54 protein-coding genes, 2 tRNA genes, 1 other RNA gene and 1 pseudogene (2 of these 58 cut by a window edge) are annotated in these 56,323 nt (G+C 71.2%); 25 read left to right on the plus strand and 33 right to left on the minus strand.

Translation table 11 applies throughout. The annotated features are described in order from the left end of the window. From BMW88_RS09220 to BMW88_RS09245, 6 genes are all read left to right on the plus strand, one after another. Positions 1-390: the 3' portion of a hypothetical protein gene (locus BMW88_RS09220; protein ID WP_143116018.1), read on the plus strand. 243 nt of this gene lie to the left of the window's left edge; the window shows 390 of its 633 coding nt (coding positions 244-633); the start codon falls outside the window, past its left edge; it ends in the stop codon at positions 388-390. An 89-nt stretch (positions 391-479) separates the two neighbouring features. Continuing rightward, the gene (locus BMW88_RS09225; RefSeq protein WP_089950135.1) at positions 480-1,361 is read left to right on the plus strand and encodes a helix-turn-helix transcriptional regulator; all 882 of its coding nucleotides are present in this window, start codon (positions 480-482) and stop codon (positions 1,359-1,361) included. A gap of 10 nt (positions 1,362-1,371) precedes the next feature. After that, complete coding sequence (locus BMW88_RS09230; protein ID WP_089950136.1) at positions 1,372-1,842, plus strand: (2Fe-2S)-binding protein; 471 nt, start codon at positions 1,372-1,374, stop codon at positions 1,840-1,842. Beyond that, a complete protein-coding gene (locus BMW88_RS09235) occupies positions 1,839-3,854 on the plus strand; it encodes a molybdopterin cofactor-binding domain-containing protein (RefSeq protein ID WP_089950137.1) in 2,016 nt (671 codons plus the stop codon). The genes BMW88_RS09230 and BMW88_RS09235 overlap by 4 nt, the downstream gene beginning before the upstream one ends. Positions 3,855-4,134: 280 nt before the next feature. After that, a complete protein-coding gene (locus BMW88_RS41755) occupies positions 4,135-4,362 on the plus strand; it encodes a hypothetical protein (RefSeq protein ID WP_177221006.1) in 228 nt (75 codons plus the stop codon). Between the two features lie 693 nt (positions 4,363-5,055). Continuing rightward, positions 5,056-6,867 carry a prolyl oligopeptidase family serine peptidase gene (locus tag BMW88_RS09245; protein WP_245777649.1) on the plus strand — a complete coding sequence of 604 codons (1,812 nt, stop codon included), beginning with the start codon at positions 5,056-5,058 and terminating at the stop codon, positions 6,865-6,867. A gap of 64 nt (positions 6,868-6,931) precedes the next feature. Here BMW88_RS09245 and BMW88_RS09250 read toward each other — a convergent pair whose 3' ends face one another. From BMW88_RS09250 to BMW88_RS09260, 3 genes are all read right to left on the minus strand, one after another. Then, complete coding sequence (locus BMW88_RS09250) at positions 6,932-7,408, minus strand: Dps family protein (protein ID WP_089950138.1); 477 nt, start codon at positions 7,406-7,408, stop codon at positions 6,932-6,934. A gap of 16 nt (positions 7,409-7,424) precedes the next feature. Next, complete coding sequence (locus tag BMW88_RS09255) at positions 7,425-7,847, minus strand: organic hydroperoxide resistance protein (RefSeq protein ID WP_089950139.1); 423 nt, start codon at positions 7,845-7,847, stop codon at positions 7,425-7,427. A gap of 80 nt (positions 7,848-7,927) precedes the next feature. Continuing rightward, entirely contained in the window at positions 7,928-8,503 is a 576-nt protein-coding gene (locus tag BMW88_RS09260; RefSeq protein ID WP_089950140.1) for an NADPH-dependent FMN reductase, read from the minus strand. A gap of 65 nt (positions 8,504-8,568) precedes the next feature. On the opposite strand from BMW88_RS09260, the gene BMW88_RS09265 reads away from it, so the two are divergent. Beyond that, positions 8,569-9,621 carry an alpha/beta hydrolase gene (locus tag BMW88_RS09265; RefSeq protein ID WP_089950141.1) on the plus strand — a complete coding sequence of 351 codons (1,053 nt, stop codon included), beginning with the start codon at positions 8,569-8,571 and terminating at the stop codon, positions 9,619-9,621. Here the strand turns inward: BMW88_RS09265 and BMW88_RS09270 are convergent. From BMW88_RS09270 to BMW88_RS09295, 6 genes are all read right to left on the minus strand, one after another. Then, positions 9,597-10,772: an MFS transporter gene (locus BMW88_RS09270; protein WP_089950142.1), complete on the minus strand. Its 1,176-nt coding sequence runs from the start codon at positions 10,770-10,772 to the stop codon at positions 9,597-9,599. The genes BMW88_RS09265 and BMW88_RS09270 overlap by 25 nt on opposite strands. Next, positions 10,769-11,953 (minus strand): MFS transporter, encoded by a 1,185-nt coding sequence (locus BMW88_RS09275; RefSeq protein ID WP_177221007.1) that lies wholly within the window; start codon positions 11,951-11,953, stop codon positions 10,769-10,771. The genes BMW88_RS09270 and BMW88_RS09275 overlap by 4 nt, the downstream gene beginning before the upstream one ends. 39 nt (positions 11,954-11,992) lie before the next feature. Beyond that, the gene (locus BMW88_RS09280; RefSeq protein WP_089950144.1) at positions 11,993-13,399 is read right to left on the minus strand and encodes a gluconokinase; all 1,407 of its coding nucleotides are present in this window, start codon (positions 13,397-13,399) and stop codon (positions 11,993-11,995) included. Then, entirely contained in the window at positions 13,396-14,136 is a 741-nt protein-coding gene (locus BMW88_RS09285) for a class I SAM-dependent methyltransferase (RefSeq protein WP_089950145.1), read from the minus strand. Before BMW88_RS09285 ends, BMW88_RS09280 begins: the two co-directional genes overlap by 4 nt. Before the next feature lie 72 nt (positions 14,137-14,208). Beyond that, a complete protein-coding gene (locus BMW88_RS09290; RefSeq protein WP_089950146.1) occupies positions 14,209-15,273 on the minus strand; it encodes an aspartate-semialdehyde dehydrogenase in 1,065 nt (354 codons plus the stop codon). Beyond that, positions 15,270-16,535 carry an aspartate kinase gene (locus tag BMW88_RS09295; RefSeq protein ID WP_089950147.1) on the minus strand — a complete coding sequence of 422 codons (1,266 nt, stop codon included), beginning with the start codon at positions 16,533-16,535 and terminating at the stop codon, positions 15,270-15,272. The genes BMW88_RS09290 and BMW88_RS09295 overlap by 4 nt, the downstream gene beginning before the upstream one ends. A 104-nt stretch (positions 16,536-16,639) precedes the next feature. Here BMW88_RS09295 and BMW88_RS09300 point away from each other — a divergent pair, with 104 nt between their 5' ends. After that, the gene (locus BMW88_RS09300; protein WP_245777650.1) at positions 16,640-17,863 is read left to right on the plus strand and encodes a hypothetical protein; all 1,224 of its coding nucleotides are present in this window, start codon (positions 16,640-16,642) and stop codon (positions 17,861-17,863) included. After that, the gene (locus tag BMW88_RS09305; RefSeq protein ID WP_089950148.1) at positions 17,863-18,423 is read left to right on the plus strand and encodes a nitroreductase family protein; all 561 of its coding nucleotides are present in this window, start codon (positions 17,863-17,865) and stop codon (positions 18,421-18,423) included. Before BMW88_RS09300 ends, BMW88_RS09305 begins: the two co-directional genes overlap by 1 nt. On the opposite strand, the gene BMW88_RS09310 is transcribed toward BMW88_RS09305, so the two are convergent. From BMW88_RS09310 to BMW88_RS09320, 3 genes are read right to left on the minus strand one after another with little or no spacing between them, the layout of a single operon-like run. Then, positions 18,409-18,909: an NUDIX domain-containing protein gene (locus BMW88_RS09310; RefSeq protein WP_089950149.1), complete on the minus strand. Its 501-nt coding sequence runs from the start codon at positions 18,907-18,909 to the stop codon at positions 18,409-18,411. The two genes, BMW88_RS09305 and BMW88_RS09310, sit on opposite strands and share 15 nt — an antisense overlap. Before the next feature lie 9 nt (positions 18,910-18,918). Next, a complete protein-coding gene (locus BMW88_RS09315; RefSeq protein ID WP_143116019.1) occupies positions 18,919-19,206 on the minus strand; it encodes a hypothetical protein in 288 nt (95 codons plus the stop codon). A gap of 18 nt (positions 19,207-19,224) precedes the next feature. After that, complete coding sequence (locus BMW88_RS09320; protein ID WP_089950151.1) at positions 19,225-19,521, minus strand: hypothetical protein; 297 nt, start codon at positions 19,519-19,521, stop codon at positions 19,225-19,227. 314 nt (positions 19,522-19,835) lie between these two features. On the opposite strand from BMW88_RS09320, the gene leuA reads away from it, so the two are divergent. Further along, on the plus strand, positions 19,836-21,626 hold the full coding sequence (gene leuA / locus BMW88_RS09325) for a 2-isopropylmalate synthase (RefSeq protein WP_089950152.1): 1,791 nt from the start codon (positions 19,836-19,838) through the stop codon (positions 21,624-21,626). Here the strand turns inward: leuA and BMW88_RS41760 are convergent. Next, positions 21,623-21,793 (minus strand): hypothetical protein, encoded by a 171-nt coding sequence (locus tag BMW88_RS41760; protein ID WP_177221008.1) that lies wholly within the window; start codon positions 21,791-21,793, stop codon positions 21,623-21,625. The two genes, leuA and BMW88_RS41760, sit on opposite strands and share 4 nt — an antisense overlap. A gap of 40 nt (positions 21,794-21,833) precedes the next feature. Between BMW88_RS41760 and BMW88_RS09330 the strand changes: the two are divergent. Next, positions 21,834-22,256, plus strand: a pseudogene (locus BMW88_RS09330) (DedA family protein); the annotation flags it as partial. Between the two features lie 20 nt (positions 22,257-22,276). Here the strand turns inward: BMW88_RS09330 and BMW88_RS09335 are convergent. The 6 genes from BMW88_RS09335 to BMW88_RS09360 form a co-directional block, all read right to left on the minus strand. Beyond that, on the minus strand, positions 22,277-22,843 hold the full coding sequence (locus BMW88_RS09335; RefSeq protein ID WP_245777651.1) for a TetR/AcrR family transcriptional regulator: 567 nt from the start codon (positions 22,841-22,843) through the stop codon (positions 22,277-22,279). A 123-nt stretch (positions 22,844-22,966) separates the two neighbouring features. Further along, positions 22,967-24,073: an ABC transporter ATP-binding protein gene (locus tag BMW88_RS09340; protein ID WP_089950153.1), complete on the minus strand. Its 1,107-nt coding sequence runs from the start codon at positions 24,071-24,073 to the stop codon at positions 22,967-22,969. Next, the gene (locus BMW88_RS09345) at positions 24,070-25,068 is read right to left on the minus strand and encodes an ABC transporter ATP-binding protein (RefSeq protein ID WP_089950154.1); all 999 of its coding nucleotides are present in this window, start codon (positions 25,066-25,068) and stop codon (positions 24,070-24,072) included. The genes BMW88_RS09340 and BMW88_RS09345 overlap by 4 nt, the downstream gene beginning before the upstream one ends. Positions 25,069-25,074: 6 nt before the next feature. Continuing rightward, positions 25,075-26,001 carry an ABC transporter permease gene (locus tag BMW88_RS09350; RefSeq protein ID WP_177221009.1) on the minus strand — a complete coding sequence of 309 codons (927 nt, stop codon included), beginning with the start codon at positions 25,999-26,001 and terminating at the stop codon, positions 25,075-25,077. A 5-nt stretch (positions 26,002-26,006) separates the two neighbouring features. After that, positions 26,007-27,011 carry an ABC transporter permease gene (locus tag BMW88_RS09355; RefSeq protein ID WP_089950156.1) on the minus strand — a complete coding sequence of 335 codons (1,005 nt, stop codon included), beginning with the start codon at positions 27,009-27,011 and terminating at the stop codon, positions 26,007-26,009. A 42-nt stretch (positions 27,012-27,053) separates the two neighbouring features. After that, positions 27,054-28,733 carry an ABC transporter substrate-binding protein gene (locus BMW88_RS09360; protein WP_089950157.1) on the minus strand — a complete coding sequence of 560 codons (1,680 nt, stop codon included), beginning with the start codon at positions 28,731-28,733 and terminating at the stop codon, positions 27,054-27,056. Between the two features lie 216 nt (positions 28,734-28,949). Here BMW88_RS09360 and BMW88_RS09365 point away from each other — a divergent pair, with 216 nt between their 5' ends. Next, positions 28,950-32,228: an AfsR/SARP family transcriptional regulator gene (locus tag BMW88_RS09365; protein ID WP_089950158.1), complete on the plus strand. Its 3,279-nt coding sequence runs from the start codon at positions 28,950-28,952 to the stop codon at positions 32,226-32,228. Here BMW88_RS09365 and BMW88_RS09370 read toward each other — a convergent pair. From BMW88_RS09370 to BMW88_RS09405, 8 genes are all read right to left on the minus strand, one after another. Then, a complete protein-coding gene (locus tag BMW88_RS09370; protein ID WP_177221010.1) occupies positions 32,207-32,728 on the minus strand; it encodes a uridine kinase family protein in 522 nt (173 codons plus the stop codon). The two genes, BMW88_RS09365 and BMW88_RS09370, sit on opposite strands and share 22 nt — an antisense overlap. Next, on the minus strand, positions 32,725-33,333 hold the full coding sequence (recR, locus tag BMW88_RS09375; RefSeq protein WP_089950159.1) for a recombination mediator RecR: 609 nt from the start codon (positions 33,331-33,333) through the stop codon (positions 32,725-32,727). The genes BMW88_RS09370 and recR overlap by 4 nt, the downstream gene beginning before the upstream one ends. Next, the gene (locus tag BMW88_RS09380) at positions 33,334-33,636 is read right to left on the minus strand and encodes a YbaB/EbfC family nucleoid-associated protein (protein WP_089950302.1); all 303 of its coding nucleotides are present in this window, start codon (positions 33,634-33,636) and stop codon (positions 33,334-33,336) included. A 453-nt stretch (positions 33,637-34,089) separates the two neighbouring features. Further along, positions 34,090-36,120: a DNA polymerase III subunit gamma and tau gene (locus BMW88_RS09385; protein WP_089950160.1), complete on the minus strand. Its 2,031-nt coding sequence runs from the start codon at positions 36,118-36,120 to the stop codon at positions 34,090-34,092. A 30-nt stretch (positions 36,121-36,150) separates the two neighbouring features. Further along, an RNA gene (gene ffs / locus BMW88_RS09390) (signal recognition particle sRNA small type) lies at positions 36,151-36,247 on the minus strand. A 17-nt stretch (positions 36,248-36,264) separates the two neighbouring features. Further along, positions 36,265-36,837, minus strand: a complete 573-nt coding sequence (locus tag BMW88_RS09395; protein WP_089950161.1) for a maleylpyruvate isomerase family mycothiol-dependent enzyme — start codon at positions 36,835-36,837, stop codon at positions 36,265-36,267. Further along, entirely contained in the window at positions 36,834-38,015 is a 1,182-nt protein-coding gene (locus tag BMW88_RS09400) for an RNA polymerase sigma factor (RefSeq protein ID WP_089950162.1), read from the minus strand. The genes BMW88_RS09395 and BMW88_RS09400 overlap by 4 nt, the downstream gene beginning before the upstream one ends. Before the next feature lie 6 nt (positions 38,016-38,021). Then, positions 38,022-38,360, minus strand: a complete 339-nt coding sequence (locus BMW88_RS09405) for a YciI family protein (RefSeq protein ID WP_089950163.1) — start codon at positions 38,358-38,360, stop codon at positions 38,022-38,024. A 130-nt stretch (positions 38,361-38,490) separates the two neighbouring features. Between BMW88_RS09405 and BMW88_RS09410 the strand changes: the two genes are divergently transcribed. From BMW88_RS09410 to BMW88_RS09420, 3 genes are all read left to right on the plus strand, one after another. Next, positions 38,491-38,575 (plus strand) — tRNA-Ser (locus BMW88_RS09410). A gap of 59 nt (positions 38,576-38,634) precedes the next feature. Continuing rightward, positions 38,635-39,288, plus strand: a complete 654-nt coding sequence (locus BMW88_RS09415; protein WP_177221011.1) for a GOLPH3/VPS74 family protein — start codon at positions 38,635-38,637, stop codon at positions 39,286-39,288. Next, entirely contained in the window at positions 39,288-39,932 is a 645-nt protein-coding gene (locus tag BMW88_RS09420) for a GOLPH3/VPS74 family protein (RefSeq protein WP_089950165.1), read from the plus strand. The genes BMW88_RS09415 and BMW88_RS09420 overlap by 1 nt, the downstream gene beginning before the upstream one ends. Positions 39,933-39,956: 24 nt before the next feature. Here the strand turns inward: BMW88_RS09420 and BMW88_RS09425 are convergent, their stop codons facing one another. Beyond that, positions 39,957-42,398, minus strand: coding sequence for an endonuclease/exonuclease/phosphatase family protein (locus BMW88_RS09425; protein ID WP_245777652.1), 2,442 nt, complete (start codon positions 42,396-42,398; stop codon positions 39,957-39,959). A gap of 229 nt (positions 42,399-42,627) precedes the next feature. Here BMW88_RS09425 and BMW88_RS09430 point away from each other — a divergent pair, with 229 nt between their 5' ends. Further along, a complete protein-coding gene (locus tag BMW88_RS09430) occupies positions 42,628-43,389 on the plus strand; it encodes a maleylpyruvate isomerase family mycothiol-dependent enzyme (protein ID WP_089950167.1) in 762 nt (253 codons plus the stop codon). A 64-nt stretch (positions 43,390-43,453) separates the two neighbouring features. On the opposite strand, the gene BMW88_RS09435 is transcribed toward BMW88_RS09430, so the two are convergent. Further along, the gene (locus BMW88_RS09435) at positions 43,454-43,879 is read right to left on the minus strand and encodes a GtrA family protein (protein ID WP_089950303.1); all 426 of its coding nucleotides are present in this window, start codon (positions 43,877-43,879) and stop codon (positions 43,454-43,456) included. 50 nt (positions 43,880-43,929) lie between these two features. On the opposite strand from BMW88_RS09435, the gene BMW88_RS09440 reads away from it, so the two are divergent. Together BMW88_RS09440 and BMW88_RS09445 are read left to right on the plus strand one after the other, a co-directional pair. Continuing rightward, entirely contained in the window at positions 43,930-45,465 is a 1,536-nt protein-coding gene (locus BMW88_RS09440; protein WP_245777676.1) for a DUF2142 domain-containing protein, read from the plus strand. Positions 45,466-45,619: 154 nt separating this feature from the next. Beyond that, entirely contained in the window at positions 45,620-46,009 is a 390-nt protein-coding gene (locus tag BMW88_RS09445) for a hypothetical protein (RefSeq protein ID WP_143116020.1), read from the plus strand. Between the two features lie 121 nt (positions 46,010-46,130). Here the strand turns inward: BMW88_RS09445 and BMW88_RS09450 are convergent. The 3 genes from BMW88_RS09450 to BMW88_RS09460 form a co-directional block, all read right to left on the minus strand. Next, a tRNA-Ser gene (locus tag BMW88_RS09450) sits at positions 46,131-46,215 on the minus strand. A gap of 32 nt (positions 46,216-46,247) precedes the next feature. After that, positions 46,248-46,679 carry a nucleoside deaminase gene (locus BMW88_RS09455; protein WP_089950304.1) on the minus strand — a complete coding sequence of 144 codons (432 nt, stop codon included), beginning with the start codon at positions 46,677-46,679 and terminating at the stop codon, positions 46,248-46,250. Between the two features lie 14 nt (positions 46,680-46,693). Further along, on the minus strand, positions 46,694-47,182 hold the full coding sequence (locus BMW88_RS09460) for a tRNA adenosine deaminase-associated protein (protein ID WP_177221014.1): 489 nt from the start codon (positions 47,180-47,182) through the stop codon (positions 46,694-46,696). Between the two features lie 60 nt (positions 47,183-47,242). Between BMW88_RS09460 and BMW88_RS09465 the strand changes: the two genes are divergently transcribed. From BMW88_RS09465 to BMW88_RS09485, 5 genes are all read left to right on the plus strand, one after another. Continuing rightward, the gene (locus tag BMW88_RS09465; protein ID WP_089950171.1) at positions 47,243-48,448 is read left to right on the plus strand and encodes a M20 metallopeptidase family protein; all 1,206 of its coding nucleotides are present in this window, start codon (positions 47,243-47,245) and stop codon (positions 48,446-48,448) included. A 244-nt stretch (positions 48,449-48,692) separates the two neighbouring features. Then, positions 48,693-49,631, plus strand: coding sequence for a prephenate dehydrogenase (locus tag BMW88_RS09470; RefSeq protein ID WP_089950172.1), 939 nt, complete (start codon positions 48,693-48,695; stop codon positions 49,629-49,631). Positions 49,632-49,640: 9 nt separating this feature from the next. Further along, positions 49,641-51,191 carry a fibronectin type III domain-containing protein gene (locus tag BMW88_RS09475; protein ID WP_089950173.1) on the plus strand — a complete coding sequence of 517 codons (1,551 nt, stop codon included), beginning with the start codon at positions 49,641-49,643 and terminating at the stop codon, positions 51,189-51,191. 19 nt (positions 51,192-51,210) lie between these two features. Further along, positions 51,211-52,935, plus strand: a complete 1,725-nt coding sequence (locus tag BMW88_RS09480) for a hypothetical protein (RefSeq protein ID WP_089950174.1) — start codon at positions 51,211-51,213, stop codon at positions 52,933-52,935. Positions 52,936-52,954: 19 nt separating this feature from the next. Continuing rightward, positions 52,955-54,139, plus strand: a complete 1,185-nt coding sequence (locus BMW88_RS09485) for a thiolase family protein (protein WP_089950175.1) — start codon at positions 52,955-52,957, stop codon at positions 54,137-54,139. A 10-nt stretch (positions 54,140-54,149) separates the two neighbouring features. Here the strand turns inward: BMW88_RS09485 and BMW88_RS09490 are convergent, their stop codons facing one another. Further along, positions 54,150-54,863, minus strand: a complete 714-nt coding sequence (locus tag BMW88_RS09490; protein ID WP_089950305.1) for a GbsR/MarR family transcriptional regulator — start codon at positions 54,861-54,863, stop codon at positions 54,150-54,152. 188 nt (positions 54,864-55,051) lie between these two features. Here BMW88_RS09490 and BMW88_RS09495 point away from each other — a divergent pair, with 188 nt between their 5' ends. Together BMW88_RS09495 and BMW88_RS09500 are read left to right on the plus strand one after the other, a co-directional pair. Beyond that, on the plus strand, positions 55,052-55,651 hold the full coding sequence (locus BMW88_RS09495; RefSeq protein ID WP_089950176.1) for a DUF4097 family beta strand repeat-containing protein: 600 nt from the start codon (positions 55,052-55,054) through the stop codon (positions 55,649-55,651). Between the two features lie 27 nt (positions 55,652-55,678). Continuing rightward, on the plus strand, positions 55,679-56,323 hold the 5' end (the start) of the coding sequence (locus BMW88_RS09500) for a S9 family peptidase (protein ID WP_089950177.1). It continues 1,470 nt past the right edge of the window; 645 of the gene's 2,115 nt are visible here — the first part of the coding sequence; its start codon is at positions 55,679-55,681; its stop codon lies beyond the right edge, outside the window.

The following is a 56,323-nucleotide window of genomic DNA, read 5'->3' on the forward strand; positions in this document are numbered from 1 at the left end:
CAGTTTCCCGAGGCGTTCCACGTGGCGTTCCGCCGGGACCTCGGGTTCGAGGCCGACGTGGTCATCCGGCGTTTCGACAGCGAAGAGCGGATGGTTGCCGGGAAAGTGCAGGACGTGCGGGATTACGGTTTCTGGCGATACCTCAAGCGCGTGCGCAGGCGAGAGTTCCTGACGATGACGACTCTTTTCGTGCTCACCTCCCTTTCGGTCGCGTCATCGGTGCTCATCTTTTCCCTGTGGTCTTCGCACGCGTTCGACTACTGGCGCGGCTACTTGGATCGCGGCGCGACAGCCTTCCTGACGGCGACCCTGACGATCCTCATCACCATGATCCTGGAATATCGCGCGTGGTCGAACCTGAGGGTTCGGATCAAATGGGCGTTCGAGTAGGACGGTTCCGGCGCGTCTGGGGACCCTGACCGCAACGTGGGGTCTGCCGGACCTACCCTGCGCCGCCGCCGAGCCAACACACTCGCGGCATGAGCAGTCGTCACCCCTACGCCCGGGAGCTCGGTGACTTCCTGCGCGCCCGCCGCGCCCGGTTGCGTCCGCACGACGTCGGTCTGGAGCCGGGTGGCAGGCGCCGGGTCGCCGGGCTGCGGCGCGACGAGATGGCCGTGCTGGCCGGGCTGAGCACCGACTACTACCAGCGGATCGAGCAGGGCCGGGAGGTGCGGCCGTCCGACGACGTGCTGGACGCGCTCGCCGGGGCGCTCGGGCTGGACGACGAGGAGCGCCGGCACCTGTTCGCGCTGGCCCGCGCGGCCCGGCGGCCGGTGCCCGCGCGGGTCGACCGCGCTCCGGAACGGGTGCCCGACAGCACGCGCCGGTTGCTTCGGGTGATGGACACGCCCGCGCTCCTGCTGGGCAGGCACCTCGACCTGCTCGACTGGAACGCGATGGCGGAGGCGCTGATCGGCAGCCCGGACGGGCGGCCGCGCGAGCGGCTCAACATGCTCCTGCTGCTCTTCGACGACGCGCTGACCGGTCAGCGGACCTGCCCCGACTGGGAGGAGCAGGCCTTGGACTACATCGGCATGATGCGCGCCGCCGTCGCCACCGATCCCACGCACCCGCGGGCCACCGCGATCATCGGTGAGCTGAGCATCCGCAGTGCCGAGTTCCGGCGGTTGTGGGCGTTGCACGACGTGCGCGAGTCGGTCAGCGGCAGCAAGACCTACCGGGTTCCCGAGGTCGGCGACATCGTCCTGGACTGGGACACCTACCCCCTGCCCGGCAACCCCGGGCAGTTCATGGTGGTTTTCACCGCCGAGCCCGGCTCCGCCGACGCGGACCGGTTGCGGCTCCTGGCGTCGTTGCGCGCCACCCGTTCCGCGCTCGGTGACAAGCACTTCTCCTGAGGAGGTTCGCGTGAGTCGGTACCGGTTGCACGTCAACGGCGAGCGGCGGGTGGTGGACGTTCCCGGGGACACGCCGCTGCTGTGGGCTTTGCGCGAGCAGTTGGGGGTGCTGGGGCCCAAGTACGGTTGCGGTGTCGGCGCGTGCGGTGCCTGCACGTCCCTTGTGGACGGTCGGGCGGCTCGGCCGTGCGTGACGGCCGTGGCCGACGTGGCGGGCAGGCAGGTCACCACGATCGAAGGGCTGTCCGCGGACGGCGACCACCCGGTGCAGCGCGCGTGGCTGGAGCTGGACGTCGCGCAGTGCGGGTACTGCCAGCCGGGGCAGATCATGTCGACTGTCGCGCTGCTGTCGCGCGACCCCGATCCCGATGACGCGGCGATCGACGCGGCGCTGCGGGACAACGTGTGCCGGTGCGGCACGTACTCGCGGATCCGGGCGGCCGTGCGGCGGGCGGCGCGACTGGCGCGGGGTGAGCGGTGATCACCCGGCGGGGGTTCCTGGGCGGTGCGCTGGTCGTCTCCGCGCCGCTGGTGGTGCCGGGGCTCGCCGCGGCGGCGGGACCGGCGGAGCTGGCGCCGACCGTGTTCGTGCGACTGGACGGGCGGGGCCGGATCACCGCCACCGTGCCGAGGCCGGACGCCGGGCAGGGGGTGCGCACGGTGGTCGCGCTGCTGGTCGCCGAGGAACTGGTGGTGGACCTCGCCGACGTCCGGGTGGAACAGGCTCCCGGCGACACCGCGAGGTACGGGTCCCAGGTCGCCAGCGGCTCGCGCTCCGCACGACAGCTCACCGAGCCCATGCGCACCGCCGCGGCCACGGCCCGGTGCCTGCTGGTCGCCGCGGCGGCGGCGCGGTGGGGCGTGCCGGTCGAGGAGTGCGAAGCCAGGGGCGGCTCCGTGCACCACCGCGACCGGCGGCTGCCCTACGGCGCGCTGGTGCGCGACGCGGCGGCGCTCGACCCGGCCTCGGTGCCGGTGGCACTGGTGCCGCCGCAGCGGTGGCGGCTGCTCGGCAAGACCCGCGCGGGACGGGTGGACGCGCGGGACGTGGTGACCGGCCGCGCCCGGTACGGCATCGACACCCGCCCGCGCGGTGCGCTGGTCGCCGTCGTGCTCCGCCCACCGTGGATCGGGGCGCGGGCCGGCAGCGTGGACGACGCCGCCGCCCGCGCGGTGCCCGGTGTGGTCGCGGTGGTCCCGCTGGAACCGGACGCGGCGGGTCAGGGTGGCGTGGCGGTGATCGCGCGGTCGACGCCGGAGGCGCTGCGCGGACGCGAGGCGCTGCGCGTGACGTGGCACGGCGGCACGCCGGCGGCCGACAGCCGGAGGTGGCTGGACGAGCTGGAGGCCGCCCTGCCCGCGCCCGCCGCGGCGCCCGGACCGGTGGCGTTCGAGGCCACCTACCGGTTGCCGTTGCTCGCGCACGCGCCGATGGAGCCCATGAACGCCACCGCGCACCTCACGGCGACCGGCCTGGCCGTGTGGGCTCCCGTGCAGGACCCCGGCGGCCTGCGCACGGAGCTGGCCCGCCGGACCGGCTTGGCGGAGGCGGACGTCCGCGTGGAGACCGCGCTGTCGGGCGGGGCGTTCGGCCGCCGCCTCGACACCGACGTGGTGCTGGAGGCGGTGGCCTGCTCACGCGCCGCGGGCGCGCCGGTGAGCGTGCAATGGACGCGCGACGACGACATGCGCCACGACTCCTACCGGCCGATGTCGGTGCACCGGTTGTCGGCCGTGGTCGACGGCTCCGGTCTGCCCACCTGGCGCGCACACGCGGTGGCCACCTGGCCGTTGACGATCGCCCCGCAGATCCCGCCGGAGATCATCAAGCTCAGCGGCGACCAGTTCCGCTACACCGTGCCTGGCCCGGTGGACCTCGCGGTGCTGCCCGCCCCGATCCGCACCGGCTTCTGGCGGTCGGTGTACGCCGGGCACTTCCAGTACGCCGAAGAGCTCTTCCTCGGCGCGCTGGGGCAGCGGTCCGGCGTCGACCAGGTCGACCTGCGCCGCCGGCTGCTGCCTCCCGGCTCCCGGCTGCGGCGAGCCCTCGACGCGGCGGTGGAGCGGGCGGGCGCGACGCCACCGGGCGCACTGCGCGGCGTGGCGTGCCACGAGGACTTCGGTTCCGTGTGCGCCGTGGTGGCCGACCGCGCCGGCGGACGGGTGCGGCGGGTCGTCGCGGCCGTGGACGTCGGGCAGGTGCTGCACCCGTCCGGGGTGCGGGCCCAGGTCGAGGGCGGGGTGATGGACGCGGTGTCCACCGTCTTCGGCGCGCAGATCACCGTCCGGGACGGGCGGGTGGTGCAGTCGTCGTTCCGCGACTACGCCTGGCTGCGCATCGACCGGGCGCCGGAGGTGGACGTCGTCCTGGTGCCGTCGGACGCACCTGTGGGCGGGCTGGGCGAGCTGGCGTTCCCGCCCGCCGCGGCGGCACTGGCCGTCGGATCGGGGCACGAGCTGACCGGCATGCCGCTGGGCGTCGAGATCGGGTAGCGCCCAGAGGCGGAGGTCCTCAGCCGGCACCGGGAAAGGACATCGACCTTTCCACTAAGACAACTCGATCGGGTGACGCAGCTCGACACGAGCGGCCGCCGAAGCCACCGTGATTAACTGACGCAGAGCCATTGTTCTGCGCCAAATAATACAAAACGACTACGTACCGTTAACCCTTACGAGTGAAGGTTGAAGCTTCAACTCACGTTAGGTAACGGACGTCGTGATCCACACGACGAAGGCAGTGGTTCGGCACTCGGTGAATTCGGGAGAAGTTGTGATGGACTCCGCCCCCGCAGTCAGTCCTTCTCACAGGTCGTGGATCGTCACCACGGCCAAGGTCGTTGTGGTGTTGCAGGTGCTCGCGATCGTCTACGTGCTCACGTCGGTCTGGGTCACGGCGGTCGTCGCCGCCGTGGTCGCCGTGGTCGCGCTCGCGGTCAGGGCCCTGACGCGGGCTTCGCGCCAGGTCGACCGGATCTTCGAGGAAGAGCTGCCCCGGCAGTAGGCCCGGGAGTGCCGGCGCGGGTCCGGGATGGACTCCGACCTGCGCGAGGCGCGGTACGTCAGTTGATGAAGCCCGCACGGGCAGGCCCTCCGGGAAGCGTTCCAGCGCCTCGCCGGCGGCGTGGGCCACCGACTCCAGTGTGGAGGTCTCGTCCGGGGTCGCGACGTGCGGCACGGCCCAGTAGCAGCCGATCGCCTCGGGGCGCAGGATCGGCGTCACGACCAGGCTCCGCACGAAGGTCGGCCGGTACGCCTCCTGCGGAATCCTCGGGTCGAGGTGGATGTCCCTGATCGCCACCGTCTGCCGGTTGATCATCGCCCAGACGCTGATGCAGTTCGCGGCGGGAAAGCGCTGGCCCTTCCCCAGCGGGCTCATCGAGTCCTCGTTCGCGTAGTAGCAGAGGGTGCCGTCGAGCAGCACCAACGTCGCTCCGTGGGCCGTCAGCGCGGATCGGGCCGTGATGCGGACAATCCGCTGCACTTCTTCCAACGTGGCAGCCCCGGCCGGGCGATCCGTCGTTTCCGGCATCCGGCAACGTCGACTCCCGCGAGGCCGCGGACCCAGGAATTCCATTTCCCCGCGAATAGGCGGGTCGTCGCCCGCGGCTTCCTCCGCCGGTGTGCCGGGCCACAGCAGCGCCGGTCGTGCCGTCTCGAATCCCCCCGGCGCCGGTTCTGACTCTAGTGTTGAGACGTGACAACGCATCCCGCTCCGAACGTTCCGGAACAGCTCTTCGAGGACCCGGCAGCCGAGACCCGGTGGCGCGAGCGGTTCACCGCTCCCCGGATGAGCCTGCCCGCCTGGGCCGACGACGCGCCGGACCGCACGCTGTACGTCTCCAACGCGAGCGGCGTGTGGGAGATCTACGCCTGGGACCGGGCGACCGACGAGCACCGCAAGGTCACCGACCGGCCGAACGGCACCTCGCACGGCACGCTGAGCCCGGACGGCACCGAGATCTGGTGGTTCGACGACCACGACGGCGACGAGTTCGGCGTCTGGGTGCGCGAGCCGTTCGTCGCGGACGGCAGCAAGGCCGAGCCCGCGATCCCCGACGTGACGCCCGGCTACCCGGCGGGCCTGGAGATCGGCCGCACCCTGACGGCCGTGGCCGCGTCGACCGATGACGGCACCACGGTGTGGTTGACCCGCAACGGCACGAGCGAGGTGCTCTACCAGCATGTGAACGACGCCGGCGTCACCGCGCTGGCCAAGGACGAGTCGCTCGTCGTGATCGCGCACTCCGAGCACGGCGACAACCGGCACATGGCCCTGCGCGCGCTCAACACCGCGAACGGCGAGACGGTCGCCGAGAAGTGGGACGGCAAGGGCAAGGGGCTCGACGCCATCTCGTTCAGCCCGGTGCCCGGCGACCAGCGGCTGCTGGTGCTGCACGAGCGCCGCGGCCGCGAGGAGCTGCTGATCTGGGACGTCGCCGCCGACACCGAGCGCGAGATCGTCCTCGACCTGCCGGGCGAGGTCGCCGCCGACTGGTACCCGGACGCGTCCGCGCTGCTGATCGTGCACACCCACCACGCCCGCAACACGGTGCACCGCTACGACCTCGCGACCGGCGAGCTGTCCACTCTGGACACCGCACCCGGCGTGATCGGCTCCGCGGGCGTGCGCCCGGACGGCACCGTCGAGTACTCGTGGTCGTCCGCCTCGAACTCCACCGTGATCCGCGCGCTGGCCACCGACGGCGGCGAGACCGTGCTGGTCGAGCCCGCGGGTGCGCGCCCGGCCACGTCGGCGCCGCTGGAGGACGTCTTCGTCGGCGAGGTGCACGCCCTGGTCTCGAAGCCCGAGGGCGAGGGCCCGTTCCCGACGGTCTTCCTGATCCACGGCGGCCCGCACTCCTCCGACGAGGACCGCTTCTCGGCGTACCGCGCCGTCTGGCTGGACGCCGGCTTCGCGACCGTGCACGTGAACTACCGCGGCTCCAGCGGCTACGGCTCGAAGTGGCGCGACGCCATCGAGGGCAGGCCGGGCCTCACCGAGCTCGAGGACATCGCCGCCGTGCACGACTGGGCGGTCGAGTCGGGCTTGGCCGACCCGCGGCGCTCGGTGCTGAGCGGTGCCTCGTGGGGCGGCTACCTGACCCTGCTCGGCATCGGCGTCCAGCCGGAGCGCTGGGCCGTCGGCATCGCGGGCGTCCCGGTCGCGGACTACCTCGCCGCGTACGAGGACGAGATGGAACCGCTGCGGGCGTTCGACCGCGCGCTGTTCGGCGGCTCACCGGAGGAGCTGCCGGAGCTGTACCGGGAGTGCTCGCCGCTGACGTACGTCGACCGGGTCACCGCGCCGGTGCTCATCCTCGCGGGCGAGAACGACCCGCGGTGCCCGATCCGGCAGATCGACAACTACCTCGACGCGCTGGCCGCCCGCGGACACTCCTACGAGATGTACCGCTACGACGCGGGGCACGGGTCGCTGGTGGTCGCGGAGACGATGCGGCAGACGGCGGCCGAGGTGGACTTCGCCCGGCGGCACCTCGCGAAGTAGTCCCGCGGCGAACGGCGCCGGAACCCCGTCCGGGGTCCCGGCGCCGTGGTCGTCCGGCGTCGGCTCAGGCGGACTGGGCCTGCCACATCCAGTGGGCCTGCTCCAGCTCCTGCGTGATGCCGATCAGCAGGTCCTGGCTGACGAGGTCGTGCTTGTCGGTCTCCTCGATGCGGGTGCGCATGCGGGCGATCAACGACCCCAGCGAAGCCGTGATCGACGTGACCACCTGCTCCTCCTTCAGCCAGCCGGTCTCGATCTCAGCCACGCCCGACGACGCGGCGATCGTCTTCGCCGTGCCGTTCGGCGTGACGCCGAGAGCGGCCGCTCGCTCGGCGACCTGGTCGGCGGCGTTGCGCGCGATGACGACCAGCTCGTCGAGCTGAAGGTGGACGCTGCGGAAGTTCTTGCCGATCACGTTCCAGTGCGCCTGCTTCCCGATCAGGGACAGGTCGACCAGGTCGACCAGCGTCGCCTGCAGGATGGCGCCGACGGCATCGCGGTCGGCGTCAGCGAGAGGGCTGGTGATCGGGTTCTTGGCCATGGTTGAACGCGCCTCCTCAGACGGTGACGCTGAGCGCCACCTCGATGTTGCCGCGCGTCGCGTTCGAGTACGGGCAGACCTGGTGGGCCTGCTCGACGAGCTTCTCCGCGACCGCCTGGTCGAGTCCGGGGATCTTGACCGCGAGCTCGACGGCCAGCTGGAAGCCGCCCGCGCCGTTGCGTCCGATCCCCACCTTGGCGGTTACCTCAGAAGAAGTGAGCTGAATCTTCCCGGCGCGCGCGACGCTGGTGATGGCGGAGTTGAAGCACGCCGAGTACCCGGCCGCGAAGAGCTGCTCCGGATTGGTCGCATCGCCACCGGGGCCGCCCATCTCCTTGGGGACCGACAGCACCTCGTCGATCACACCGTCGGACGAGCGGACCTCGCCGTTGCGGCCTTCCCCGTACGCAGTCGCCTCAGCCGTGTACAGCGCTTCCATTCCGCTCTCCCTCGAGTCAGGTGATGTGCTCTGCACCCAGGGTGAACGAACCGCGCACTTCTCATCTGCCCGTTCGTGACTCAGTTCACGTCGAGGTGGGAGGCCTGCCGCAGGGCGAACTCGGCGACCTGGCGGCCGATCACCCGCAGGTTGCGGTCGACGTCGGCGTCCGAGCACGAGCCGTCGCCGTCGAACTTGACCTGAGCGGAGTTGATCGCGGCGCCGAGCGGCGTCGGCCAGCCGCGCAGCGCGTGGACGATCGAGCGCACGGCCGCGAGCGTGTTCACCGCCGCCTGCCAGCCGTACGCGGCCGTGATGGTGCCGACCGCGCGCCCGTCGAGGTAAGGGCGGTCGTCGTCGCGGAGGTCCTCGATGTAGTCGAGGGCGTTCTTGACCAGGCCGGACACGGTGCCGTGGTAGCCGGGCGACACGAGGATCACGCCGTCCGCCCTGCGCAGGTCCTCCACCATCCGCAACGCGATGTCGGTGCGGTCCGGCACCGAGGGGTCGTAGAACGGGAGCACCAGCTCGGGACCGCTGTACTGGATCGTCTCCGCGCCCAGCTCGCGAGCACCGGCCAGCGCCACCCGCAGCGCCCGCTCCGACTGCGAGTCGGACCTGATCGAGCCGCCGATGCCCACCACCGTCACCGTCATGACAACGATCCTTCCACCTCCAGCTACCTGGAGATCCAGCACTACTGGCTAGTAACGTGCACCACATGTCGAACTTCCAGGCGGCCTTGCTGGCCGGTGCGCTGCGCTTCGCGTTCGGTCTTCCCGGCCCTGTGCGCCGCCTCATCGCCGGTCGCCCGATCCGCCTGGACGGCCAGGACCTGCACCCCGAGGCGCAGCTGCTGCTCAGGTTGCAGCAGCTGTCCGGGACGAGCTGGCGCACGAGGACAGCATCGGAGAGCCGACTGGACCTGGAGTTGAGTTCGAAGCTCGTCTCCGGTCCGAAGATCACCGGAGTGGGTGCCCGCGACCTCACCATCGGCGAGTTCGCCGGTCGTCTGTACACGCCGGCGGGGCTGGCGGAGGGCTCGGCGCTGTTGATCTTCTACCACGGTGGCGGCTGGGTCACCGGCAGCCTGGAGAGCCACGACAACCTGTGCCGGTTCCTCGCGAAGGAGGCCGGGGTGCGGGTGCTGGCCGCCGACTACCGGCTCGCGCCGGAGGCCCCGTTCCCGGCCGCGGCCGACGACGCCGCCGAGGTGCTGCGCTACGCCGTCGCCAAGGCGGAGGACCTGGGTATCGACCCGCGCCGGATCGCGCTCGGCGGCGACAGCGCGGGCGGCAACCTCGCGGCGGTGACCGCGCACGCCGCCGAGGTCGACCTCGCGTTCCTGCTGCTGTTCTACCCCGGCGTGGACGCGTCGGTGCGCCGCCGGTCGCGCGAGATCTTCGGCAACGGCTTCTTCCTCACCGACGAGAAGATGGACTGGTTCCTCGACCAGTACACCGCGGGCGGCAAGGACCGCCACGACCCGCGGCTGTCGATCATGCTGGCGGAGGACCTGTCGACCCTGCCGCCGACCTACATCGCGACCGCCGGCTATGACCCGTTGCGCGACGAGGGCGAGGCCTTCGCGGAACGCCTGGCCGCCGAGGGCGTGCCGGTCGTGCTGCGCAGGCACGAGGGCCTGTTCCACGGCTTCGCGAACGTGCTCGGCGTCGGCGGGATCTTCCGCGAGGCCGTGTCCGAGGCCGTGGGCGCGCTGCGGACCGGCCTCGCGCTGGCCAACTCCGCTCAGGACGTGACCGAGACCGCCTGACGCTGCCGCGAGAACAGCCAGCCCAGCCCGGCGATCACCAGGCCGGCCAGGCCCGCGACGACGAAGCCGAGCGGGGGTCCGCTGTGGTCCACGGCGAGCCCCGCCAGCGGCTGGCCGGCCGCCACGCCGAACGTGAACGCCGACCCCTGCAGGCCGAGCGCGAGCCCGCGCGCCGCCGGTGGCGCGTGCCTGCTGATCAGCTCGGTCGAGGCGGAGATGGTCGGCGCGCACACGAGGTTCATCGGGACCAGCGCGAGCGCCAGCAGCACCACGCTGCCGTCGCCGAGGCCGACCGGGATCTCCAGCAACGCCATGCAGGCCAGCAGGACGACGCCGCCCGGCACGCGCTTGAGGCTGCCGTAGACGAGCCCGCCGAGTGCCGAGGCCGCGCACATCACCACGAAGACCACGCTGAGCCAGCTCTGCTTGCCCGCCTGCTCCAGCGAGGCGATCGACGCGATCTCCATGCCGGACAACGCCACCGTGGCCCCGAACGGGATGATCAGCGCCGCGAGCACCGGCCCCCGCAACCACTCCCGCACGCGCGGCTGCGGTCCCGAGACGTCCTCGTCCTCGTGCACCAGCACCGGGTTCACGGCGAACAGCACGGCGCTCGCGGCCAGGATCGACACCCCGATCACGACCAGCGCCGTCCCGGTCGAGAACTCCGTCGCGATCAGCACGCCCGCCGCCGGTCCGACCATGAACGACAGCTCGACCGAGATCGAGTCCAGCGAGAACGCGGGCCGCCGCTGCGGCAGGGGCACCAGCGCGGTCAGCGCCTGCCTGCCGATCGAGATGACCGGCACCGCCACCAACCCGTTGGCGAACGCGAGCACGAGCAGCACGGTGTAGTCCATGAGCGGCGCCGTGACCCAGAAGAGGCCTTCGAGCAGGCTGAGCGCCAGCACGAACCGCAGCCCCCTGCTGTCGACGAGCTTGCCCATCAGCGGCGACCCGAGACCGAGCCCGATCATGGTCGCGAAGCCGACGGTGCCGGCCGCCGCGTAGCCCTTGTCGAGCGTGGTGACGACGTGCAGCGTCACCGTGACGCCCGCCGCCGTCGGGGGGATCCGGGCGAAGAGCATCAGCAGCATCAGGGGACGTACCCCCGGCAGCGCCAGGACGGTCCTGAAGGGGGCGAGGTTCACGGTGCCATCGTCACCCGGTCGGCAACCGGTTTGCGCGCCAGGCCCCCGGCGATCCCCGCCACCACCAGGCCGGCCGCGCCGGCGACCACGAACCCGGCCGGTGCGCCGGCGCGGTCGATGGCCGCACCGGCGATCGGCGCGCCGATCGCGTTCCCCACGGTGAAGGCGGACCCTTGCAGGCCCAGCGCGAGGCCGCGGGCGGTGGACGGCGCGAGCCTGCTGATGTGCTCGCCGGAGGCCGCGATCAACGGCGCGCACATCAGGTTCATCGGCACGAGGAGCAGGCACAGCAGCAGCACGTTGCCGTCGCCCAGACCGACCGGGATTTCCAGCAGCGCCATGAGCACCAAGAGGACCAACACGCTGGGCGCCCGCTTCACGCCGCCGTAGACCAGACCGCCCACGATCGACGCCGCGCACATCGCGAAGAACACGACGCCGAGCCAGCTCTGCTTCCCGATGTGCTCGAGCGACGCGATCGCCGAGACCTCCATGCCCGCCAGGCACACCGTCGCACCGGCGCACACGACCAGCACGCCGACGATCCGGCCGCGCAACCACTCGAAGATCCGCGGCTTCGGCCCGCCGACGACCTCGTCCTCGTGCACCATCGGCGGGTTCGCCCAGTACAGCAGCACTCCGGCCACCAGGATCGAGCCGCCGATGGACAGCAACGCGGCGTTCGTGGAGAACTTCGTCGCGGCGAACACGCCCAGCGCGGGCCCGACCATGAAGGACAGCTCGACCGAGATCGAGTCGACCGACATCGCCACCCGGCGCCGGCTCTGCGGCACCAGGGCGGTGATGACCTGGCGGCCGATCGACATCATCGGAACGCCGAGCAGCCCGACGCCGAACGAGCACACCAGCAGCGCCCAGTAGCCGAGCAGCGGCGCGGTGAGCCAGAACGCCGCCGACGCCGTGACGCTCAGCGCGAGCATCGAGCGCAGGCCGCGTTCGTCGATCAAGCGGCCCATCAGCGGGGCACCCAGCCCCATGCCGATCGTGCCCGCCGCCCCGACCAGCCCGGCCGCTGCGTAGCCCCGGTCCAGCGTGACCGCGACGTGCAGCGTCAGGACCACGCCGGTCGCCGCCGGAGGCATCCTCGCGAAGAACATCAACAGCGCGAGCGGACGCACTCCGGGCAGCATCAGGACGTGTTTGAAGGGGGCGAGGTCCACGCCCACCATCCTCGCCCGGCCCGCAAAAGGTTTTCGTTGCTAACGATGTGATTCGGCGTACAGCTCTTCCAGCGCCAGGTACGCCTTCGCCACGAACGGCCGTGCCTTCGCGTACCTCTCGATGGCGCCCTCGTCGGGCATGATCGTCCGAGTCGGCCGCACCAGGTCGACGGTCAGGTCCGGGATCACGTCGAGCGCCCGCCACGCGAGCAGCGCCGCGCCGACGGCCGACCCACCGCTGTCCTCGGCGAGGTGCAACGGCATGCCGAGCGCGTTCGCGAGCGTCTGCGCCCAGACCGGGGCGCGGAAGGCACCGCCGGTGATCCGCAGCGACTCGACGTGCGGAACGGCGTCGAGCACCAGCGCGAGCTGCTGGCACACGCCTTCGACCAGCGCCTTGGTGATCTGCTGCGGGGTGTGCTCGCGGCGCAGGCCGAGCAACGCGGCGTGCGCGGTCGAGTCCCACCACGGCGCGCGCTCGCCCAGCAGGTACGGCAGGGCGACCAGGCCGTCCGAGTCGACGCCGGCGGTCTGGGCGAGCAGCTCGCCGACCGGGATGCCGAACGTCTCCGCGGCCCACTGCGCGACGACACCGCCGTTGCTGATGGCGCCGCCGCGGACCCACAGCCCCTCGCCGATGGCGTAGCTGAACGTCCGCCCCTCCTCGTCGACGCCGGGCCCGAGCTGCGCCACGCGCAACGCGCCCGACGTGCCGAGCGAGACCGCGCCGGCACCGGGGGTGGCCGCGCCGACGCCGAGGTTGCCGAGCGGACCGTCACCGCCGCCGACGATCACCGGGATCCCGGGGCGCAGACCGGGGATCACGGCCGTGAGCGGCGTGGCGTGCGTCGGCTCGACCAGCGGCGGGAGCTGGTCCGCGGTGACGCCGGCGAACTCCAGCGACGGCTCGTGCCACTGCAGCGTGTGGACGTTCATCAGGCCCGTGCCGGAGCCGCACGAGTGCTCGTTGATCAGCACGCCGGTGAGGTGCAGGTGCACGAAGTCCTTGATCTCGCACCACATCGCGGCGCGGACGCCGTTCTCGCTGAACCACGCGAGCTTCATCAGCGGCGTGAACGAGTGGATCGGCGTGCCGGTCGCCTGGTGCAGCGCGAGCCCTTCCGCCGTGCCCCGCAACCGTTCGGTCTGCTCGATCGCGCGGTTGTCGGCCCAGCTCAACGACTCCGTGACGGGCCGGAGCGAGCTGTCCAGGCCCATGATCGTGTGCATGGCGCCGGTCAGCGCGATGGCCCGCACGTCGTCGGACGCCAGCTCGCGGATCCCGTCGAACACCGCGTCGAGCACCTGCTGCGGGTCGTGCGTGGCTTGCAGGCCGCTGGTGCGCATCGGGTAGGCGCGCTCGGTCGAGGCGACGACACGAGCCTGCTGGTCCACCGCGACGACCTTGGTGGCCGTGGTGCCCAGGTCCACCGCGAGAACGATCATGACTCGGCCCGCGCGGCGGTGAAGACGGCGAAGCTCGGGGACTTGCGCAGCGGGCCCCAGAACTCCTCACCGCGCTCGTCGTCCGGGGTCACGGCCGGGTGCCGCGTCACGTCGGCCAGGCCGGCGCGGGTCAGCGCCGCGTCGAACACGCCGCGTTCCCAGTAGAAGGAGTCGAAGTCGAACGGCGGATCACCGAGCACGTGCACCTTCACCGGTTGCTTGACGTTCATCGGGCCGGTGCGGGTGATCTCGTAGCCGTAGCGGCCGTAGAGGGCGAGCAGGTCCCAGTCGGCGTCCGGGTTCGGCACCAGCACGACGAGCCGCCCGCCGGGGGCGAGGTTCGCGGCGAGGTTGCCGATCATGACGTCGAGAGCGGGCTCGTCGTCCGCGTAGCCGAGCAGCCACAGGGCCGTGACGACGTCGAACTCGCCGAGCACGGGCAACGCCGTCGCGTCGTGCCGCTCGTAGGTGATGCCGCGCGGCTCGCGTCCCTCGACGTGCCGGGCGTACCCGATCATCTCCCCGGCCGAGTCGACGCCCACCACCCGCACCGCGCCCAGGTCGTGGAAGAGCCGCGCATAGAAACCGGTGCCGCACGCCACGTCGAGCACGGACCTGCCGCGCAGGTCGCCGACCGCCGAGAGCACGGTGGCGCGCTCGGCCAGTCCTGTCGGGATGTGCTTGGCACGTTCGTAGACCGCGCCCAGCGCGTCGTACTGCTCGTCGCTCTCCGCCATGACCGTCAGCCTAAGAGGACGGACGCCGGAGCGTGGCCACCATCCGATGACCACGCTCCGTGCGGCAACCGGTCAGAGGCGCTTCGCGAGCTCTTCCGCGACCTCGTAGGTGTTCAGGGCCGCGCCCTTGCGCAGGTTGTCGCCACACACGAAGAAGTCCAGCGTGTTCGGGAAGTCCAGCGCCTGGCGCACGCGGCCCACGTACGTCGGGTCCTCGCCCACCACGTCGGCGGGCGTCGGGAAGCGCTTCGCGGCCGGGTCGTCGACCAGCACGATCGTCGGCTGCTCCGCGAAGATCTTGTGGGCGGCCTCGACCGTGACCTCGCGCGCGAAGGTCGCGTGGACCGACAGCGAGTGCGTGGTGACGACCGGGACGCGCACGCACGTCGCGGAGACCTTCAGGTCCGGGATGCCGAGGATCTTGCGGGCCTCGTTGCGGACCTTCAGCTCCTCCGACGACCAGCCGTCGTCCTTGAGCGATCCGGCCCACGGCACCACGTTGAGCACCAGCGGGGCGGGGAACGGCGAGTCGTCGGCCGACAGCCCGGCGGCGGCGAGCGCCTGCGCCACGTCGCCCGCGACGACACCGGCCTCCTTGCCCGCCAGCGCGCTGATCTCGGCGTACAGGCGGTCGATGCCGGACTGGCCGGCACCGGAGGCGGCCTGGTACGAGGCGACGACCAGTTCCTTCAGCTCGAACTCGCGGTGCAGGGCACCGAGCGACGCCATCATCGACAGCGTCGTGCAGTTCGGGTTCGCGATGATGCCGCGCGGGCGGTTGTCGATCTGGTCCGCGTTGACCTCGGGCACGACCAGCGGCACGTCCGGGTCCATCCGGAACGCGCCGGAGTTGTCGATCGCGATGGCGCCGCGCTCGGCCGCGATCGGCGCCCACTGCGCCGAGACCTCGTCCGGCACGTCGAACATCGCGATGTCGACGCCGTCGAACGCCTCGGGCGAGAGCGCGACGACCGTGAGGTCCTGACCGCGCACGTTGATCTTCTTGCCCGCCGAGCGCGCGGAGGCGATCAGCCGGATCTCGCCCCACGGCACGGAGGAGCGGGTGTTCATGATGTCGATCATCACGGTGCCCACGGCACCGGTCGCGCCCACCAGCGCGAGCACGGGGGCGGTCATCGGCCGGTTCCCGCGTAGACGACGGCCTCTTCGTCGGTGCCCAGGTCGAACGCGTCGTGCAGGGCGCGCACGGCGTCGTCGAGCTGGGTGTCGCGGCAGATGACCGAGATGCGGATCTCCGAGGTGGAGATGATGTCGATGTTGACGCCGGCCGTGGCCAGCGCCTCGCAGAACGTCGCCGTGACACCGGGGTGCGAGCGCATGCCCGCGCCGATCAGCGACACCTTGCCGACGTGCTCGTCGTAGAGGACCTGGTCGAAGCCGATCTCGCCGCGGGACTTCTCCAGCGCCGCCACCGCGCGCGGGCCGTCGACCTTGGCCAGCGTGAACGTGATGTCCGTGCGACCGGACGCCGCCTGCGAGACGTTCTGCACGACCATGTCGATGTCGAGCTCGGCCTGCGCCACGACCCGGAAGATCCGAGCCGCGATGCCGGGGTGGTCGGGCACGGCCGTCACGGTGATTTTCGCCTCGGACCGGTCGTGCGCGACGCCGGTGATCATCGCCTGTTCCACGGGAAGGTCCTCCACTGAACCGGACACGATGGTCCCGGTCTTGTTGCTGAACGAAGAGCGGACGTGCACGGGGACGTTGTAGCGCCGGGCGTACTCCACGCAGCGGAGCATCAGCACCTTGGCGCCACAGGCGGCCATCTCGAGCATTTCCTCGTACGTGATCGTGTCGAGCTTCTTCGCGTTCGGCACGATGCGCGGGTCGGCGGTGTAGACGCCGTCCACGTCGGTGTAGATCTCGCACACGTCGGCCTTGGTCGCCGCCGCGAGCGCCACCGCGGTGGTGTCGCTGCCGCCGCGGCCGAGTGTGGTGATCTCCTTGGAGTCCTGGGAGACGCCCTGGAAGCCCGCGACGATCGCGATGGCCCCCTCGGACGTCGCGTCCTGGATCCGGCTCGGCGTCACGTCGATGATGCGGGCCTTGCCGTGCACCGAGGTCGTGATCACGCCCGCCTGCGAGCCCGTGTACGAGCGCGCCTCGGCGCCGAGCGAGTTGATCGCCATCGCGAGCAGCGACATCGAGATCCGCTCACCCGAGGTGAGCAGCATGTCGAGCTCGCGGGCCGGCGGCACCGGGGAGACCTGGCGGGCGAGGTCGAGCAGCTCGTCGGTCGTGTCGCCCATGGCGGACACGACGACCACGACGTCGTTGCCCGCCTTCTTGGTCGCGACGATGCGCTCGGCCACGCGTTTGATCCGCTCGGCACTCTCCACCGATGAACCGCCGTACTTCTGGACGACGAGCGCCACCGACCTGACCTCCTTCGCGCGACCAAAACCCCACGTCGTTGGCAGCGTACCTGGACCACCTGGTGAGACTCTGGAGCCGTGACGCGCGTGACTACTCTGTCCGGGTGTCGTCGAGCGCCGATGTCGTGGAGGCCCCAGCAGCCGTGCAGGAGAGCAGTGCGCGCTCACGGTTGGCCGGCGCGCTCAGACACCCGGTCGCGCTCTGGACGGCTCCCGCGCTGATCTACCTGGTGGTCCGCCAGGTCGGTCTCTTCGCCCTGCAACTGGTCGTCGAGTACCAGAACAAGGCGAACGGGAAGACCGACACGGCGGTCGACAACCTCACGTCGTGGGACGGCGACTGGTTCCTCGGCATCGCGGCCGGCGGCTACAACGGCGTCCCGGCGCCCCCGTTCGACGCGTTCGGCCGGCGCACCGCCGAGACCCCGCTCGCCTTCTTCCCCGGCTACCCGGCGCTGGTCAGGTGGGTCGAGGGCCTGCCGGGCGTGGACGTGGTCGGCGCGGCCTTCGCGGTCAGCCTGATCAGCGGCCTCTTCTGCGCCTACGGCCTGTTCGTGCTCGGCCGCGTGGTGCGCGACGGCTCGGTGCCGGCCGGGCTGATCCTGGTCACGCTCTTCGCGGCGTCGCCGATGGCGGTCGTGCTGTCCATGACCTACTCGGAGGCCACGTTCTGCGCCTTCGCCGCCTGGTCCCTGGTCGGCGTGGTGCAGAAGCGGTGGGTTCTCGCCGGCGTCTGCTGCGCCGCGGCGGGCCTGGTCCGCCCCACGGCGGCGGCCCTGGTCGCCGCGGTCGGCCTGGCCGCCCTGGTGGCGGTGGTCGCCGACCGGCGCGACTGGCGGGCGTGGGTCGGCGGTGCGGTCGCTCCGCTGGGCCTGCTCGGCTACCTCGGGTGGGTCGCGCTGCGCACCGGCGAGCTCACCGGCTGGTTCGGCGTGCAGCAGCGCGGCTGGGGCTCGAAGTTCGACGGCGGCGCGGCGACGTGGGAGTTCGCCCTGGGCCACCTCGGCAACCCGCGCTCGGTGCTCGAGACCGGCACCGTCTGGCTGCTCGTCCTCGCCGTGGTCCTGGTCTTCTACGCGGTCCAGCGCCGCCTGGAGTGGCCGCTGGTCGTGTACGCGATCGGCGTGCTGGTCATGGACCTGGGCTCCAACGGCCTGATGAACTCCAAGGCCCGCCTGCTGCTCCCGGCGTTCACCCTGCTGGTCCCGCTGGCCCTGGTCCTGGCCCGCCGCCGTCTGTCCACGGTGCTGACCGTGCTCGGCGTGGCGACCCTGTTCAGCGCGTGGTTCGGCGCGTACTCCCTCGCCGTTTGGCAGTATGCGATCTGATGAACGAGCTGATCTCGCAGCGCCGGAGCCCACGGGCCTTCTCCGCTGAGGCGACGGTGTCCGACGACGAGCTGCGCACCCTGCTCGAAGCGGCGCGCTGGGCCCCGTCGCACGGCAACAGCCAGCCGGCCCGCTTCGTGGTGGGCCACCGCGGCACGCCGACGTTCGACACGATCCTCGGCACCCTCACGCGGGGCAACAAGACCTGGGCGTTCCGCGCGTCGGTGCTGCTCATCGGCTGCGTGCTCACCCGTGACTCGCGCGGCGACATCCCGAACACCGAGTTCGGCCTGGGCCTCGCGATGGAGAACATCGCGTTGCAGGCCGTCGAGCTGGGCCTGATCGCGCACATGATGGGCGGCTTCGACGCCGCCGCCGCGCACACCGCCTTCGACATGCCCGGCGACGTGCGCCCGCTGGTCGCCATGGCCGTGGGCCGCCCCGGCCGCGTCGAGGACCTCCCGGAGGACCTCCAAGCCCGCGAACAGCGCGAACGCCGTCGCCACCCGCTCGGGGAGATCGCCTTCACCGGTAGCTGGGGCCGGTCACTGTTCGGTTGAGAAGTACTTCGTGGCGACGTCGTTGTGCAGCGGGAACGCCAGCGGCTCGCACTCGAAGATGACCTTCCGCTCGGACGCCTCCTCGTTCGGCACGAACGGCGGCATGTCCTCGGCGTTGATGGCGGGCGCCGTCGCGAAGAGCAGGATCGTCCCGCCGTCCGGCGTGGACACGAAGTGCAACGGCCGCAGCTCGCCGGGGTCGATGCGGACGTTCGCCTCTTCTTCGAGCTCCCGCGCCGCGCTCTGCTGCCACGACTCGCCGCGGTCCATGAACCCGCTGACGAACGCGAGCTGCCCCACCGGCGGAATGGCCCTGCGAACGGTGAGGAGCCCGGTCCTGGGCCCGTCCTTGACGGGTACGAGGAGGACGACGACCGGCGATGGGTTCGCCCACACCATGTGCGCGCAGCTCTCGCACTTGCGGGGGTATCCGGTCGTGTCGGCGTACCTGGTGCCACAGCTGCTGCAGAAGTCGTCGCGCGCCATGTCCCGAACCTAGTTGAGGCGCCTCACGAGCTTAAGGACGATCGCTCGAACGGCCAGCCAGAACAGGGCGGCGAGCCCGAAGTTCACGATCACACGCAACCGCGCGTCGGCGGGCGCGAAAAGATCTTTGAACGCCAGGGCGACCGGCTCGGCGACCGCCTTGACGCCACTGGTGATGGGGTTGTCCGGGGTGGCCCCGCCGACGGTCAGCACGACGTGGACGACGAGCACGACCGCCAGCGCGAGGCCGACCCAACTGATGGTTCCCGAGACGATCCCGACCACGCGCGTTCGCATGGACCAGGAATCTACTACTCAGTAGCGAGCCAGCGCACGTGCGAGCAAACCGGTCACGACCAGCCAGAACACGGCAGCCAGACCGTAGTTGAGGAAGATGTCGAGGCCGGTGTTGCCGGTCTGGAAGAGGCCGGGGAAGAACAGTGCGAGGGGCTCGGCGAGGGACTGGATGAACTGGAAGAAGGCATTGGCCGCGTTCGCACCGAGCACGACCATCAGGATGAAGAGGATTTCGATGAAGGCGAAGAGGACGCCGATGCCGCTGATCACGCGGGAAGCCGTGCCGCGGCTACTGGTCGTACGTAATCTGGACATAGCTGAAAATTTCCCGGATTCGCGGCGCCCAAAACTTGCAAATCGACCTTCGTCGCGAAGGTGAGCTCACCACCGGATCTCAAGCGGGCCTCGACCACGTGCTCCGGCCAGTTCCGGAACGGACGAGATCCGCAGACATCCCACGATCCGGTCCCCGCTGTTCCCTCTCCGGCCGAACTGTGGCTACTCTGTCCGGCGTGTGGCGTTCCCTCCTGCTTCGCTGCCGTGACGGGGTCTGATCAGACCGGCCCCCCGTCGCGGGACTCAGCGTTGCCGCCGGTCGTTCCGACACGACCCGCAGGAGAAGACCAGAGATGACCTCCCCCGACGCCTACACCTCGGCCACCAGCCGGATCCGCCGGCCCGCCCGCCAGGCCCCCGCCGACCAGCCGTCCTGGAACCGCCAGCTCGGCAGCAGCATGCCGTTCCACCGCTACCGCCCGTTCCACGAGGTCGTCGAGGTGATCGACGTACCCGACCGCACCTGGCCGACCAAGCGGGCCGAGAAGGCGCCGCTGTGGTGCGCGGTGGACCTGCGTGACGGCAACCAGGCCCTGATCGACCCCATGTCCCCCGCCCGCAAGCGCAAGATGTTCGACCTGCTGGTGCGGATGGGCTTCAAGGAGATCGAGGTCGGCTTCCCGGCCGCGAGCCAGACCGACTTCGACTTCGTCCGGGAGATCATCGAGGACGGCGCGATCCCGGACGACGTGACCATCCAGGTCCTGACCCAGTGCCGCGAGGAGCTGATCTCGCGGACCTTCGAGTCCCTGCGCGGCGCGAGCAAGGCGATCGTCCACTTCTACAACTCGACCTCGATCCTCCAGCGGCGGGTGGTCTTCCGCAGCGACACCGAGGGCATCAAGAAGATCGCCACGGACGCCGCGAAGTTCGCCAAGGAGCAGGAGCGGCACTACCCCGAGACGGACTTCCGCTACGAGTACAGCCCCGAGTCCTACACGGGCACCGAGCTGAGCTACGCCCTGGAGGTCTGCAACGCGGTCACGGCGATCATCGACCCGACGCCGGAGAAGCCGCTGATCGTGAACCTGCCGGCGACCGTCGAGATGGCCACGCCGAACGTCTACGCCGACTCGATCGAGTGGATGAGCCGCAACCTCGACCGGCGCGACTCGATCATCCTGAGCCTGCACCCGCACAACGACCGCGGCACCGGCGTCGCCGCCGCCGAGCTGGGGTACCTGGCCGGTGCGGACCGCATCGAGGGCTGCCTGTTCGGCAACGGCGAGCGGACCGGCAACGTCTGCCTGGTCACGCTCGCGATGAACATGTTCAGCCAGGGCATCGACCCGCAGATCGACTTCTCCGACATCGACGAGGTCCGGCGCACGGTCGAGTACTGCAACCAGCTCCCGGTGCCCGAGCGGCACCCGTACGGCGGCGACTTGGTCTTCACCGCCTTCTCCGGCAGCCACCAGGACGCGATCAAGAAGGGCTTCGAGGCGCTGGAGGCCGACGCCAAGGACGCGGGCCAGCACGTCGACGACTTCCCGTGGGAGGTCCCGTACCTGCCGATCGACCCGAAGGACGTCGGCCGCAGCTACGAGGCCGTCATCCGGGTCAACTCGCAGTCCGGCAAGGGCGGTGTGGCGTACCTGATGAAGCAGGAGCACCACCTCGACCTGCCGCGGCGCCTGCAGATCGAGTTCTCCAGGGTGATCCAGGAGGTCACCGACACGCAGGGCGGCGAGATCAACCCGAAGGAGATGTGGGACGCCTTCGCGGACGAGTACCTCCACGGCAGGGTCCCGCTGCACCTGCTGAAGCACAGGGCGACCGCGGACGGCAGCGGGCACGAGGAGATCACCGCGACGCTGCTGGTCGACGGCGAGCAGCAGGAGATCACGGGCGCGGGCAACGGCCCGATCGCCGCGTTCGTCGACGCGCTCGCGTCCGTGGGCTACGACGTGCGGGTCCTGGACTACGCCGAGCACGCGCTGTCCGCCGGTGACGACGCCCGCGCCGCCGCCTACCTCGAGTGCGCCGTGGGCGACCGGGTGCTGTGGGGCGTGGGCATCGACAGCTCCACGGTCGCCGCCTCGTTCCGCGCGATCGTGTCCGCGGTCAACAGGGCGCAGCGCTAGCCGGTCGCGGGCGGGGAGGACGCGCGTGCGGCACGAGCTGCCGCGGCGCCCTCCCCGTTCGCCGGCACGGCGCAGATGCCCTCGCCCGGCAGGCCGTGGGCGATGGTGCCGTCGGTCATCTTCCTGCCCTCGACGCCGAATCTGTGGGTGACCTGAAGAAACACCATGGCCGGGATTGTTCATCTCGGTCACGTACGTTCACCGATCATGAGCGCCACAGCCGCCAGTCTCGTCGTGCTGTTCCTGGTCGCCGTGGTGCCGCTGGCACCGACGGAGGCCGTGCTCATCGGCGCCGGGGTCCTGGCCGCGTCCGGTGAGGTCCCGCTGTACCTGGTGGTCGCGGTCGCCGCCGCCGGATGCCTCACCAGCGACATGATCAACTTTACGATGGGCCGCCGGATGGGCATGCGCGCCCTCGACCGGGTCAACAAGAACGCCAAGGCGCGGGCGATGGTCGTGTGGACCGCCGACCAGCTCGCGGCCAAGGGCGAGACGATCCTCATCGCGGCGCGGTTCCTGCCGGCCGGCGGCATCGTGGGCGCGCTGCTCGCGGGTGCCCTCAAGTGGCCGCTGCGGCGGTTCGTGCCGGTCGCGGCGATCGGGTCGGCGCTGTGGAGCCTCTACCCCGCCACCGTCGGGTACATCGGCGGTCAGATCGTCGACGAGGCGTGGCTCGCGATGCTGTTGTCGTTCGGCGTGGCCACGCTCATCTCCATCCCGGTCGGCATGGCGATCCGTGCGCGCAACGCCAACCGCACTCTCTCGTACGCCGAGGCGTCGTCGTAGAGCACGGCGAAACGATCTGCGGCGGCCAGCAGCGCGTCCACCTCGAACGCCAGTTGCGCGTCGCCGGTCAGCCGTTCCAGCAATGAGGTCCAGCGCAGGTTGAAGAGCATCAACGCGTCGCGCACCCGGCCGGGGCGGGCGGCGAACTCCGACCGCGTCACCACGAAGAAGCAGCCGCCGGGGAACACGCGGCGCTTCGAGTAGTCGAGCCAGCGCTCGCTCAGGTCCACGACGGAACCGCCGGCGGCCACGACCTCGCGCGCGAAGATCTCCGCGGCCGTGTGCACCGTCGAGAGCTGCAGCTCCTCCTTGGCGCCGAAGTGCGAGAACACCCCGCTCTTGCTCATGCCGAGCTCGACCGCGAGCCGCCCGATCGTGACGCCCTCCAGGCCGTCGACGGACGCGATCTCCGCGGCCCTCAGCAAGATCACCCCTCGGCTGTCCACCACCCCACAACAACAGCCCCCACTCAAGCCCGAGTCGCCGTTCACAGGAAACGCGGGGCCCCCGCGTTCCACTTAGCGGAACGCGGGGGCCCCGCGTTTCCAAACTGGCTAGGGGTTGAGCGCCTCGGTGACGGACGCCGGTCCCACGAGCGGGACGTCGGGCGACAGGCCGTCGCTCTCCTCGACCAGGATCGGCTTCACCTCGTGCGGCTGGATCTCGCCGGACTGGATCTGCTCGGCCCAGTGGCACGCCACCTTGTGCCCCGGCTTGAGCTCCCGCAGCGCGGGCCGCTCGGTGTCGCACTTCGTCGCCTGCCGCCACGGGCACCGGGTGTGGAACCGGCAGCCGCTCGGCGGGTTCGCGGGCGACGGGAGGTCGCCCGCGAGCAGGATCCGCTCACGCCGGTCCTCGACCACCGGGTCGGGCACCGGGACCGCCGACAGCAGCGCCCGCGTGTACGGGTGCAGCGGCTCGGCGTAGAGGTCCTCTGAGGAGGCCTCCTCGACCAGGCCTCCGAGGTACATCACGCCGACCCGGTCGGAGATGTGCTTCACGACGGCGAGGTCGTGCGCGATCACCAGGTAGGTCAGGCCGAACTGCTCCTGGAGCTCCTGGAGCAGGTTCACGACCTGCGCCTGCACCGACACGTCCAGCGCGGACACCGGTTCGTCGGCGACGATCAGGTCCGGGTTGAGCGCCAGCGCCCGCGCGATGCCGATGCGCTGCCGCTGACCGCCGGAGAACTCGTGCGGGTACTTGCGCAGCGCAGTGGTGGGCAGGCCCACCGCCGTCAGCAGCTCGCGCAGCCGCTTCGACGTGGACTCCTTGCCCTCGTCCAGGTCGTGCGCCCGCAGGCCCTCGACCAGGATCGACTCCACGGACTGGCGCGGGTCGAGCGAGGACAGCGGGTCCTGGAACACCATCTGGATCCGGCGCCGCATCTTGCGCAGCTCCTCGCCCTTCAGGGTCGAGAAGTCCTGCCCGTCGAAGATCATCTTGCCCGCGGTCGGCTCGTTGAGCCGCAGCATCGCCCGCCCGAGGGTGGACTTGCCGCAGCCCGACTCGCCGACCAGGCCGTACGTCTCGCCGCGCTTGATCTCGAGGTCGACGCCGTCGACCGCGTAGACGTAGCCGACGGTGCGGTCCATGATCACTCCCCGCTTGATCGGGAAGTGCACCTTCATGTCCTGCACCGAGACGAGGGTCTCGCTCATGCCCGCACCTCCTCGGCGGCCGGAGTTCCCGGCACCACCGGGTTGTGGCAGCGCAGCAGACGCCCGAGCTGGTCCTCCTCGGGCGGCGTGACCCGCACGCAGACGTCGAGCGCGTTCGGGCACCTCGGCGCGAACGCGCACCCCTGCGACCACGGGATGTTGTCGGCGACCGACCCCTTGATCGGCGTCAGCTTCGAGTGGGTCGCGGCGTCCAGGCGCGGGATCGAGGCGAGCAGGCCGTGCGTGTACGGGTGGCGCGGCTCGGCGAAGAGCTCGTGCCGCATGGCCTTCTCGACCACCTTGCCGCCGTACAGCACGTTCACCTCGTCGCACAGGCCCGCGACGACACCCAGGTCGTGGGTGATCATCACGAGCGCGGTGCCGAGGTCCTGCACCAGCTCCTTCATCAGCGAGAGGATCTGGGCCTGGATGGTCACGTCCAGCGCCGTCGTCGGCTCGTCCGCGATCAGCAGCTTCGGCCGGCACGCCAGCGCGATCGCGATGAGCGCGCGCTGCCGCATCCCGCCGGAGAGCTGGTGCGGGTACTCCTTGAGCCGCCGGTTCGGGTCCGGGATGCCGACCTTGTCGAGCAGCTCCTTCGCCTCGATCATGGCTTCCTTGCGGGCCATGCCGCGGTGCCGTTCGAGCACCTCGGTGACCTGCAGCCCGATCGGGACGACGGGGTTGAGCGAGGACAGCGGGTCCTGGAAGACCATGCCGAGATCGCGGCCGCGGCGGTCGCGCATCTCCCGGTCCGACAGCTTCAGCAGGTCCGTGCCGTCGTAGGAGACGGTGCCGGTGATCTTGGTGCCGCGCTTGGGCAGCAGCCCCATGATCGCCAGCGAGGTCACGGACTTGCCGCAGCCCGACTCGCCGACCAGACCCACGGTCTGACCGGGTTCGACGTCGAAGCTGACGCCGTCGACGGCGCGGAACGGTTCCTCGCCCTTGCGCTGGAACACGACGGTGAGGTCACGAACTTCGAGCAGTGCCACGACGACTCACCGCCTGTTCTTCGGGTCGAGGGCTTCGCGCAGCGTCTCGCCCATGAGGGTGAAGCCGAGCGCGACGATGATGATGCAGATCGCGGGCCACGCGGCGAGGTGCGGGTGCGTGTCGAACACGTTCTGCACGTCGCCGAGCATCTGCCCCCACTCCGGCAGCCGGTCGTCCGGGTTGCCGAGGCCGAGGAACGACAGCGCGGCCGCCTCGATGATCGCGGTGGCGAGCACCAGCGTCGACTGCACGATCACCGGGCTGAGCGAGTTCGGCAGCATGTGCCGGAACACGATCGCGCCCTTCTTCACGCCGAGCGCGGTGGCCGCCAGCACGTGGTCGCTGTGCCGTTGCGCGAGCATCGAGCCCCTGAGCAACCGGGCGAACACCGGGATCTGCACGATCGCGACCGCGAGGATCACGGTGAACTGGCTCGGCCGCGCGAACATCGCCGCGATCGAGAACGCGAGCAGCAGCGACGGCAGCGACAGCATGACGTCGACGATCCGCATGACGATCGAGTCGACCCAGCCGCCGAGCGCGCCCGCGAGCGTGCCGAGCACGAGCCCGCCGGTGAGTCCGATGAGCGTCGCGCCGACGCCGACGACCAGCGTCTGCTGCGAGCCGACCAGCAGGCGCGAAAAGAAGTCGCGGCCCTGCAGGTCGCCACCGAGCGGGTGACCCGGCTGCGGCGGGGGGATCTCGTTGCGCGCCTTGACGACCTGGTCGATCAGCATCGGCACCGACGGGTCCTGCGGCGCGAGCCACGGCGACAGCAGCGAGAGCACGAAGAAGAGGCCGATGATCACCGCACCGGTGAGGAACACCGGGCTGCGGCGCAGCCTCTTCCAGGCGCTCGCGGCGAGCGAGACGCCCGCGCTCTCGGCGAGACCGTCGATCTTGTCCTTCTTGGAGGAGAGTCCGAGAACCACTGCGCTCACCTCGTCCTGATGCGCGGGTCGATGAGCGCGTACGAGAGGTCGACCAGGAGGTTGACCACGACGTAGACGATCGTGGCCATGATGATCAACAGCAGCAGCACCGGGTAGTCGCGGCGTTCGAACCCGATGGCGAGCGCCTGCCCGACACCGGCGAACGAGAACACCTTCTCGGTGAGGACCGCGCCGGAGAGCAGCGCTCCCGTCTGCAGGCCGATCGTCGTGACGACCGGCAGCATCGCGTTGCGCAGCACGTGCCGGCGGCGGATCACCGGTGCGGTGAGGCCCTTCGACTCGGCGGTGCGCACGAAGTCCTCGTCGAGCACGTCGAGGACGGCCGCACGGGTGATCCGGAAGATCACCGCGAACGGGATCGTGGCGAGCGCGATCGCCGGCAGGATCAGGTGTTCCAGCGCGTTCAGCGTCGCGTCGAACTCACCGGTGATCAGGCCGTCGAGGGTGAAGAACCCGGTGACGCGCGTGGCGTCGATGGCGTCCTGACGGCCCTGCGATGGCAGGCCGAGCGCCGACGACGCCACGTCCTTGAGCAGGTAGGCCAGGAAGAACACCGGCACCGCGACGCCGATGAGCGAGCCGATGACGCTGAGGTTGTCGAACCAGCCGCCGCGGCGCTTCGCGGCGAGGTAGCCGAGCGGGACGCCGACCGCGATCGCGATCAGGATCGCGAAGAAGCTGAGCTCGATCGTCGCGGGGAACCGCTGGAGGAAGATGTCGAGCGCCGAGTCACCGGGCTGGACACCGGTGGAGACGCCGAAGTCACCGGTCGCCGCGCGACCGAGGAACTTGAAGTACTGGACGAAGATCGGCTGATCGAGGCCGAGCTGCTTGGTGAGGGCTTCGCGCGACTCCGGCGTAGCGCGTTCTCCCAGGAGGGCCGAAACCGGCCCTCCTGGGAGAAGTCGCAACCACGCGAAGAGCAACATCGAGAGCACCAGCACCACGCCGACAAGCTGAGCCAGCCGTCGAATCGTGTAGCGGAGCACTTGAGCTACCCCGTTGTTCTCTTGTGGTGGGAGCTAGTTCGCTCAGCCCTTGGAGGCCGGGCCGAACTTCTCGTCGGTCAACGGGCTGGGCACAACACCCTTGATGTCCGACTTCAACACCAGAGCGGGCGGGGAGTGCGAGATCGGGATCGCGGGGAGGTACTCCTCCATGATCCGCTTGTTGATGTCCTCGTACAGCTTGGTGCGCTTGGCCTCGTCCGGCTCGGAGTTGGCCTTGGCCAGGTCGTCCTTCAGGGTGTTGCCCCACGCCGACACACCGGTGTTGAAGCGGTTGTCGGTGCGGCCGAAGAAGGTGCCGACCCAGTTGTGGGCCGTGCCGTTGTCGCCGGTCCAGCCGAGCAGGAACAGGTCCGGGATGCCCTGGTCGACGTCGGTCAGGTAACCGCCGTTCCACGGCTTCGTGACGACCTCGAGCTTGATGCCGACGGCCTGGAGGTCACCGGAGATCGCGCCGAACAGGTCCTTCGGGGACGGCATGTACGGACGCGTGACCTCGGACGGCCAGTAGAACTTCAGCGTCAGGTCGGAGGCACCGGCCTCGGCCAGCAGCGACTTGGCCTTGGCGGCGTCGTAGCTGACGGCCTTGACGTCCTTGTTGTAGCCGTTGACGGTGTCCGGCATGAACTGCGTCGCGACCTTGGCGCCCTCGGGCAGCTGCGACTTGACGAGCTGCTCGCGGTTGATCGCGTGCATCAGGGCCTGGCGGACCTTGAGGTCGGCGAGCTTCGGGTTGTTCTTCTGGTTGATGCCCAGGTAGAAGACGTTGAACGCCGGACGGATCGCGACGTTGAAGCCGTCGGTCTTCAGACCGGCCCAGTCCGCCGCGTTCGGCAGGTCGTAGCCGTCGATGTCGCCGGCCTTGAGCGCCTGCTTGCGGGCGGTCTCGTCCGGGATGATCTTGAAGACGATCTTGTCCAGCTTGGCCTTGGTGCCGTGGTAGGCGTCGTTGCGGACGAGCTCCACGGTGTTGTTGGCCTTGTCGTACTTGCCGAACTTGAACGGGCCCGTGCCGGTCGGGTGCTCGTTCGCGTAGGCCGGGAAGGTGAACGCGTCACCGGCGGCCTGGACGTTGTCGGCGTCGTACTTCTTCAGCGCGTCGGGGCTCGAGATCGAGAACGACGTGAAGCCGAGGACCGACGGGAACTGCGAGGTGACCTCGTTCAGCTCGATGACCGCGGTCTTGGCGTCCTTGGCGGCGCACGACTTGTACAGCGAGGGCTTGTCCGGCGTGGTCGCGAACCCGCCGAAGTTGTCCAGCCAGTACTGCGAGACGGCGTCGGACTGGCCGGCGCCCTTCTGGTTGTACCAGCGGTTGAAGTTGAAGCAGACCGCCTCGGCGTTGAAGTCCGTGCCGTCGTGGAACTTCACGCCCTCCTTGAGGGTGAACGTCCACGTCTTGCCGTCCGCGGAGGGCTCGTACTTGGTCGCCAGCGCGGGCTCGACCTCTGCGGTGCCCGGCTTGAACCCGACCAGACCCTCGTACATCTGGCGCGCGACCCGGAAGGTCTCGCCGTCAGTCGCGTAGAACGGGTCGAAGAGCTTCGGCGCGCCGGCGGCGCCGAAGGTCAGCGTCCCGCCTTCCTTGCCGCCACCGCCGGAGTCGCGCTGGGATTGCGCGCAACCTGACAGGGCGAGCGCGCTGACGCTGAGGAAGCCGATCGCGGCAACCCAACGGCGGCGAGCCGTTACTGAGTGGACCATCAAACACCCCTTGGACAATCCGCACATCTCACGGTGTGGTCGCCGACCATAACCTTTGTTCATACCCCCTCCGGGGTTAGACAGGTCACGATCCGGCCACTAGACCAGGCATTCTGATACGTCCGGCGCACGTTCGCTGACCCAACGTGAGCACGGCAGATGCGTCGGAGGCTCTCCTAGGCTGTAGAAACGAACACGACACGCGGAGGAGGTCGCATGGGCAAGCAGGTCGAGTTCCGCGTGCTCGGCCCCCTCCAGGTCCTCCTCGACGGCGAACCGCTGCTGGTCCGCGCCGGTCGCCAGCGCGCGCTGCTGGTGTCGTTGTTGCTGCGTGCGGGCACCTCGGTGTCGGTGGACGAGCTCGCCGCGAACGTCTGGGGCGAGGATCCGCCCGCGCGGTCACGGGCGACCCTGCAGACCTATGTGATGCGTCTCAGACAGCTGCTCGGTCCGTCCGTGCCGATCAGGACCGTGCCGGACGGGTACCTCATCGACGTCGACGAGAAGGCCATCGACCTGATGCGCTTCGAGCCGTTGATCGACCTGGGCGAGCAGGAGCGCGCCGCGGGCAACCTGCAGGCCGCGGCCGCCGCGTTCGCCGCCGCGCTGGGCCTGTGGCGGGGTCCGGCGCTCGTCGACGTGCCGTCGGAGATCCTGCACCGCGACGAGGTGCCGCGGCTCAACGAACGCCGCCTGCACGTGCTCGAGCGCCGGGTCGAGGTGGACCTCGAGCTGGGCCGGCACGGCGAGCTCGTCGCCGAGCTGTCCCGGCTGACCAGCGAGCACCCGCTGCGCGAGCGGTTCTGGGCCCAGCTCATGGTGGCGCTGTACCGCTCGGGCCGCCAGAGCGAGGCGCTGGTCACCTACCAGCGCGTTTCCCGGCTGCTGGGCGATGAGCTGGGCATCGACCCCGGCGACGAGCTGCGCCGTGTGCACAGCCAGGTGCTGTCCGGGTCGATCGACGCGGTGGCCGCGGCGTCCGCCGGCACGCCGGTCGTCTCCGCGAAGCCCGAGCGGGTCGTGCCGTCGCAGCTACCCGCGGACATCCCCGACTTCGTCGGCCGCGACGAGGCCGTGTCGTTGATCGTGGCGCTGCTGCGCACCGCCCAGGGCGTGCCCGTTGTCACACTCGCCGGGCCGCCGGGAGTGGGCAAGACGGCGCTCGCCGTGCACGCGGCGCACCGGATGCGCGCGGACTTCCCGGACGGTCAGCTGTACGTGAACCTGCGCGGATACGCCCCCGGCCCGCCGTTGAGCGCCGTCGACGTGCTGCCGCGGTTCCTGCGCGCGCTGGGGACCGAGCCCGACCAGGTGCCGCTGGACCAGGACGAGCAGGAGGCGATGTTCCGGTCCACCCTGACCGGTCAGCGCGTGTTGCTGCTGCTCGACAACGCGTCCTCGGCCGAGCAGATCCGCCCGCTGCTGCCCGGTTCGCCGGGCTGCGCGGTGCTGGTGACCTCGCGGGACACGTTGCGGGGCCTGGCCGTCTCGCACGCGGCGTCCAACGTGCGCCTCGACGTGCTCGACTGGAACGAGACGAAGGCATTGCTCGCGGGCATCCTGGGCGCGGACGAGATGGCGGCGCAGGAGGACGCGGCGCACGAGCTGGCGTCGTTGTGCGCGCATCTGCCATTGGCTTTGCGCATCGCGGCCGCGAACCTCGTGTCGCGTCCGGAACTGTCCATCGCGGACTACGTGGAGGAGCTGCGGGCGGGCAACCGGCTCGCGGCGCTCGCCGTCGAGGGCGACGAGCGGGTCGCGGTGCACGCGGCGTTCGACCTCTCCTACACGGCGCTGAAGCCGGAGCTGGCGCAGATGTTCCGGCTGCTGTCCCTGGTGCCCGGCACGGACTTCACGCCGGAGATGGCCGCCGCCCTCTCGGGACTGACCACTCAGGACGCCCGCCGGCGGCTGGACCGGCTGGCCACCGCGAACCTGATCGCGAACCACGCGCCGTCCCGCTACCAGTTCCACGACCTGCTGCGCGACTACGCGGCCGAGCGCCTCGCGTTCGAGGAGGGCCGCGCGGACTCGCGGCTCGCGCTGCGCCGGTTGCTGGACTGGGCGGTGCGCTCGGTCGACAACGCCACCTCGGCGATGAAGTCGACGCTGTTCCGCTTCCCGCGCCCGGCCCCGCTCGACGGCGTGCTGCCACGGACGTTCAGCAGCAGCACCGAGGCGCTGACGTGGCTCGACGTCGAACGCGCCAACCTGGTCGCGCTCGTGGCGCACGCCGTGGAGCGCGACCCCGAGAACTCGCCGTGGCAGCTCGCCGACGCCCTGCGCGGCTACTTCTACACGCAGGGCCTGACCGCGGAGTGGCGCGAGACCGCGAGGGCGGGACTCCTGGGCGCTCGCGCGCCGAGCGACGAGCTGGGCCAGCTCGCGATGCTGTCGTCCCTCGGCACCCTGTACTGGGTCACCGGCCAGCACCGCAACGCGCTGGGCTACTACCAGCAGGCCATCGCGCTGCAGGAGCACATCGACCTGCCGGAGGCCGAGGCCGCCGTGCAGTCCAACGCGGGCAGCGTCTACATCGACCTCGGCGAGCTGGAGCACGCCGCCGACCACCTCGAACGCGCGCTGGTGATCACCCGCCGCATCGGCGCGTTCCAGGTGCAGGCCAACGCGCTGTTCAACCTGGGCGGCGTCTACATGCAGCTCGGCCAGCTCGACCGCGCCGCGTCGACGTTCGAGGAGGCGCTCGACGTGGGCACGCGCCTCGACTCGTGGATCACGCAGGCGAACTCGATGCGCGCGCTGGGCGAGGTGCACGCCTGGCGCGGCGAACCCGACCTGGGCGCGTCCTACTTCCTGCGGGCGAGCGAGCTGTACGAACGTGCGGCCGCCCGCAACTTCGGCCACACCATGCACGAGGGCATGGCCATCACCCTGATCATGCGCGGCCGCTACGAGGAAGCCGCGGTGGAGGCGTCCGCCGCCATGCGGATCGCCCAGGACATGGACAACGTCAAGAGCGTCTGCGACGCGCAGAACCTGCTCGGCCGTGCGCTGGAGGGCGCTCAGCGCTTCGAGGAGGCCGTCGAGCAGTTCTCGTCGGCGCTCGCCATCGCGGTCGAGACCGGGTACTCGTGGGGCCTGTGCTCCGCCCGGCGCGGCCTCGCGTCCGCGTACCGCGGGGTGGGCCGCTACGCCGACGCCCTGTCGATGGCGTCCTCGGCGCTGGTCGAGGCGGGCCGGTCGCAGTTCCGGCTGGCCGAGATGGAGGTGCTGCTCGTGCTGGGGCGCATCCACCTCGACACCTCGCACGCCGCCGAGGCACTCGACTGCGCCCTGCGGGCCGCGTCCGTCGGCTCCGACTCCGGCCACCGCTGGGTGTTCGGGCGGGCGCTGCTGCTGGCCGGCGACGCCTGCGCCGCGCTGGGCGACGTCGACGCGGCGCGTGGGCACTGGTCGTCGTCGCTGGAGGTGTTCAGCGCGATCGGCACACCCGAGGCGTCGGTGGTCCGCGCTCAGCTCGAGGTGACGACGTAGTCGGCCCTGGTCCTGGTCTCGTCGACCGCGAACCAGCCGCGTTCGTACTGCTGCCAGCGCCGGAAGTGCTCGCGGTGCTCCTCGCCGTCGCGCCGGACCGCGCGTTCCAGCCTGGCCTGCTCGTCACCGTGGTCGACGAAGATCGCGAAGCTCAGCCGGTGGGCGATCGCCTTCCGCGCCGAGGACATGCCCTCGAAGATGATCGTCCCGCCGGGCACGAGCACGACCTCGTCGCCCTCCCCCGGCCGCGGGAAGCCGCGCGACCAGTCCGTCTTGCGGTACCGGGCCGCTCTGCCCGCGGCGAGGTCGTCGAACACCGCCAGCAGCCCCGGCCACCACCTCGTCGTGGGGTCGTCCCAGGTCGCGAAGTGGTCGGTGAGCACGAGGGCCGCGCCGAGCTCCCCGGCGAGCCGCCGCGCGAACGTCGACTTGCCCGCACCGGCCGGGCCGTCCACCGCGACCAGGCGGGTGGCGCCCAGCCGCGGTGGACTCGCGGTCACATGCTCCGACGGCCGGATAGCGCACGCCCCAGCGTCAGCTCGTCCGCGAACTCGAGGTCGCCGCCCATCGGCAGGCCGCTGGCGAGCCTGGTGACGGTGAGACCGGGGAAGTCCCTGAGCATCCGGACCAGGTAGGTGGCCGTGGCCTCGCCCTCGGTGTTCGGGTCCGTGGCGATGATGACCTCGGAGATGTCGACGCCATCGGTGGTCGTGCCGATCCGGTTGAGGAGCTGCCGGATGCGGAGCTGGTCCGGCCCGATGCCGCTCAACGGGTCGAGGGCACCGCCCAGGACGTGGTAGCGGCCCTTGAACTCCCTGGTCCGCTCGATCGCCTGGACGTCCTTCGGCTCCTCGACCACGCAGACCAGGCTGAGGTCGCGCTTGGGGTCGCGGCAGATGCGGCAGGTCGTCTCGGCGGAGACGTTGCCGCAGACGTCGCAGAAGACGACGCCCTCCTTGACCTTCTGGAGCGCCTGCTGGAGCCGCTCGATGTCGGCGGGCTCCGCCGACAGCAGGTGGAAGGCGATGCGCTGCGCGCTCTTCGGGCCTACGCCGGGAAGCCTGCCCAGCTCGTCGATCAGGTCCTGTACTGGGCCCTCGTACATCTAGCCGAGCAATCCGCCGAGGCCGCCCTGGGCGAGCGGGCCGAGCTTCTGCTCCACCAGCTGCTGCGCCTTCTGGTTGGCGTCCTTGATCGCCGCGATGACGAGGTCCTGGAGGGTGTCCACGTCCTCGGGGTCGACGATCTTCGGGTCGATGGCGAGGTTGACCAGCTCGCCCCCGCCGGTGACGGTGGCCGTCACGAGGTTGTTGCCCGCGGTGCCGGTGACCTCGGTCTCGGCCAGTTGCTGCTGGGCTTCTGCCATCTGCTGCTGCATGGACTGGGCCTGCTGGAGCAGGGCCTGCATGTCGAACTGACCGGGTTGCACCGCTGGTCCTCTCGGGTGGGGGTGGTTGTTGTTCCAGCGTACGGGCTTGGGGTGGGGCTGTTCTTCGGGTGGCTCTTCTTGTTGCCTGGTGGTTCTTCTTGTTGCCGGGTGGTTCTTCGGTTGTCCGGGTTGCGTTTCGTCGGGTGCCTGTTCCAGGGCTCCGCCCCGGACCCCGCCAATCTGATCCAGGACCGGCCAGCGCCACCCTCAGGCTGATGGCACGCCTGTTGCTGTGGGCGGCTTGCTGTTACGTGCATGTCTGGGGTGTAGCGCGCTGCAAGCACTACGAACGGCTCGTCCCCCGCCATTGAGAGGGAACGCGGGGCCCCCGCGTTACCCCGGAGGGAACGCGGGGGCCCCGCGTTCCCAAGCCGGGGTGAGGGCGGCTCGGCTTGGGCGTTGTTGGTTCGGCTTTGCCGGTTCAGCGGCTGGTCAGGCCTTCTTCAGAGGGCGGGCGCCCAGTTCTTCGGCCAGGAGTTTCAGCATCGCCGTCTCCGGGTCGTCGGCCTGCACCACCGCGTTCGGGTCTGCCGGGCGGGCGGCCTCCGCCAGCATCGCCTCTTCGTCGTCCGGTTCCGGCGGCAGGGGGTCGTCGGGCTCGGGGGGCTCCGGGGGTGGTGGGACGTCGTCCGCCACCGGGCGCGGGGCCTGGCGTTGCGGGGGTTCCGGCTGGCGTGGTGCCGGGTTGCCTGCCTGGCTCGGGCGGGTGGGGGCCGGGCGGGGGGCCTTGGCCGGGGTGGTGGCCTGCGGGGTCGCGCCCGGGGTGCCGTGGGTGCAGCGGACCTGCCAGGTGCCGCCCAGGACCGCGGCCAGGGCGTTCGAGATGGCCTCGGTGTTGCGGGGTTCCGCCAGGCGGCGGGCCAGCGGGGCCGAGGTGTGGGTGACCGTGACCACGTTGCCGTCCACCTCGCTGACCATGGCGTTGGTCAGCATCGCCTCGGTGCTGCGGCTGGTGGAGCGGACCGCGGCCAGCAGTTCGGACCAGACTCGGCGGACCGCCGCCGCGTCCATGCCGCCGGTGGTCGGCTCGGGCGCGGCCGGGACCGGGGTGGGGGCTTGGGGTTCGGGGGCGGCGGCTGCTGGAGGCGCTGCCGGTGCCTGGACCGCCGGTGCCTGGACCGCCGGGGCTTGGACGGCTGCCGGGGCGGGGACGACCGGGGTCGGACGGGGCTGCGGCGGTGCGGGTGGGGCCTGGTGCTGGGATGGTTCGGCCGCGGGGGTGGGCGGCTGCTGGGACCTGCGGGTGAAGACCGGGGCGCCCGCGGGGGCGGCCGCGGTGGGCTCGCCGGGGGCGGCGATGGTGGCCGGGGGGCGGCGTTCGAGCTGTTCCAGGCGCTGGAGCAGGGCTGCTTCCGACTGGCTCACCGAGGGGAGCAGCATGCGGGAGACGAGCAGTTCCAGCAGCAGGCGGGGGGCCGTGGCGCCGCGCATGTCCACCAGGCCGGCGTGGACGATCTCCGCGTAGCGGGTGAGGGTTGCCGGGCCGATGCGTTCCGCCTGGGCCGCCATCGTGGCCAGCTCGTCCTCCGGGGCGCTGACCAGGTTGCGGTCGGCGGCGTCGGGGACCGCGCAGAGCAGGACGAGGTCGCGGAGGCGGTCGAGCAGGTCGGCGGCGAAGCGGCGGGGGTCGTGGCCTGCTTCCACCAGGCGGTCGATCGTGCCGAACACGGCGGCGCCGTCGCCTGCCGCGAGGCCGTCGACCACGTCGTTGATCAGGGCCGAGTCGGTGACGCCGAGGAGGGCGATGGCCCGCTCGTACTTCACGCCGTCGGGGCCCGCGCCGGACAGGAGCTGGTCCATGACGGACTGGGTGTCGCGGGCCGAGCCGCCACCCGCGCGGATCACCAGCGGGAAGACGGCCGGTTCGACGGCGACGCCCTCGGCGGCGCAGTTGCGTTCCAGCAGGCCGCGCATCACGCCGGGCGGGATCAGGCGGAACGGGTAGTGGTGCGTGCGGGAGCGGATGGTCGGGAGGACCTTGTCCGGCTCGGTGGTGGCGAAGATGAAGATCAGGTGGTCCGGCGGCTCTTCGACGATCTTCAGCAGGGCGTTGAAGCCCTGCGTGGTGACCATGTGGGCCTCGTCGATGATGAAGACCCGGTACTTGGACTCGGCCGGGGCGTAGAAGGCCTTGTCGCGGAGGTCGCGGGCGTCCTCCACACCGCCGTGGGAGGCCGCGTCGAGCTCCACCACGTCGACGCTGCCCGTGCCGTTGGGCGCCAGGCCGATGCACGAGTTGCACTCGCCGCACGGGTCGGGGGTCGGGCCCTTCGCGCAGTTCAGCGAGCGGGCCAGGATGCGGGCCGACGAGGTCTTGCCGCAGCCGCGCGGGCCCGAGAACAGGTACGCGTGGTTCACCCGGCCCGCCGCCAGCGCGACGCGCAGCGGGTCGGTCACGTGCTCCTGGCCGACGACCTCGGAGAACGTGGCCGGACGGTACTTGCGATACAGAGCGAGCGCCACGCCCGGAACAGTACCGGGGAGCACCGACACAAAAAGGGGACCCCGTGCACCCACCAGAGCCCGCTTATCCTTGCTGCCTTCCGGCCCTGGGGAGGTTCGCGAGATGTGTGCCGCACGAGGTCCGACGCAAGTGTAGCGAAGGGTCTAGTTCGAACGCATGTTCGAGTTGCCCACAGCGTTGTCCCCAGCTGTGGACAACTTCCGGCCGGTGGCGAGCATCAGCAGGTCAGGCACCGGGAGGTCGGGGATCCCGGTCTCCCGGAAGCGCTTGGCGGCCCCGTAGAACGAGCTCTTCATCACGTGCCGGAGCGCGGCCTCCGCGGGTTCGAGCGGCATCTGCCTGACCCGGCCGAGCGGGCGGGCGATGTCCTGGCCGTGGACGAGGAAGTCGACCAGCGGGTCGATCGGCGCGGCGCCCGGCGCGCGCTTCGGCGAGCCGGCGGTCTCGCGGATCTGCGCGATCAGCTCCGACCGGGTGAACCGCGCGGCGATCCGCCGCGCCTGGCGGTCACCCATGCGGTCGAAGCTGAACCCGGACGTGACGGCGCCCCTGACCGCGTCCCACCAGCCGGTGCGCGTCGACGTGGTCAGGTGCGCGGCCATCTCCTGCGCGGTCCAGCCGGCGCACAGGGTCTCGCGCCGCCACTCGTCGTCGGTCAGGTCCTCCAGCAGGTCGGCGACGCCCAGGCGTTCGGCCTCCAGCCACTTCATGATCATGTTTTCTCCTCGACGGCGGCCAGCCTGCGGCGCAGGAAGTCCTGTTCGGTTCCGGTGCCCGCGAGTGCGATCGCCTCGCGGTAGGCCTGTGCGGCCTCGGCGTCGCGGCCCAGGCGGTGCAGCAGGTCGGCGCGGGCCGCGCGGTACGGGTGGTAGTCGCGGAGCTTGGGTTCGCCCGCCAGCTCGTCGAGCAGCGCGAGGCCCGCCTCGGCGCCGTCGCGCACGGCGATCGCGGCCGCCCTGTTGAGCGCGACCACCGGTGACGGGGCCAGCCTCAGCAGCACGTCGTAGAGGGCCACGATCTGCGGCCAGTCGGTGCGCGCGAAGTCGGGCGCCTCGTCGTGCAGCGCGTTGATCGCCGCCTGCACCCCGTACGGGCCGTGGCCGCCGGTCAGCGCCTGTTCGGCCAGCGCGCTGCCCTCGTCGATCATGTCGCGGTCCCAGCGCGTGCGGTCCTGGTCCTCCAGCAGGTCGGCGCGGGCGTCCCGGCGGGCGTGGACGAGCAGCAGCAGCGCCAGCAGGCCGGTGACCTCGCGTTCTCCCGGCAGCAGCGAGCGCAGGATCCTGGCGAGCCGGATCGCCTCGCCGGCGAGGTCGGCGCGCCGGGCCGCGTACCCCTCGGTGAAGATCGAGTAGACGGCCTGCAGCACGCCGGGCAGGCGTTCCGGCAGCTCGTGCGGGTCGGGCACGCGGAACGGGATGCGCGCCTGGCTGATCTTCTTCTTGGCTCGCACGATCCGTTGCTGCATCGTCGTGACCGGCACCAGGTAGGCCCGCGCGACCTCCGGCGTGGTGAAACCGGCCAGGAAGCGCAGCACCAGCGCGCCGCGGTCCTCCGCGGGCAGCGCCGGGTGCGCGCACGTGAAGAACAGCTCCAGCCGCTCGTCCGGCAGGGCCCCTCCCGCCGGCGGGTCCGAGCGGTCGACCTCCACCTGCAGCAACGCGAGCCGCGCCGCATGCACCTGGTCGCGGCGCAAGCGGTCGACGGCCTTGCGGCGCGCGGTCGTGAGCAACCACGCGCCGGGCCGGTCCGGCACCCCGTCCACCGGCCAGTGCCGCAGCGCCGCCTCGATCGCGTCGGAGGTGACCTCCTCGGCGAGGTCGAGGTCGCCGAAGCGCTTGACCAGGGTGGCGAGCAGCCTGCCGCGCTCCTCCCGGAACACCTGCCCGACGTCCACCGGAGCTCAGAGGCCGAACTCGGCGATCGGCCGCACGACGACGGCGCCGCCGTCGCGCGAGCCGGGGCACTTCGCGGCCCACTCCAGCGCCGCGTCGAGGTCGGGGACGTCGATGACGGTGTAGCCGCCGAGCACCTCGCGGGTCTCGGCGAACGGACCGTCCGTGACGGTGCGCTTGCCGTCGGGGCCGACCTGGACGGTGGTCGCGGTGACGAGGTCGGCCAGCGAGTGGCCGGACACCAGGACGCCGGCGTCCCTCATCTCCCTCTCGTGGGCCATCCAGTCCTCGACGGTGCAGGTCGGCTCCTGGTCGGCGGCCGCGTGGATCAACAGCATGTACTTCACGAATGCCCTCCTCGGTCGGTGTTACGGGACCACGACGAGCGGGCGGGCGCCAGATCGACAGCGGCCCCCGAAGTTTTTCCGGCCACCCCCGTTTTGGGTCGCCGAACCCCCGTCCGGTAAGGTCTTCGACGGAGGATTCGCATAGCGGCCTAGTGCGCACGACTGGAAATCGTGTTGGGTTCACCCCCTCACGGGTTCAAATCCCGTATCCTCCGCTGTCGCGAAGGGCGCCGAACGTCAACGTTCGGCGCCCTTTCGGCGTTAACGTTGCATGATGCTGCACGAAGACCTGATGCTGCTGTTCCTCGACGAGGTGGCGGGCGGTCTCCGCACGGACTCCACCTCGATCCGGAACGCGCTCGCCGGCGCCGTGCTGCTGGAGCTGGTCGAGTCGGGGCGGGTGGCGTTCGAGGCCGACGGCGGGAAGCTCGCGGTGGTGGACTCGGCGCCGCTGGGCAACGAGTTCTTGCGGGAGTCGCTGGCGCGCATCGGCAAGCCGATGAAGCCGCGGCGCGCGGTCGAGGAGCTGCGCGGCCACGTGGAGGACGACGTGCTGGCCGAGCTCGACGCCCGCGGCGTGCTGACCGTCGAGAAGGTCAGGGTTCTGGGGATCTTCCCGACGAGGGCCTGGACGCTCCACGACGTTCGAGCGGTCAGCGATCTCCGCCGCCTGGTGGGCGACGTGGCGCGGGGGCACCGGGCGCCGGACGACCGCACCGGTGCGCTGATCTCGTTGCTGTACGCGGTGAAGGCCCTGCACAAGGTGTTCCGGGGTGACAAGCACGAGATGAACGCGCGGGCGAGGGAGATCGCCGCCGGCGACTGGGCCGGAGTGGCGGTGAGGAAAGCGGTGGACGCGGTGCACACCGCGGTGACCGCGGCCTTGGTGGCTGCCACCGTGGCCGCCGCAGGGGGAGGGTCGAGCTGATGCTGCACGAAGACCTGATGGTGCTGTTCATCAACCAGCGGACCGGAAAGCTGCACGTCGACTCGTCGTCGGCGGAGAACGCGCTCGCCGGTGCCGTGCTCATGGAGCTGGTGAACTCGGGACGCGTCGCGTTCGAGCCGAACGGCAAGAAGCTCCAGGTCGTCGACCCGACGCCGGTGGACGACCCGCTGCTGCGGGAGTCGGTGTCAAGGCTCGACAAGCCGCTGAAGCCGCAGAAGGCCGTGGAGCGGCTGCGGAAGAAGGTGCGCGACACCGTGGCCGCGCAGCTCGAGGGCCGCGGCGTCGTGCGGGTCCGGACGCGGAAGGTGCTCGGGATCTTCCCGGCGAAGAGCTACGTGATCACCGACGAGGCCGCGTCCGCGGCGGTGCGGAAGTCCGTCGGCGAGGTCGCGCTCGGCTACCGCGGCGCGGACGCGCGCACCGGAGCGTTGATCACGCTGCTGCACGCGGTGAAGGCCGTGCACAAGGTGGTCGACGGTGACAAGCGCGAGATGACCAGGCGGGCCAAGGAGATCGCGGCCGGCAACTGGGCAGGGGACGCCGTGCGCAGGGCTGTCGAGGCGATCCAGGCCGGAGTGGTCGCCGCAACGGCCGCTGCCGCCGCCTCGTCGTCCGGTGGATGACGTGGCGGCGGCAGCGCGAAGCCGTTACTTCTTCAGGCAGTCGAGGGCGTCCTCGAGCGCGAACACGACCTTGTCGACGTTCGCGTCACCTGTGGACGGGCGGGCGCGGACGATCTGCGGGTCGTGGTCGCTCGCCTGGTCGGCGAACTCGGCGTTGATGTGGACCACGTCGTAGCCGAAGCGGGTGATGTTCCTGCTCATCACGATGTGGTCGAGCGTCTGCGAGTTGCCCTCGAAGACGTAGCTGTACCGCTCGTTCACCGGCAGCGTCTCGATGAGCGCCTTGAGGTTGCCGTCACCGGTCAGCGTCTTCAGCGCGGGTGAGAACTGGTAGTCGTTCAGGTCGCCCGCGAGGATCACGTTGGCTCCCCTGTCGGCCGCGCGGAGCTGCTCGGTGAACGCCTTGAGCGACGCCGCCTGCTTCGCGCGCTGCACCTCGGAGGTGCGGTTCGGCGGCTGGTTGCGGCCGTGGATCGCCTCGTCGCCACCCTTGGAGTTGAAGTGGTTCGCGACCACGAAGACCGTGCGGCCGCGGAACTTGAACTCACCGGCGAGCGGCTTGCGGCTGTTCGCCCACGCGTCGTTCAGCGGGTCGATCCGGCCCGGTGACACCGAAAGCGCCGCACGGCCGTTCTTCTTCACGACCTGGACGGGCGTCTTGAAGTCACCGCCGGGACGGTCCACGAAGGACACCCGCTGCGGGTTGAAGAAGAAACCGACGCGGATGTTGCCGCCCGGTTCGCCGCCGTCCTTGAGGTTCTCCGGGTCGATCTGCCGCCACTGGTAGCGCGGGCCGCCCTTCGCGACGACCGCGTCGGAGAACTTCCGCAGCGTCTGGTCGGCCGCGACGACACCGTCGTTGGTCGCGCCGTTGTTGTCCTGGATCTCCTCCAGCACGACGACGTCCGGGCTGCGCAGGTTCGTCGCCACGCCCTCCGCGAGCCGGTCGAACTTGCCCTGCGGGTCGGACGGGTCGAGGTTCTCGACGTTGTAGGTCGCGACCGAGAGCTCGGACTCCTTCTGCTGCGCGGTGACCTCGCGCTGCAGGTTGGACGACGTGTGGGTGCCGAGGGTCAGCGCCGCCAGCGTGTAGCCGCCGAAGTTGGTGTACTCGATGGCACCGACGGTCGCGCCGGCGAACACGTCACCGACGTTCGCGGCGGGCAGCGCGCCAGCGGTCTTGATCTTCAGGCGGCCGCTGTTGGGCTGGTCGTAGGCGGTGTAGGTGGTGCCGCCGCGCTGGTTGCGGTTCTGGTCGGGGTTGACCGTCACCCAGACCTCGCCGAACGTGTTGCTCGGGCCGACCACGCGGGCGTCGTCGACCTGGACCAGCGTGCCCTCGAGGGACTCGAAGTGGTCGAGGCCGTACTTCGCCGGCTCCAGCGGGAGCTGCTCGATGCTGCCACCGGGCGCGGGCAGGTAACCGGAGGGGATGTTCTTCACGACGACCGGCGCCGGGAGGGGGTTGCCCTTCGACACCGTGATGGTCGTCGGCGCGGTGATCTCGGTGAGGGTCTGGTTGGAGCCCGTCTCACCGCCCGGCCGGTACTCCGCGATCGTGCCGCTGACCAGCACGTTGTCGCCGACGGCCACGGTCGGCGCGGTGCCGGCCGTGTAGACGAAGACGCCTTCGCTGGTGCGCGGGTCGGCGTCCTGGCCGGTGACGTCCTGGATCCAGAAGCCGCGGTCACCCGTGGCGCGCGTGCCCGTGACGACGCCGGGGACGTTGGTGACCTTCTGGCCGACCAGCGGCGAGGTGCGCGTGACGCCCTGGATGTCGTGGATGCGCTTGTCGCCGGGCGTGGGGTCCGGGTCGGGCTCGGGGTCCGGGTCGCCGCCGCCGGGGGTCTCGCCCCGGGAGTTGGTCGGGGTGGGGTTGCCGACGGTGAAGTCGGCGGAGTTGTCGTCGGTGTCACCGAGCGCGGCGGCGCGCGCCGCCGAGGTGGTGTTGCTCAGCGCGGCCGTCGCGGTGCCCTCGCGGACGGCGGCCGCGCCGTAGCCGACCAGGTCCTTGACCCGCGGCTCGGCCGCGCAGTCGGCCGCCGTCTTGCAGGTGAGCGGCGTGGTGCCGGTGACCAGCGCGATGGTGCCGCCGGTGGCGCTCATGGCGAGCGTGCCGCTGGCGTCCGGGGCGGGCAGGTCGACGGTGCCGCCGGTGCCCTTGGCCTGCGCGACGAGGAACGTCTTGCCGGGCGCGATCGAACCGGTCAGCGGGGTCACGCCCCACTGCGTGCTCGCGCCGGGACTGGCCGAGATGTACTGGACGCTGAGGCCGTCGAGGCCGATCGCGCCCGCGCTCCTGTTGGCGAGCTCGACGAAGTCCTGCTTGAGCGTGGCGCCGGAGTTGCCGCCGCCTCCGTAGACCTCGGAGATCAGGGCGTCGGGGCTGGGTGCGGCGACAGCGGGAACGGCGGCGAACACGAGCGCCGCCACCGCTGTCCCGACGCCGGGCAGGGTGGGTCTCAAAACTTCCTCCAGAGGATGCGGCGGACCGACGCATCTTTCCCCGATCGAGTGAGCTTGGGTAGCCGTTGTTACTAACGGTTAACCGGTTGGCCCATCAATCATCACTCGAACAAGTGTTCGATCATGGTGTAAGCTCGCTCCCGGAACGCCGGCCGGTGGACCCCTCCCAGGCACCGGCCGGCGTCCCTACGAGCCGCCCGGCGGTTCTCGCGGCGCGTACTTTTCCGGCATGGGGTCATTGAGCTACTCCGAGCGCGCGGCCACGATCGTGACCGAGACTTCGCTGCTGGTTTCCGCACTTCACGGCGCCGACCTGAGCGTTCGGGTGCCGTCGGCGCCGGACTGGACGCTGAACCAGCTCCTGCGCCATCTCGGCCACGCGCACCGCTGGGTCGCGGAGATGATCCACCGCCGCGTGCCGGAGACCGACAGGTCGTTCAGCAAGGCGCACTCCGTCTCCGAGTACGCGGGCGAGACGGCAGAGGAGCTCGGCCCGTGGCTGACCGAGGGCGCGGCCCTGCTGTCCGACGCGCTGCTGAGCGTGGACGTCGACGACCCCATCGCGGTCATGGTGGGCATGCCGGGCCCGCGGTTCTGGAGCCGCCGGATGGCGCACGAGACGGTGGTGCACCGCTTCGACGCGATGGACGCGCTCGGCCTGCCGTTCGAGGTCGACGAGGAGATCGCCGACGACACGCTGCACGAGTGGATGACGACGCTGCTGCCGTTCATCTTCGGCACCCGGCCGGGCACCGCCGGCCTGCTCGGCACGGGGGCGCTCTACTTCGAGGCGCCCTCGGCGCAGTGGACGGTCGACCTCACCGGGTCCGCGCCACGCGTGGCGCGGGGCGAGGAGAAGTGGGACGTGGCGGCACGGGGCTCGGCCTTCGACCTCGTGCTCGCGGTCTACCAGCGGCGCGGGACGGAAGGGCTCGAGGTGCGCGGAGACGCCGGGCTGCTGGCGGAGTTCCTGGCCGCGATGAGGTTCTGATCGTCCCGTCAGCGACGAGAACGGTTGCGCGGCGGGGAAGTCCGTGCCCGTCCGCGGTTGTGGATCACTTGAACACCCAGACGCGGTAGCCGACGTAGTTGGCGGCCGACGCGATGGCCAGCGTGACGATCTTCGCGACGACGTAGTGCATCCCGAGCGCCGTCAGCCCGGTCACGAGTGCGACGTTGAGGCACCAGTTGGCCACCGCCAGCAACAGGTACCTCCCGACCTGCCACCCCACCGGCGATTCGCTGCCGAACGACCAGATCCGGTTGAGCGTGAAGTTGAACCCGAACGCCACCATCACGGCCACCAGCGTCGCCAGCGGGAGCGCCATCCCCACCACGCCGTGCAGCAGGTACAGCACGCCTGTGTCCAACGCCGCGCTCGCCCCGCCGATCAGGAGGAATCGGACCAGACTGTGCTCGTAGAGCACACGCATCAAGCCGGCCTTGGGCCCGGATGCGCGCACGTCGTCGCCAGACAGCATGCGCCGGAGTCTATGCACAGCAGGACTGTAAGGTCCGGTCCGTGGTGAAGATGCTGACTACGGCGGAAATAGTCGCTGAACCCGCCGGTCCGGCGCTGTCCGGGCGAACGCTCCGGCTGGTGTCGGTTCTCGCCTTCCTCAGCTTCTTCCTGATGGGCGCCGCCTGGGCGGCGGCCACACCGTGGGACGGCGCACCGGACGAACAGGCGCACATCATCCGCGCGGCCGGTGTGGCGGGCGGGCAGATCGCCCCGGAGCCGGCGGACGCCCAGAACGGCACCGGCGCCTTCCAGAACGTCCCGGCGGCGCTGGCCAGGGACACCTGCTACGCCTTCGACCCGACGAAGTCCGCGGCGTGCCAGCAAACCCCGCCCCAGGACGGGCGTTTCGCGGACGTCGGCACGGCGGCCGGGCGCTACCAGCCGACGTACTACGCGCTGGTCGGCCTGCCACTGCGGCTGTCCCCCGACTACACGGGCCTGCTGATCGCCCGGCTCATCGGCGTGGCCGTGTCCGCCGCGTTCCTCGCCGCCGCGGTGCGCAGCATCGTCGCGTGGTCCCGCCGCTGGTTCATGCTCGCGGGCGTGCTGCTCGCCACCACCCCGATGGCCATGCAGATCATCGGCTCGATCAACCCGAACGGCCTGGAGATCGCCGCCTCCGTCGCCATGTGGGCGGCGCTGATCCCGCTCGTGCACGCCGAAGGACCGGTCGACCGCAGGCTGCTCGCGCTCTTCGCCGTCTCGGCGGCCGCGGTCGCGGTCATCCGCCCGTCCGGGCCCGCCTACGTCGTGATCGCGATCGCCGTGGTGCTCGCCACCGCCGGCGGCACCCGGCTGCTGCGGCTCCTCCGCGACCGCGTGGTGTGGCTGGCCGCGGCGGTGATCGGCGTCGCCGGCATCGGATCGGGCCTGTGGGTCCTCGTGATGAAGGCGAACCAGCTCGGTGCCGTCCCGAAGGCCCCCGGCACGCTCAGCACCGCGGAGGCCGTGCAGATCGCGCTGGTCGACCGCATCGGGTTCTACTTCGAGTCGATGGTCGGCTACTTCGCGTTCCTCGACGTCCGGATGCCGGGCACCTACTACGCGCTGTGGTACGCCGTGACCGGGTTCGTCGCCATCACCGCGCTGGTTGTCGGCAAGCGCGCCGACCGCTGGCGCCTCACCCTCGTGGTGCTGGCCGCGTTCGCGCTGCCGGTGGCCAGCGACGTGGCCGGCGCCAACACCCTCGGCATGATCATGCAGGGCCGCTACGTGCTCCCCGTCGCCGCCGGCGCCGCCCTGCTCGCGGGCCACATCATCAGCGAACGCGGCGAGTTCCTCCCCGGCACCACCCGCTCGATGCTCGGCTGGATCGCCGCGGTCGTGGTCCCCCTGCACCTCATCGGGCTCGGCTGGACCATGATCCGCTACCAGCAGGGCCTCGGCGGCAAGCCCACCGTGCCGAGCCTCAACCCGTTCGTCGGCCCGTGGCAGCCCAGCATCGGCTCGATCGGTGTCGTGGCGCTCGCCGTGGCGGGTGCGGTGGCGCTCATCGGCCTCGTGCGGGTCATGCCGGTCGAGGAGCGGGAACTGCGCGCCGCCTGAGCCACGACGCTGCTCGGAGCTGTCCGCGGTGGCGCACGTTGTTCACGCGTTGATTGCTCAGCTCCCACACCCCGACCGTCGAAAACGTTCCGGAGCTAGAACCGTTCGGGTCAGCCGACCGATTCGGCCGACCCGAAAAGGGGGAACGCTCCAGATGATCAGAAAACTCATCCCGGCATTGGTCGCGCTCGTCGCGCTACTGGGAGTCGGCGTGCCGGCGACGGCAGGCGCCGCGGCACCTCGCGAGATCCTCACCAAGTGCGCGAACGTGGGGTTCGGTTCGAGCCTGGTGTGCATCGACGTGAACAGGGGTGCCTGGGTCACGGTCTGGTACGACAAGAGGAGCAGCGGCAGGCAGACGTGCCGGCTCCGCTACAGCGGGCCTGACGGCGGGCACGAGGACGAAGGCGAGTTCGTCATCGACGGGGGTCAGCTCAAGGGATATCGCTGGTACCCGCCGGTGCACACCGGCAACGGGTCCTACAACGGATCTGTGACCTGCCACGGGACGACCGCGAACACCGGAACTCTCGTCGTCAGGTAGGGAGGACTGCGACCATCCGACGGGACGTCGCCCGACGTGTCGGCGTCCACAACTGAGACGACGACTGAGACGAAACGTCAGAGCCCCGATCACCGGATGTGGTGATCGGGGCTCTGAGCAGCGGTGGCGGTGGGATTTGAACCCACGGAGGCTTGCACCTCACACGCTTTCGAGGCGTGCTCCTTCGGCCGCTCGGACACGCCACCGGTAAGAACAATACACAGCCCGCGCGAGCGGGTTAACGCTGGGTCCGGAAAAAGCGTTCGAGCAGCTCAGCGCACTCGTCTTCGAGCACACCGCCCTGGACCTCCGGCCGGTGGTTGAGCCTGCGGTCGCGCACGACGTCCCACAGCGAGCCCACGGCGCCGGTCTTGGGTTCCCAGGCGCCGAAGACGAGGCGGGAGATGCGTGCGAGCACCAGGGCGCCGGCGCACATCGTGCACGGTTCGAGCGTCACGGCGAGCGTGCAGCCGTCGAGCCGCCAGCCGTCGCCGTACTTCGCGGCGGCCGCTCGGAGGGCCAGGACCTCGGCGTGCGCGGTCGGGTCGCCCAGCGCCTCGCGGGCGTTGCAGGCCTGCGCCAGGATCGACCCGTCCGGTGCGAAGACCACGGCGCCGATCGGGACGTCCGCGCCCGGCGCCGAGGCCGCCTGGAGGGCGGCGCGGACCATGTCCTCCGCGGTGATCACGCCTGGATGGTGTCGAGCAGCTTCGTCAGCTCGTCGATGAAGCCGATGCGCTGCGCGATCATCTGGAGCTGCTCGTCCGGGTAGAGGTCGACCTCGTCGACGATGATCTGGAGCTCGTGGGCGGGCATGCCGAGGTCGGCCAGCACACCGAGGTCGCCCTCCGGCCAGAGCTCGGTGTCCTCCTCGTCCGGCGGCTCGACGCGCAGCAGGTCGAGGACGTCGGCGGCGATGTCGTAGTCGAGGGCGGCGGCCGCGTCGGACAGCAGCAGCGAGACGCCGCCCGGCACGGGGCGCAGGACGATGAAGAACTCGTCGTCGACGGCGAGGAGCCCGAACACGGCTCCGGTCGACCTCAGTTGGCGCAGCTCCGTGATCGCCGCGTCCAGCTCCGACAGCGCGGAGCTGTCCATCCTGCTGCACCGCCAGCGGCCGTCCTCCCGGACGACCGCGACCGCGAAGCCGTTGACCGGCTCCTGCTCTGTCATGAGCACACCGTAGGGCCCAGACGACCTTCCCGGTAGCCGAGGTGGTGGCACCATCGACGGATGAGCACAACTACGCCGGACCCCCGCCTCGCCGGACTGCTCGAAGGGGCGCGTTCGCTGCAGCCCCGCACGGTGGCGCTGCGGCGCCAGATCCACCGCCACCCCGAACAGGGGCTGCAGAACCCCAGGACGCAGGCCGCGGTCCTGCACGCGCTGGAGGGGCTGCCGCTCGAGGTCAGGAAGGGCGAGTCGACCACCTCGGTCGTGGCGGTGCTCGAGGGCGACCGGCCGGGTCCGACGGTGCTGTTGCGCGGCGACATGGACGGCCTGCCGCTGCAGGAGGCGACGGGACTGCCGTACGCGTCCGAAGTGGACGGCAGCATGCACGCCTGCGGGCACGACACGCACGTGGCGATGCTGGCGTCGTCCGCGCGGCTGCTGGCGGACCGGCGCGACGCTCTGCGGGGACGCGTCCTGTTCATGTTCCAGCCGGGCGAGGAGGGTTACCACGGCGCCCGGTACATGATCGAGGAAGGCCTGCTCGACGACGGTGTGGAGAAGGCGTTCGCGCTGCACATCACCGCCACCCTGAAGTCGGGCGTCGTGACGTGCCGGCCGGGCCCGATGATGGCGTCCGCGGACGAGTTCCACGTCCACGTGAAGGGCCGCGGCGGCCACGGCGCGATGCCGCACAACGCGCTCGACCCGGTGCCGGCCGCCGCCGCGATGGTCGGGGCGCTGCAGACGATGCTCGGCCGCCGGGTGAGCGTGCACGAGCCGGCCGTGGTGACGGTCGCGCAGATCAACGCCGGCACGACGACGAACATCATCCCCGAGGTCGCGACGCTCGACGGGACGATCAGGACGTTGTCCGAGGCGACCCGCGGGCTGGTGCACAAGGAGCTCAAGCAGGCGGTGAAGCACACGGCCGCCGCGTACGGGTGCCACGCCGAGGTCAGCATCGTGCCGGGTTATCCGGTGACGGTGAACGACGACGTCGTCGGGCAGCACGTGGTCGACCTGGCGGCCAGGGCGATGGGACCGACGTGGAGCGAGCCGATGCAGGACCCGCTGATGGGCGCGGAGGACTTCTCCTACGTGCTGCAGCGCGTGCCGGGGGCGCTGGCGTTCCTCGGGGCCTGTCCGCGGGGGATCGACCTGGAGGACGCCGCTCCCAACCACTCGAACCGGGTGCTGTTCGACGAGGCGGCGATGGAGCACGGGGTGGCGACGTACGCGGCGTTCGCACTGGACGCCCTCCGGTAGCGGAAGGCGGCAGCCGACGAGCCCGGCCGAAGACGTCCGGGAACGGCGCAACGATCACGTCGGGCACGATCGGCCGTCGGCTTTCCGGGCCGGCCGATCCACCGTGGCGAGACGTGCCGGGCAACGCCGGCTCAGCTCCCCGCGGCGAGCCAGCGGGGGCGCGCCGGCCGTCGTCTCTGACAAGGCGTTCGCGCCGGACGCCCTCCGGTAGGTCCCAGCCCGCGTCGCACGGAATGATGGGCCCGTGCGAGACGTGTGCGTGATCGGACTGGGACTGATCGGCGGTTCCGTGCTGCGGGCCGCCAGGGCTGCCGGGCGCACGGTGTGGGGTGCGACCGCGAGCCGGGACGACGCGGACAGGGCGCGCGCCGAGGGCTTCGACGTCACGACGGTCGAGGAGGCCCTCGGCCGCGACCCCGAGGCGCTCGTGGTCCTCGCGGTGCCCATGCCCGCCCTTCCCGACCTGCTGCGCAAGGTCCCGGCCGGCACCCGGCTCACGGACGTCACCAGCGTGAAGGGCCCGGTCCACGACGCCGTGCACCGGTACGCGAAGCAGGTGCGGTTCGTCGGCGGTCACCCGATGGCCGGCACCAGCCGGAGCGGCTGGGAGGCGGGCTCGGAGGACCTGTTCCGCGACGCCGCCTGGGTCGTCACGCCGGAGGAGGCGGACGACCACCTCAACGACGTCATGCGGCTGGCGCTCGACCTCGGAGCGCACGTCGTGCCGACCACGCCGGAGGAGCACGACGAGGCGGTCGCGCGGATCAGCCACCTGCCGCACGTCCTGGCGGCGGTCCTCGCGGCGGTCGGGGCAGGCGGCGGTCCGCTGGCCCTGGCGCTCGCGGCGGGCAGCTTCGCCGACGGCACGCGGGTGGCGGGCAGCCGGCCCGAGCTCGTGCGGGCGATGTGCGAGGGGAACCGGGACGCGCTGCTGACGGCCGTCGACGACGCCCTCGGCAGGCTCGGCGCGGCACGGGGGTCGCTCGCGTCCACCGGCGGGCTCGCCAAGACGATCGAGGCGGGGCACGAGGGCCGGACCATGCTGGTCAACCAGCCGCCTCGGGCCAGGGTGACCATCGACCTGACCAAGCCCGGAGCGCTGGCGGCGCTGCGGAACCTGGGGGCGCGCGGCGGGCGGGTCGTTGGTCTGAACGGCAGCACCGCCGACGCGGAAACGTCGTAAGGTCGCCGGGTGGATCGACGGACGCTCGCCGGCGGGCTCGGTGGACTCGCGCTCGTCGTCGCCGCCGTGGTGGCGCTGCGGACGGGTGACGCGCCGGCCTCGCTCCGGCGGGAGGTCGCCGACGGGGTCGAGGTCGTCGCGCTGCAGGACCCGACGACACCGGCCAACCCGCGGGCCAGGGCGCTCGACGTGGACGCGCTGCAGATCTCGTGGAACGGCTCGGCGTCGGCCTACGAGGTGCGCTGGAACGGCAACGAGCAGCTCGTGCCGGGCCCCGAGGTGGAGCTGCCCGGCCTGGACCCCGACGAGCGGGTGGAGGTCGCGATCCGGGCGGTCAGCGCCACCGGCAGGCGGTCGGAGCCGCTCACGATCACCGCGACGCCCGAGGACCTCTACGACGACCGGTGGGACGACCAGCTCGTCGGCCAGGCGGACAGGTTCGACGGGCCGGAGGCGCTCGACCCGCGCAAGTGGCGGGTCGAGGCCGAACCGGAATGCCTCGGGCTGCGGCCGTTCGGGCAGGGCAGCCGCATCGACGTCGACTGCCCGATGGCGGCGTTCCAGTCGAACACGCCCATCAGGTTCGGCGTGCCCTCGGCGGACGGCGCGACCGGGCGGGCGATCATCAGCGTGGCGGGCGCGGTCGAGTCGAGCCACGTGCGGCTGACGATGCTCCCCGACCCGTGGCAGTACCTGAAGGAGAACGACGCCCAGCCGCGCGGCGCGGTGAGCCTCGACATCACGACCCAGGGCACGCGGATCGTCGCCGACCCGGACCTGCCCCGCACCGGCAAGCAGGTCCAGCTCGGCGACGCGCCGATGACCGGGCTCGTGGCGGGCGTGCGGCACCGGTGGGAGATGCGGGTGCTGCCGGACGCGGTGGTCGCGCTCAGGGACGGTGTCGTGGTCGCCTACGAGCCCGTCGCGATCACCGCGCCGGTGGTGCACCCGCGGATCCGGATCGACGGCGGCGGCTTCCTCGACGCGTTCGGCGTCGGCGGCGTGCCAGAACGGGTCGTGCCGACCGAGGTCATCTCGCTCGCGCGGGACGCCGAGGTGCCGCAGGACGCCGTCGCGGCGAAGGTCGTCACGCCCGAACCGGGCAACCGGGTCAGGGTCACCGACCTCGCCCTCACCGCGGGCAGGGTCGCGGCCGCTCCCCCGGCGCAGCTCGTGGTCATCCGCAAGCCGGAGAGCCGTCCCCGCGCGCTTCCCCGGCTCGCCGGACGCGCCGGCGGCATCAAGACCGGCGGGCCGCGGCTGCACGTGATGCACGAGGACGGCGCCAAGCCTCCCCAGCCGTTGCCGGGCAGGGGCCGCGTCCTCGTCACGGCCGAGATCAACGCCATCGGGCACCGCGGCATCGAGCTCGAGCTGGACGGCAGGCGCATCGTCGCGATGCCCACGAACGAGCAGGGCGCGGGGGTGCCCGGCCGGCACGAGTTCTGGCTCGACACGCGCACCCTCGCCCCGCGGTCGCACGCTCGGCTCAAGCTGAGCGTCCTTCCGGCGGACGGTGGCGAACCCGTTACCACCGAAACCGTGTTCGAGCTGGGGTGAACGCCTTAGCGTGAGGGCCGTGAAGCGGGTCGCCTTCGCTGTGGCTGGCCTCGCGCTGGTCGCCGGCGTGATCGTGCTGCGCGACACCGGCGGGAGCGACTCGTCCCTGCCCACCGCTCCCCCTCCGCCGACGAAGCTCAAGCCGTTCGTGGCGGACCAGGTGCTGGTGCCGGGTCCGCAGGGCCGGCCGGGCACGCCGTCGAACGTCGTCGCGCGCTCGGGCCACCACCGGATCCAGCTCACCTGGACCGGTGACGCGCCCGCCTACGAGGTCCGCTCCGGCGAGCGGGTCAAGCTCGTCACCAGGCCCGGCGCCCAGCTCAACGGCCTGGAGAACGACCGCGAGCAGCAGGTCGAGATCCGCGCCGTCGACTCGTTCGGCCAGCGCTCCCAGCCCGCGCACGTCAAGGCGACCCCGCGGGCCGACAGCGCCTCCTACACGTTCGCCGACCGCTTCGACGCCCCCGACGAACCGGACCTGCGCCGCTGGCGGCTCTCGAAGCGCACCGACTGCGCCCGCGCCACCTCCGGCGACGGCGAGGACCACGACCGGCTCGTGATCAGCAGTAGCTGCGGCACCCGCGCCGTGACGCTGAGGTCGCGCACGCCGTTCGTCCGCGACGACGGCGAGAGCCGGTTCGTGGTCGAGACCGACGCCCCCGGCACCGGCGGTGAGCTGCTGCTCGACCTCGTGCCGGGACCGGTGAGCGTCCAGGGCGAGCCGGTGCTGCCGAACGCGATCCGCGCGAGGGTCGCGACCGACGTCACCGGCAACTCGGTCGTCGAGCTCACCCCGGACGGCACCGCGGTCAAGGCGCTCCCCGCCGCGCTGCCGGGCGTGACGGTGCGCTGGGAGCTCGTGCTGACGGCGGGCGGCGTCCAGGTCGTGCGGGACGGCGACGTCGTCGCCACGTCGCCGTTCGTGCCGCGGTGGCGCGAGGCGACGGCGCTGGTCGGCGTCGCGGCGCTCGCGGGCGACCGGATCCGCGCGGGCGTCGACCTCATCGGCTACCGCACCGCCAAGGCCGACGCACCGCCCGCCGTGCCCACACCGCAGGTGCGCGTGGACGGACCGGCCGGTATCGGCACCCGTCCGATCGCGGACGTCACCGCAGGTCAGCTCCGCATCGCGATGATCCCGTCGCGGGAGGGCCCACCCGTCGGCACCGTGCGGCTCAACGGCGTGGAGGTGCCGTTGCGCCCGGCGGTCGAGGGCACGCGGTGGAAGCCGGGCGCGGAGTACCCGGCCGTCGCCGACCTGCCCCGCGAGGCCTTCACCGACACCGTGGACCTCCGGCTGGTGACCGGCGACCGCGTCCAGGTCACGCACACCGACGTGGAGCTGACCGGCCCGGAGAGCCCACCGCAGCGCCAGTCCGGCACGCCGCTGGTGGACGCGCGGCCGTCGCTCGCCGATCCCGTCCCCGAGGTGCTGGACGCGAGCGGGCAGCCCATCGAGAACGGCACCGCGTTCCAGCGCGGCCGGGTGGTCCTGGAGGTGCGCGTCAACGCCCTGGACGCGGCCGTGGCAGGCCTCGCCGGATTCGAGGTCAGGATCGACGGCACGCACGTGGCGACCGTCCCGACCACGGCCGACGGCCCCGCCGCCGCGGGCCGGTGGCGGATTTCACTCACCACGGCGGCGATGAGCGCCGGCGCGCACGCCATCGAGGTCAAAGCCTTCAGCACCGATTCAGAGGTGCACCCCGAAACGGGTTACGTCCCCTTCTTGCTCAAGGCCTGATTGCCGCAAAATGGAAAACATGGCCCGCGCACTGATCATCGACGCCGCCCGCACGCCCTTCGGCCGGTACCGGGGAGGGCTGTCCGGCATCCGGGTGGACGACCTGGCCGCGCTGCCGATCGTCGACCTGCTGCGCCGCTACCCCGGTCTCGACCTCGCGCGCATCGACGACGTGCTGCTGGGCGACGCGAACGGCGCCGGCGAGGACAACCGCAACGTCGCGCGGATGGCCTCGCTGCTGGCCGGTCTGCCGGTCTCGGTGCCGGGCGTGACGCTGAACCGGCTGTGCGCGTCGGGTGGCGAGTCGGTCATCCAGGGCGCCAGGGCGCTGATCACCGGTGACGCCGACCTGGTCATCGCCGGTGGTGTGGAGGGGATGTCGCGGGCGCCGTTCGTGACGGCCCGCCCGGACAAGGCGTTCCCGGACCGCGTGGAGACCGTGTCGACGGCGCTGGGCTGGCGGCTGGTGAACCCGCGCATGCCCAAGCACTACACCGTGCCGCTGGGGCTGGCCGCCGAGAACGTGGCCCACGAGCTGGGCATCACCCGCGACCAGATGGACAACTTCGCCCTGCGGTCGCACCGCCGCGCCGCCGCCGCGTGGGACGCCGGTGTGCACGAGGGTTTCGCGTTCCCCGTGCAGCTCCCGGACGGCACGGCGATCCGGCGCGACGAGAACGTCCGGGCGGACACGAGCATCGAGAAGCTCGCCAAGCTGAAGCCCGCTTTCTCCGAGCAGGGGTCGGTGACGGCGGGCAACGCGTCGCCGCTCAACGACGGCGCGCTGGCCGCGTTGCTCGGCACGGAGGCGATCGCGGCGGAGCTGGGCGTCGAGCCGCTGGGCGAGGTGATCGGCAGCGCGACGACCGGCGAGGAGCCGCACCGGTTCACGATCGCGCCCGTGTCGGCGATCAGGAAGCTGGTGAAGCGCCTGCACCTCGACCCGGCCGACGTCGACCTCTGGGAGATCAACGAGGCGTTCGCCGCGATGGCGCTCTCCGTGCTGCACCACCTGCCGGAGATCGACCCCGAGAAGGTCAACGTCCACGGCGGGGCGATCGCCTACGGCCACCCGCTCGGCGCTTCGATGCCGCGCGTGATCATCGACGTGGCGCGGCACCTGCGGGCGCGTGGTGGCGGCGTGGGCATCGCGGCCGCGTGCGTGGGCGTCGGCCAGGGTGTCGCGGTCGCCGTCCGGGTCTAGCCGGGGGTCTCTAGCCCTTCGAGTGCAGGATGTCGCGCGCCTGCTCGGCCGCGCGGACGATGCTCTCGGAGACGAAGTCGAGGAACCGCGCGATGTTCTCCAGCCGCGTGGCCGCCGGGGTGCCGGAGCCCAGCACGCTGACGCCCTGGCGCGCGGCCTCGGCGAGCTTCGTGGTGCCGGCGGCGCTCGCGATCATCGACTGGTACCAGATGTCGCCGTCGTCGACGACGTAGCGCTCGCGGCGGCGTTCGTCGCGCCGGCGGCCGATCAGGCCCTGGCTCTCCAGGTACGCCATCGCCTTGGAGACCGACGCGGGGCTCACCTGGAGATGTCCCACCAGCTCCGACGCGGTGAGGCTGCCGGAGTCGGTGGCGTACAGGCTGGCGAGCGCCCTCGCCGTCATCTTCGGCAGGCCCTGCCCGATGAAGATGGCCGAGAACGCCTCCTCGAACTCGCGCACCGCCTCGGGGTCGCGCCCGTCGGCCCGGTCGACCGCCGGACGGCCTCGGGGTGCGGCCTGCTTGCGCCGCTGGGCGCGGTGTTCGGTGGCGAGGTGGGCCAGGTCCGCCTTGTAGCCCGCGGGACCGCCGTTGCGCATCACCTCGCGCGTGATCGTCGACGTGGGCCGGTCCAGGCCTCGCGCGATCTCCGCGTAAGCGAGGCCGTCGGCGAGGCCGTTCGCGATCTGGCGGCGTTCCTGCTGGGTGAGTCGACCTCCTGGCATGCCGCACACCATAGCCTTCACTCACACTTCATTGCAACGATCGTTGCATTAGATTCACGACTGGTTGCAATGATCTTGCGGTTTTGACCTGCATAAATGCTGCTTCATCGCAACAAAGTTGTTGTCGGCATTCGGAAACGCAACGTAGCTTTCTGGCTATCAGAAACAACGAGCCGCAGGAGCCCGAGATGCAGACCTTCGCCACCACCGCCCCCATCGCCGCCGTCCTGGACATCCCCGCCGGACGCGTCCGGCTCATCGCCACCGACCGGTCCGACACCGCCGTCGAGGTCCTGCCCGCCGACGCCGCGAAGGGCCGTGACGTCAAGGCGGCCGAGAAGACCCGCGTCGAGTTCACCGACGGCGTCCTGCGGATCAAGGCCGACGAGGGCGGCAAGCTCCTCGGCCCCTCGGGATCGGTCGAGATCACCGTCCAGCTCCCGGCCGGGTCGAACGTCGAGGCCGCGGTCGCCAGCGCGGAGTTCCGCGGCGTCGGGCGGCTCGGTGACATCACCCTCGATGCAGCCCAGAGCGACGTCAAGATCGACGAGGCCGCCCGCCTCGCGGTGACGACCCAGGCCGGTGACGTCACCGTCGGCCGCCTCACCGGCTCCGCCGAGATCAGCACCCAGAAGGGCGACATCACCGTCGCCACCGCCCTGTCCGCCTCGCTCGACGCCGGCACCACCTACGGCCGCATCCACAACTCCCTCAAGAACGACGGCGGCACCGAACTGCACATCAAGGCCACCACCGCCTACGGCGACATCACCGCCCGCGGCCTCTGACACCTTCGAAACTGGGGAGAACCGACCATGAGCACCACCGCCGCCTACCAAGCCGCAGAACAACTCCTCCGCCGCGCCGCTCGCCCCGGTGAGCTCGTCGTCGGCGACAAGATCCGTCCACAGTGGATCGAGAACGACGCCCGGTTCTGGTACCAGGTCCGCGACGGCGACGACCGCCGGTTCGTCCTGGTCGACCCGGCGGCGGGCACCCGTGAGGCGGGCTTCGACCCCACCCCGTTCCTGCCGGCGCCCGGCAACCCGCTGGAGGTGTCCTCCCCCGACGGCAAGTTCGCGGTCTCGCGCCGCGGGAACGACCTGTGGGCGCGGGAGGGCGAGCGCGAGTGGGCGCTCACCACCGACGGTGCGGAGGCCTACGGGTACGGCTACGGCCCGGACGTCACGAGCTTCCAGACGCTCATGAACAAGTTCGGCCTGCCGCACCTGCCACCCGTCCTCGCCTGGTCGCCCGACTCGACGAAGGTGCTCGCCCACCGGACCGACGAGCGCGAGGTCCGGCTGACCCACCTGACCGAGGCCGCTCCCGCCGACGGCGGTGCCCCGGCGGTGCGGACCCAGCGGTACGGCTTCGGCGGCGACGAGCACGTGCCGCTGGCCGAGCTCGTCGTGCTGGACGTGGCCGCGGGCACCGTGGTCCGCGCCCAGTGCGATCCG

Source organism: Lentzea xinjiangensis, assembly GCF_900110955.1.
GTDB classification, from domain to species: Bacteria; Actinomycetota; Actinomycetes; order Mycobacteriales; family Pseudonocardiaceae; genus Lentzea; species Lentzea xinjiangensis.

Bases quoted from the DNA above. Each gene is read 5' to 3' on its own strand.
- BMW88_RS09260 (WP_089950140.1), bottom strand. From the start codon at position 8,503: ATGACGGTGACGGTGGTGGGCATCGGCGGCTCGATCAGGTCCGACTCG.
- BMW88_RS09265 (WP_089950141.1), top strand. From the start codon at position 8,569: ATGTCGAACTTCCAGGCGGCCTTGCTGGCCGGTGCGCTGCGCTTCGCG.
- BMW88_RS09305 (WP_089950148.1), top strand. From the start codon at position 17,863: ATGAACGAGCTGATCTCGCAGCGCCGGAGCCCACGGGCCTTCTCCGCT.
- BMW88_RS09490 (WP_089950305.1), bottom strand. From the start codon at position 54,863: ATGCCAGGAGGTCGACTCACCCAGCAGGAACGCCGCCAGATCGCGAAC.
- BMW88_RS09320 (WP_089950151.1), bottom strand. From the start codon at position 19,521: ATGTCCAGATTACGTACGACCAGTAGCCGCGGCACGGCTTCCCGCGTG.
- BMW88_RS09485 (WP_089950175.1), top strand. From the start codon at position 52,955: ATGGCCCGCGCACTGATCATCGACGCCGCCCGCACGCCCTTCGGCCGG.
- BMW88_RS09280 (WP_089950144.1), bottom strand. From the start codon at position 13,399: ATGATCGTTCTCGCGGTGGACCTGGGCACCACGGCCACCAAGGTCGTC.
- BMW88_RS09380 (WP_089950302.1), bottom strand. From the start codon at position 33,636: ATGCAGGCCCTGCTCCAGCAGGCCCAGTCCATGCAGCAGCAGATGGCA.
- BMW88_RS09430 (WP_089950167.1), top strand. From the start codon at position 42,628: ATGGGGTCATTGAGCTACTCCGAGCGCGCGGCCACGATCGTGACCGAG.
- BMW88_RS09420 (WP_089950165.1), top strand. From the start codon at position 39,288: ATGCTGCACGAAGACCTGATGGTGCTGTTCATCAACCAGCGGACCGGA.
- BMW88_RS09255 (WP_089950139.1), bottom strand. From the start codon at position 7,847: ATGGAAGCGCTGTACACGGCTGAGGCGACTGCGTACGGGGAAGGCCGC.
- BMW88_RS09250 (WP_089950138.1), bottom strand. From the start codon at position 7,408: ATGGCCAAGAACCCGATCACCAGCCCTCTCGCTGACGCCGACCGCGAT.
- BMW88_RS41755 (WP_177221006.1), top strand. From the start codon at position 4,135: ATGGACTCCGCCCCCGCAGTCAGTCCTTCTCACAGGTCGTGGATCGTC.
- BMW88_RS09285 (WP_089950145.1), bottom strand. From the start codon at position 14,136: ATGGCGGAGAGCGACGAGCAGTACGACGCGCTGGGCGCGGTCTACGAA.
- BMW88_RS09395 (WP_089950161.1), bottom strand. From the start codon at position 36,837: ATGATCATGAAGTGGCTGGAGGCCGAACGCCTGGGCGTCGCCGACCTG.
- BMW88_RS09465 (WP_089950171.1), top strand. From the start codon at position 47,243: ATGAGCACAACTACGCCGGACCCCCGCCTCGCCGGACTGCTCGAAGGG.
- BMW88_RS09225 (WP_089950135.1), top strand. From the start codon at position 480: ATGAGCAGTCGTCACCCCTACGCCCGGGAGCTCGGTGACTTCCTGCGC.
- BMW88_RS09415 (WP_177221011.1), top strand. From the start codon at position 38,635: ATGCTGCACGAAGACCTGATGCTGCTGTTCCTCGACGAGGTGGCGGGC.
- BMW88_RS09360 (WP_089950157.1), bottom strand. From the start codon at position 28,733: ATGGTCCACTCAGTAACGGCTCGCCGCCGTTGGGTTGCCGCGATCGGC.
- BMW88_RS09445 (WP_143116020.1), top strand. From the start codon at position 45,620: ATGATCAGAAAACTCATCCCGGCATTGGTCGCGCTCGTCGCGCTACTG.
- BMW88_RS41760 (WP_177221008.1), bottom strand. From the start codon at position 21,793: ATGGTGTTTCTTCAGGTCACCCACAGATTCGGCGTCGAGGGCAGGAAG.
- BMW88_RS09340 (WP_089950153.1), bottom strand. From the start codon at position 24,073: ATGAGCGAGACCCTCGTCTCGGTGCAGGACATGAAGGTGCACTTCCCG.
- BMW88_RS09440 (WP_245777676.1), top strand. From the start codon at position 43,930: ATGCTGACTACGGCGGAAATAGTCGCTGAACCCGCCGGTCCGGCGCTG.
- BMW88_RS09435 (WP_089950303.1), bottom strand. From the start codon at position 43,879: ATGCTGTCTGGCGACGACGTGCGCGCATCCGGGCCCAAGGCCGGCTTG.
- BMW88_RS09310 (WP_089950149.1), bottom strand. From the start codon at position 18,909: ATGGCGCGCGACGACTTCTGCAGCAGCTGTGGCACCAGGTACGCCGAC.
- BMW88_RS09455 (WP_089950304.1), bottom strand. From the start codon at position 46,679: ATGGTCCGCGCCGCCCTCCAGGCGGCCTCGGCGCCGGGCGCGGACGTC.
- leuA (WP_089950152.1), top strand. From the start codon at position 19,836: ATGACCTCCCCCGACGCCTACACCTCGGCCACCAGCCGGATCCGCCGG.
- recR (WP_089950159.1), bottom strand. From the start codon at position 33,333: ATGTACGAGGGCCCAGTACAGGACCTGATCGACGAGCTGGGCAGGCTT.
- BMW88_RS09495 (WP_089950176.1), top strand. From the start codon at position 55,052: ATGCAGACCTTCGCCACCACCGCCCCCATCGCCGCCGTCCTGGACATC.
- BMW88_RS09365 (WP_089950158.1), top strand. From the start codon at position 28,950: ATGGGCAAGCAGGTCGAGTTCCGCGTGCTCGGCCCCCTCCAGGTCCTC.
- BMW88_RS09315 (WP_143116019.1), bottom strand. From the start codon at position 19,206: ATGCGAACGCGCGTGGTCGGGATCGTCTCGGGAACCATCAGTTGGGTC.
- BMW88_RS09460 (WP_177221014.1), bottom strand. From the start codon at position 47,182: ATGACAGAGCAGGAGCCGGTCAACGGCTTCGCGGTCGCGGTCGTCCGG.
- BMW88_RS09290 (WP_089950146.1), bottom strand. From the start codon at position 15,273: ATGACCGCCCCCGTGCTCGCGCTGGTGGGCGCGACCGGTGCCGTGGGC.